Raw genomic sequence first — 43,414 nt, forward strand, 5'->3', positions numbered from 1 at the left:
ATTGTGGAATTATATATACTTGTCCGAACAACAATATAGTTGCTTAGACAAGTATTAACATTCTGTTAACCTGAAATTAACAAAAGGCGGGTAGGTTGAGATGGTTGAAAAGAAAAAAGATAAGAGCCTGAATAATCAGGTGGGATGGAACCTTTACCGTACAGGAATGATGATGCGCAGGGAAGGGGCAAGAATGCTTATGAGGTATAACCTTACCCCGGAGCAATGGCAGATAATGATGATTCTTGGAAGCAAAGGCGCTCTTACGCAGAAGGCGCTTGGCGATATAACGCTTCAGGACGCGCCTGCCATTTCAAGGGCTGTTCAACGACTGATAGTGAAAAATTACGCTAAAAAAAGTTCAAGCAATAAAGATAAAAGGGCTGTACAGGTGGAAATTACCGGTAAGGGCGGGCTGCTTCTTTCGGATATTGAATCAAGAATGAAAAAAGCTCACAGGGTAAATAATATTTATCAGAATTTTTCTGACGTTAAAAAAAGGCAGCTTATAAAACTGCTTACTGAATTACGGTCAAATTTGGAAAATAATATACATCCGGATAACTTTGGAGGAGAAAAATGAAAAGATTAATCGCACTGGTTTTAAGCGCGGTATTTATCGCGGGTACGGCAGCGGCGGAGCCTTTAACGTTTGACGCCGCTTTAAAAAATGCTTTTGAAAAAAACACATCAATAACAAAAGCGTATTCAGATTATAAGATTTCAAAAGCGGTGGTAGAGCAGACATACGGCATGTTTGACGTAATGCTGGACGCGGGCGTTAATTATATAGAGCAGAGGGATATTGCAACTTCCCCGCTTTCGCCGTCCGAATTAAAAGTCCTTTCATATAATGTGGGGCTTTCAGAGAAAATATTCACAGGCGGATTTCTTGGGTTAAAGCTTACAAACGACAGGACCACAATGCTTTACGGGGATATTGACCCTATGATGGCGGCGTTTTTAGGGCCGGCAGAAACATATGACCCTTCGCTTTCAATTTCCCTTTCTCAGCCGCTTTTAAAAGGCGTGTGGGGCAGGCCCGATGAAAAAGCCATTGAGATAGGAAAGAAATCCATTCTTCTTTCAAAAGAGGCCCTGAAAAATACTGTTTATAATCAGATATCAGCCCTGCGTGAATCATTTTATTTTGTATATATGTCAGACGAGATGCTGAAAACACAGAAAAAGCTTTACGATGACGCAAGCAAGTTTTATAAGGAAACGCTGAATTTAAAACAGATAGGCATGAGGGAAACAAAGGATGTTTATCAGACGCAGGCTTCCTTATTATCTGCGGAAGCCGGCATTACACCGGCAGAGAATCAGGTTAAGTTTGCCAAAGAGCAGTTTTTAAACCTTGCGGGCTATTCCGACGCGCAGTGGGAAAATATAGAAGTTGAAATGACCGGCGCTGTTGAAGAAATAGAGATTCCCGGTGAACTGAATTCTCAAATGGAAGAAACCCTTGTTGATGTTCAGCCCGAAGTTGTAATGGCAAAGCTGGGGATGGATATGACCGGAATTGAAGATGAAATGAAATTCGCGGACATGCTTCCGGAACTTAACCTTATCGGCAGTTATGGAATTGACGGGCTTGCAACGGATTTAGACGGCGCGTTTGACACTATGTCCACAAATAATTACAATAATTTTATGGTGGGCGTTAATCTTAAATATTCTTTCCCGAACAGGGGAAACATAGCGGCAAAAAGCCAGACAGAAGAAAAACTGAAAAAAGCGCGGGAAGATTATGAATTTTTAAGAAGGCAGATGAAAATAATGATTAGGGACGGGTACAGAAAACTGCTGTCCGCGAAAAATGATTATGAAAAGAAAAAAGAAGCCACACAGCTGCAGAACAAAAGGCTTGGTATAGAAGAAAAAGATTTTAAACAGGGAAGGTCTTCAACCAGGGAACTGTTAATGGCGCAGACAGACGCGTCAACCGCGAAGTTAAGCGAAATAGGTTCTTTCATTACATATATTCAGGCGGTAAATAACTGGAGTAAAATTTCAGGAAAATATAACGGGTATTTTGATGAATACCTTAAAGACAAGGAGTAATTCATGGGACTGATACGTTATTTTGTAAAGAAAAGTATTCTGGTAAATTTAATAGCGGTTTTTATCACGTTAATCGGCTTCTATACGTTTTTTACATCCGCAAAGGAAGTGTTTCCGAATATACAGATGGGTTATATTGTAATAACTACCGTATATCCGCAGGCGGGTTCCGAAGAAGTTGAAAAGCTTGTGACTATACCGATTGAAAACGCCATAGAAGATGTTGACGGGATTGATAAAATAACTTCCTGGACATCTGAAGGCATGTCAATGATAGGAATTGAACTTGTTGCTGACGCTAATATTAAAGAAGCTCTTGATGATATTGAAAAAGCGGTTGACGCGATAAGCGGCCTGCCTGAAGAAGCAATGGACCCCAATATCTTTGAAATTGCGTCTGATATATTTCCGGTTATTAACGTTTCTGTTTCCGGCGGCAAAGATTACGCCCAGCTTAGGGAAGCTTCTAAAAGGCTTGAAGAACGGCTTATGGAAGTCAAGGGCGTGGGCAAAATAGAAATGTGGGGCTATTACGACAAAGCCCTGTGGATAGACGTTGATAAAAACGAACTTGATAAATACGGACTTACCCTTTACAACTTTATTTCAACGCTGCAGGACAGGGATATTTCAATGCCCGCGGGAAACAAGACATTTGACAGGTATGAATATGCCGTCAGGTTCCTGTCGCCTATGGACAGCAAAGAGGACGTTGAAAATGTAATCATCCGTTCAAATGACGCGGGAAGAAAACTTCAGGTAAAAAATGTCGCGGAAGTAATTGACGGTTTTCAGGACGAGGATATGTATCTTCGCTCGCAGGGGCAAAGGGCGGTCCTGTTTGATATTTTAAAAAACCAGGGTAAAGACAGCATTAAAATAGCAAAGCAGGTCCGTGAAATAGCGCTTAACCTTGAAAAAGAATTTAACGGCGATATTAAGGTTTCGTTTTCAAATGATATGTCAATATACCTTCAGAACAGGCTTGATGTCCTTTATTCAAACGGCGCGTTTGGAGCGCTGCTGGTTGTGGGCATGCTTATGCTTCTGCTTCGCCCGTCTATTGCGGTTTTCACCGCGCTTGGGCTTCCGGTAGCTTTTGGAATATCATTTTTTGCAACAAACCAGATGGGTATTTCATTCAATATGATGTCAATTTTCGGTTTTATTATGGTGCTGGGTATGCTTGTGGATGACGCGATTGTTGTCGGCGAAAATGTCTACCGGCATATGGAAATGGGAAAGGATACATATAACGCTGTTGTGGACGGGACATCAGAAATGATAATGCCTGTTATAGCTTCTGTATCAACCACAATTGCCGCTTTCTCGCCGCTGATGATGATAGGCGGCATGATGGGGGAATTCCTTTCCGCCATCCCTAAAGTTATAATTATCGCGCTGGCCGCGTCTGTAATAGAATGCTTCTTTATTCTGCCTTCCCATCTGTCGGATTTTGTAAAACAGAAAACGCGCGGCAAGGGCGAGCAGTTACAGGAACATTGGTTTGAAGTGCTTAAGGAAAAATACGGAAAACTTCTGGAACTTACTCTGTATAAAAGGGGCACAACCGCAATTCTGATAGCCCTTATGTTTATCTTTGGTATAGGCCTTGAATTAAGAAACGGTTTTTCTTTTACGGATTCACAGGTAAATGAAATAGAGATAAAACTGAAAACCAATAAAGAGTTTTCAGTGGATGACACGGAAAAAATTGTCAAAGATATAGAAAAAATAGTTTTAGAGCTTGATCCAAAAGACCTTGAAGCGGTTAACAGTTTTGTGGGTATGTGGAATTCCACAAACGGCCCGCCCACTTTTGCGCCGAATATCGGAAATATAGCGGTAATTCTGCACATAGAAGATAACAGAAAGACGAAAGACGCGAATAAGATACTTGAAACGCTTAGAAACCGTATAGGCATGCCGGAAGGCGTAAAGACCCTTGATATTAAAGCTCTTAAAGGCGGCCCTCCGGCAGGCGAAGAAATTGATGTTGCCATATCCGCGGACAGTTTTGACAGGGCGGTTGCGGTTTCGGAAGAGTTTATGGAAGCGGTAAAAAAGATTAATTTTGCCGATACCAAAAAGGATTCCGCGGCGTTTTATAACCCTGTTGCTTCTTTAAATACGGATTTTGAAGAGGGCAAAAAAGAAGTAAGGTTTGTAGTTGATGAGGCAAAAGCTTCAAGGGCGGGCGTGAACCTTACGCAGGCAAGCATAATAATGAGGTCCGCGATAGCCGGTTTTAAACTTAAAACCATTAAAAAACTCGGCGAAGACATAGAGGTGAAAGTAAGGGTAAACGAACAGTCAATAGCCACTATTGATGATGTGCTTCAGTTAAAGGTTCCCAATATGATGGGCAACAGGATTCTGTTAAGGGAAATCGTGAAAGTTGAACAGGGTACAACTTATTCGCAGTTAAAGCATATTGACGGAAAGAAAAGCGTATCAGTTGTTGGTACGCTTAAAAAACCCGTTAAAAAAGCCAAAGGCGAATCAAACGGCGTTAAGGCGGAAGCGGCTAAAACCGGGAAAACAAAGATAAAAAAAGAACCAAATATAAACGCAAATATGTTTAATATGAAAATGAAAGATGTTATTAAGGAATTTGAAGAGAAATATAAGGATGTGCGCTTTGAAACAGGAGGCGAACAGGAAGCAATGGCTGAAGGTTTTCAGGATCTTGGAAAAGCATTTGTTGTAGCGCTGTTTCTGATATTTATTATCCTTGCAACGCTGTTTAATTCTCTTGTTCAGCCGTTTATAATAATGCTTGCCATACCTTTTGGGTTTATAGGCGTTATGTGGACCCTTGTATTTCACGGCATGTCAATTTCATTTATGGCGTTTATGGCTTTTGTGGGCTTAACCGGTGTTGTTGTTAACAATTCGCTTATTATGGTTTCCTTCATAAACGGGCTGATCGCGGAAGGCAAGCCTTTTGAACAGGCGATTATTGAAGGTTCTAAAACAAGGTTAAGGCCGATTGTGCTTACAACTTTCACAACGGTAATAGGGCTTATGCCTCTGGGATACGGCTGGTTTGGCGGAAACGACCCTATGATCACGCCTATGGCGGTTGTGTTTGCCTGGGGCCTGCTGTTTGCCTCTTTTGTAACGCTGTTTATTATTCCAAGTTTTATGGTAACCGTCAATAATCTTAAAATTTCCATAAAGAGAATGTTTGGAAAAGGCGGGGAAGAGAAAAAGGCTTTCAGCAGAAAAGATTAAAACCGTTAAATCAGTTAAATAAAAGTTCTTTTTCAATACAGGCTGAATGTTATAATACAGCGGAAAGGCCGTTTAAGGTTTTTCCGCTGTATTATTAAAGGGGGTAATATGAAGTTAATTGAATTTTTTGCAAAGAAACACATACTGGTAAATCTTCTGGCCGTGTTTGTTACTGCCGCGGGTTTTTATACATTTCTTACTTCGCCCAAAGAAGCGCTGCCCGAAATCAAATTCGGGCTGATAGTGATACAGACGCTTTATCCGTCAGCCGCGCCGCAGGAAGTTGAAAAACTTATCACCACGCCGATAGAAGAGGCGATAGACGGAATAAAGGGCATTGACAGTATTACATCTTCGTCTTCCGAAGGGGTTTCAATAGTAAGTGTCACTTTAAAATCCGGAATTAAAGATACTTCCGTTATTTTAAATGACATCAAAGGGGCGATTGATAAAATACGCACGCTGCCCGCCGACGCGCAGGACCCGGTTGTAAGCGAACTTACAACAGATGAATTTCCGGTAATACAGCTTTCTGTTTCCGGCGGAAGCAATTACGGCGAATTAAGAGAAATGGCTAAATTCATTGAAAACAGGCTGTCAAAAATCCGCGGCGTCACAAAGATTGATAAAATAGGTTATTACGACAAAGTTATATGGGTTGAATCTGATGCGGAAAAGGAAAGAAAGTACGGTATAACTCTTTTTAACATTGCCAATGCCCTTAGAAACAGGAATATTTCAATACCCGCCGGCAATAAAGTGTTTGACGGTTATGAAAATTCCATCAGGGCGCTTGCGGAAATTAAAAACAGCAAAGACGCCGGCGGTGTTATTTTAAGGTCTAACGATGTGGGCAGATATATAACAATTGCCGACGTGGCGGATGTTTATGAAGGGTTTTCTGATTCGGACTTTTTAACAAGGGCGGACGGAGAAACCGCGATACTGTTTACCATACTTAAAACAAGCGGCGATGACACTCTTCGCATCAGCAGGGACGTAAAAGAAAATATCAAAAGCATAAAAACTCTTATCCCGCCTTCTGTCAGGATAAAATTTTCAAACGACACCTCGTTATTTGTCAAAGACAGGCTTAATATTGTGTTTTCAAACGGCATAGCCGGGGCATTTTTAGTTGTAGCCATACTGCTGCTGATGCTAAGGCCGTCAATAGCCGTAATGACCGCGCTGGGGCTTCCTGTCGCGTTTGGGCTGGCCCTTATAATATTAAAAGCGCTTGGATTATCATATAATATGCTTTCGCTTTTTGGTTTTGTTATGGCGCTGGGGCTTCTTGTAGATGACTCTATAGTGGTGGGGGAAAATGTTTTCAGGCATATGGAAATGGGGAAAAATGCCATGCAGTCGGCTGTTGACGGCGCGGCGGAAATGTTAATTCCCGTAACCGCATCGGTTGCAACCACCATAGCCGCGTTTTTTCCGCTGTTAATGGTAGGGGGAGTGCTTGGAAGTTTTCTGTCGCCTATTCCCGCGGCTATTATTATAGCTATTACCGCTTCGTTAATGGAATGCTACATAATACTGCCTTCACATCTGGCTTATTTTGGGCGGTTTGGCGGTTCCGGCAGGCTGGCGCCGCTGCAGGATTCATTCACAAATACACTTAAAAATATTTACTTAAAAGCGCTTACGCCCGTCCTGAAAAACAGATGGAAATTTATAGGCGTTATGGTGGTTATATTTTTGGGAGCGGTTTTCGCGGGCGGTCTGAAAGGGGTGGAATTTTTCAGCCAGGAAACCGATGCCATAAATATAAAAATAAAGTGTGATAATCTTTTTTCCATATCGGATACGGATAAGGTTGTAAGGCAGATAGAACAGAAGCTTGACGGCAATCTTTTAAAAGATGATGTGGAAACAATTTTTTATTATATAGGAAAGTATCCAAACTCCCAGGGGCAGCCCGAAACCGGCAGTAATCTTGCACAGATAGAAATTTATCTTAAATTAAAAGCCGAAAGAAAAACCAAAGATACCAATGACGTGATAAGTGCGGTAAGGGAGTTTGTAGGCAGGCCCGAAGGCGTGACCGACATAAAAATATCCGGAGTCACCAGAGAAGGCGGCCCGGGAAGAAATGATATTGATTATTCGATTGTGGGTGATTCGTATGAAAAACTTCAGCCCGCGGTGTCGGAACTTATCGCGGCGGCAAAAACCATAGGCGGGGTTACTGAAGTATCGGCAGACCTTGAACAGGGGAAAAAAGAACTGCGCCTTATCATGGATGAAAAAAAGGCGTCGCAGGCGGGTATTGCGCTGTCGGATATTGGTATGATGCTGCGCGGCGCCGTGGCGGGTGTAAAAGTAACATCAATAAAAAGGGACGGGGAAGATATAGACGTTATAGTAAAGGCAAAAGATTCAGAGATAAAATCATTGGATGACCTGCTGTCTCTTAAAATTCCAAACAGGACAGGCGCGAATATACCCCTGAAGAATCTGGTATCAATAGAAAAAGGGTACAGTTATTCCGTGCTTAAACATAAAGATACAAAAAAGGCAATAAATGTTCTGGGGTCTATTGATAAAAAAGAAACAACGGTAAACAGCGTAAATTCAAAACTGCTTGAAAAAATAGAGGCGCTTAAAATGAAATACCCCGATGTTGAATTTATAACAGGCGGGGAGTTTAAAGAAATGCGGGAAACGTTCAGGTCTTTAGGAAACGCTTTTGCCGCGGCGTTATTCCTTATATTTATTATACTTGCCACGCTTTTTAATTCACTGGTTCAGCCGTTTATTATTATGCTTGCGATACCATTTGGGTTTATGGGCGTTATGCTTACGCTTGCAATTCACGGTATGCCGGTATCATTCGGCGCGTTTATGGGATTTGTGGGGCTGTCAGGCGTGGTTGTAAACAACTCCTTGATAATGACGGATTTTATAAACAAAAATATTAAAAGCGGGCTTGCTTTTGAAGAAGCTGTTTTAAACGGGGCAGTATCAAGGCTAAGGCCGATTTTCCTTACCACCGCAACCACGGCCGCGGGCTTATTGCCGCTGGGTTACGGGCTTTTCGGCGCAAACGACCCGTTCTTAAAACCCGTAGCGCTTGTTTTCGCGTGGGGGCTGGTTCTTTCAGCGGTAGTAACACTGTTTATGATACCGGTATTTACCGTTATGATGCACAATTTAAAAGTAACCTTATTACGCGTTTTCCGTAAAGATAAAAACAACGAATACGCTTTTAAAAAATAGTTTTTTAATGTTGTTATAGTTCCGTCACCCGCATTGTCCGGCTCTTTTGTCCGGTTTTAAATGTTTGGTTTCGACCTTGAACTTGTAGGGACAGCGCTCCCGCGCTGTCCGGCTCTTTTGTCCGTCACTAAATGTCTGTTTTTGACCTTGAACTTGTAGGGACATCGCTCCCGCGCTGTCCGGCTCTTTTGTCCGGCACTAAATGTCTGTTTTTGACCTTGAACTTGTAGGGATAGCGCTCCCGCGCTGTCCGGCACTTTTGTCTAGTACTTAATGTTTAGTTTTAAATGTGTGGTAGGCGCACCTTTTAAGGTGCGGCAGTTAATCTTATCTTTGAATTTGCAGGGACATCACACGATGCAGGTAATGTCTCAACATTCACGCTGTCCGGCTCTGTTTGCTCTTGTATCTTCCGATCATCCAACCCTCCGACCTTCTGGCCTTTAGTTTTTCTTCCGTCCCTCCGTGCATCTGTCCCTCACGTTACAAACCGGCCTTCCGGGCATCTTTCTTTATTGCGATTCCTCAATTAAAATCTTTAAATTCTTTGCCGTTTAATGTATTATAAAAATCGGCAGGGGAAATTAATTATTTGTTTGATGGGAGTGATTTTGAATTTAAAAGGGAGAATAAATGCTTTGATGTACTTTGATACGTTGTGTGAAATCGGGTTGATACGGACGGTTGATAATTTCATTAAAACTATTAATTTTAAAAATAGTTGCCGGAATCAAGACGGTAAAATTCAATATGGTTATTAATCAGGGGAGATTGGTTAATGAGGGAATTATTTATAAAATATGAACTAAAAACACTCATAATACTTACGTTGATTGCGGTTTTAACGGTGATGTTAAGTATAATGGAAGCGTTTTCGGGCACGCATGATCAGATATATATAACGGAAACTTTAAACTGGTCTTTTTATGGCTTTTTGATGCGTATGTTAGATTTGTTGCCGATATATATTTTATCATTCTTTTTTATTATTGAGAATAAAACCATAAAAACGGTTGCATATTTAGGACAGTTGATTTGTGTTGTTTCTTATGTTGGGTTTTTAGGGCAAAGATGGGGGTATTCGATTATTGAGTTTATACAAAAATATTACGATGAGCAGATTTTAATTTTTGGTTTTGTTAAAAACACTTTAGATAATATATATGTTTACGGAAAAACATCAGCATATATTATTTCGCTTATACTTATAATAATATATAGGTCAAAAATATTAAAAGGTGAATTATTTCGCGAGTAGAATAAAAAGGAACTATTGTGTTATAACAGCACTCGATATTTTGATTGATTGACGAAAATAAAACTTAGATTGGAATTTTGGAAGCTTTTAGAAAAGCAGGTTGGCGTTGGTACTGATATTGTTATGAAAAATAACAGTCTTAAACCGGATGCCGGTATATCGGAGGAAGCGGTAAATGAAAAAGGACATGTAAGACCAGATACAAGCAGTGAAATTCCTAATTAATAATAGGAGATATAAAATGATTGAATGGATTCAAACTTGGTATGCTACAAGAATTAACAAAGACATAAAGTGTGAGAATGTTTCAATTCACACGCTTGATAATCCCGGATGGATTTTAGAATATGATTTGAATCATAATGAATTTTTAAACTTGAAAGTGGAACCATTAAAATTTGAATTAACAGAAGAAAATTGGTATAGCGTTTTAATTGATAATGGCATCTGGATGGGTGCTGGTGGGGCGGGAAATTTAATTGATATTTTAATCAAATTTAAAGAATTTCTTAAGGACGAACAAAAAATATTTGATAAGGATCTAGTTGAATGGCTTCAAAAATGGTACGAAAATGAATGCAATGGGGATTGGGAACACTCTTACGGTGTTAGTATTAAAACGCTTACTGATAAATTCGGGTGGGGAATAAAGATTGAACTGATTGAAACTAAATATGAGAATAAGAAATTCAATTCTTTAGACATTTATAGAAGTGAATGTGATTGGCTTAAATGTAGAATTTCTGATAATGTTTGGTATGCGGATTGTGGCGTGAAAAACTTAGTTGAATCTCTGGAAGTTTTTAGGTCATTTATTTATTCAAATCAATAGTACTTTTTACCGAGCCTTGAAAGTAGAACCACAATTTTCCCTGACTTAAAAGAACAGAAACAGTAAAGTTAATTATTACCGGGCAAGATAGGGCAGAACTGAAAAATTATGGATTGTTCGAAGCGGGAAAAGAAGATTGAGAAATCTTGGGCGCGGATAAAAACAGTAAATGTATTTCTACTTTCAAGGTCTAGCAATGGCGTTTATAAATATAATTGATAGTATTGCTGAAAAAAATCGAGAAAAATTCGATTTACCGCCGAAAGCAGAATAAGTGAAATATAACAAAATTAAGATCGGAGATGTATTTGTAGCTTTTGTAGAAGATAAAAAAATTTATTTCAGATATATAGCAGATGATGAAAATTGTTTGGGTGGTAATTTAATAGAAATATATAATTTTGAGTCCGTGAATAGTGAAACGGAAAAAAATATGGAAAAAATATTTAATTCGGGAGTGAAGTTTTACTTGTTAACTTTTATTAAACTTGGATTAAAACATAGATTGTGGAAAAAAATTGGTTTTTCAAATGTTGAATTAACAGATATACCATTTTTAAGATCTTCCGATGATTATGGCACCGGATCCCCAAAATCTTATAAATGGTGGATATGGAAACCCAGCGGTGAAAGAATATTCATAGGGGAATTAAAAGAAGAATATAAAAGTTATCCGTATGCAGCAGTTAAACCGCCATTAACAACTATCGAATACTTTAAATTGGGAAAGGATCATAGTAATTACCCGGAATAGATTATTATCTATGAGTTTTTAGTTGTTTGCTTTAAAGTGTGAATTTGTAAAATTTAAATTTCGGAATTGATTTTTGAAATGATGGTGATTGTTGTTAGGTTCAATACGATCGAAAAAAAATAAGACTGAATTTTTCGGAGGTTTTTATAAAAAGAATAATAATTATTGCAGGATTAATAACGATTACAGCTGTGTTATTTGCTGCGCAGCCGACGCCGGTGCCGGGGAATGTGAAATCCGGCAAAACGGTTAAGATGATGATAAAAGTATTTGTTCAGATGGTGGATGGGGCGTATGTTGCGCGGGTGGGGGAATAATAGCAGATAATTAGTATTGTGGCTCCGCAGCTCGGTTTGCGTTTTGGCAGACGCGGGTCTTTATCCCGCGGTTGCAGCGAACCTGCGAAGCGGAAATCCAGGCAATAAAGCGAGCTTGCGAGATGAAGCGGGCGGGACAGTTGAATTTTATCAAAGATAAACAACGCGCCCTAAAGGGACGCGGCTACCAAGGCAATGCAAATCAAGAATATAAACCATGCACTCTAAAGACATACTCCGATCAATACAAAACCAGCCCAAAAATCTATTTTTGCGCAAAAACAACCACAACAAAAACGCTTTTTGTTTGTCTAAATATCATCGAAACTAAAGCGTTTTTGTTAAACCGGCAAATAAGCAATTGACGGGGGAATAATTAAAAGTTATTATTTAACTGAATTAAGGGAATTAACAAATATACGGGAGAAATTAATGAACAAACTGAAAGTTAAGCTGCTCTCCTTATTAATAATATTTATACTGGCAGGCGCGGTATTCGCCGAACCCTATACCTGGAAAAGTGTGCAGGTGGGCGGCGGCGGATTTGTGACCGGTTTTATCTTTCATCCCCTTGAACAGAACCTTCTATACGCGCGCACAGACATGGGCGGCGCGTACAGGTGGGATAACGCGAATACCAAATGGATACCGCTGACTGACTCTATGACAAGAAATAACGCTGACTATATGGGAATACTTGCAATGGCTGTTGACCCGTCTGATGTAAACAGGGTTTATATGCTGTGCGGAAAATACACGCAAAGCTGGGCGGGAAATGGAGCTGTTTTAGCATCTTCAAATAAAGGTGTAAGTTGGACTATAAACCCGGTTCCTTTTAAGGTGGGCGCGAACGAGCAGGGCAGAGGTGCAGGCGAAAGGCTTGCTGTTGATCCAAATCTTGGAAGTATATTATTTGCCGGAACTTCAGGCTCTTATCCCTCCGGTCTTTATAAATCAACTAACTCAGGAGCATCTTTTGCCGCTGTTGCTTCTTTCCCTCAGACCGGTGTCATTAATTTTATACAGTTTATTAAATCGTCATCAACAACCGGCAATGCTACGCAGACAATTTATGTGGCGGCGGGTACAAACGGCAGCAGCCTTTATAAATCGACGGATGGCGGCGCAAGCTGGGCGCTTGTAACGGGCCAGCCTTCAGGACAGCAGGCAACCAGAGCATCTCTTGTCGGAACAACAATGTACATAGTTTACTGCAGTAATAATGGCCCCAACGCAGGTGATAACAATAATACAAGCAGTGTGTATAAATTGAATACCGTCAACGATTCACTGACAGATATAACCCCTGTTGGAAGTACAGTATATGGCGGCATTTCAGCAGATCCTCAGAATGTAAATAACGTTATAGTAACAACACTTTTTAAATGGACAGCAAACGACCCTATATACTACAGTACTAACGGCGGCACATCATGGACAAATATAAGCACAGCGGCAACCTATGTGCGCACCACATCGCCTTATACATCAAGCGTAAACCCTCACTGGGCTACGGATATTCAGATTGACCCTAATAACGGCAACATTGCCATCTGGAACACAGGCTACGGCGTGTGGCGCTGTACAAACCTGCAGTCATCATCAGTTACGTGGAACTTTAATGACGTTGATCTGGAAGAAACAGTGCCTATGCAGATAATAAGCCCGCCTGTAGGCACGGCAAACCTTATATCGGCAATGGGCGATTACGACGGGTTCAGGCATACAAATCTTGACGCTTCACAAAATACAAGGCATACGCCCAACAGAGGTACAACACTTTCTATCGCGTTTGCGGAAAACTCAAATCCGCTAAAAGTGGTAAAAGCTTATTCACATTATCGTGATTCTAATAATATCGATTATTACGGAGCGTACTCAAATGACGGCGGCACAACATGGACAGATTTCCCGTCTTATCCTTCCGGCGCCTCGGCAGGAGGTTCAAAGGCAATTGCAATTTCCCCAAACGGCACAAATATAGTGTGGTCGCCGACAGGCGCGGCGGTTTCGTATTCAGTGAATAACGGTTCTTCATGGACAACATGCGCGGGAAGCCCGCCGGCAGGTTTTTCACCTGTTGCAGACAGGGTAAATTCCGCTAAATTTTATTTATATGACGGCGTCACAGGCACACTGTGGCGTTCTATAGACAGCGGCGCAACATTTGCCGCGGGTGCGTCAGGGCTGCCCACGGTTCCAAGCTGGGCGCTTGCTGACGGTGTATGCGCGGCTGCACCGGATAATGAAGGCCATGTATGGATTACAACAGCCGCGGGCGGATTATACAGATCAACAGATTCCGGAGCGACTGCCACAAAAGTAAATTCAGTTTCCGAAGCATACAGAATTGGTTTTGGAATGGCGGCGTCCGGCTACACATATCCCGCTATTTATCTGCAGGGCGTGGTAGGCGGCGCGCTTGGTTTTTACAGGTCAATTGATACGGGCGCGACATGGGAAAGAATAAACACAGATGCCAACCAGTACGGTACTGTGCACCAGATAACGGGCGACCCGCGTGTATATGGCAGATGTTATGTGTCGGCAGAAGGGCGCGGCGCGCTTTACGGCGAACCGGCAGGCTCGCCCACGTCCACGCCGACAAGCACTTACACGGTAACTCCGGGCGGCCCCACATTCACATTCACACAGACACCCACAGATACGGCAACAGCAACACCCACAAACGCGTACAAACTGATATATGACGGTGATACGCCGGGTTACACGCTTGCCGACGGGGCAATTGTTGTAAATGCTGCAGGGTCATTAACCGAAGGCGCAGGCGGGGTTACGGGTAATGGAATGATAGCCGCTTACACATCCCCGGCTTATTGGGGGCAGGCGCAGTGGGACATCCCCGGCGCAAACCAGCAGATGGACGGGAATACGGATATTGTATTTAATATAAAAGCTTTAACCGGAACAGTTTCACAGTATCTGCTTTATCTTGACTGGACTTACGCGTCTATAACTGTCGCAAACTATCTTGAAGAAGGCGGCGCGATAGACACAACATGGAAGACGGTAAGAATTCCTATAGCGGACGTACTTTCAAATACACATACTGCCATTTATTATCTGGCGTTTATTAACAATGCCGATACAGACTATTCCGTAATTGTTGACAATATCCGTTTTGAAGGAGCGTCAGCGGTTTCAACATCCACTTTTACAAACACCGCGACACAAACAAGCACTTACACATCAACTTATACCGCTACAAATACATACACGCAAACAGAAACAGAAGTTCCCGCGACAAATACGTTTACGCAGACATACACGCTGACATTTACAGAGACTGCCACGGCAACAGACACATCCCTGATATCAACCGATACTTTTACATCAACACCTACTGATACGGCAACGCACACATATACAGATACGGCAACAGCCACATATACCAATACAGAAACACAGACTTTGGCAGATACTCCCACCCACACATTTACTTATACATCAACAGATACAAATACCGATACAAGCACCCCCACATATACATACACGTTTACGGACACGGTAACACCGGGCGGGCCCACGTTTACGGACACACCCACAGCTACGCAGACTTTTACGCCTATGCCGTGCGCGTGCGCCGTGGTTTACGGCAATACCAATATAGCCGCCATGGTGGGGGCAAGCATATATAATTCACTGACCGCCATTCCTGTATATGTTTCCGAAAACACAATAATGGAAAGCATGGGTGTCCACCTTGCGTCAAGCGGCGGCGGCCTTGTTAAAATGGCGCTTTACACAAATGACGGTTCTGCTCCGCTTAATTTAATTGTATCTTCAGGCGACACACCGTCAGTTTCGGGCTGGAACGTCGTGGATGTTGTTGACACGCCTTTAAGTAAAGGTGTTTACTGGCTTGTAATTAACACGCAAAGCGGAATAACGGTAAGTGCAATGGCGGGAATGCAGAACGCGGAATTATATACCGGTTTTTTTGACGAAGCTTCGGCTATGCCGGCGGTTTTCCCCGTATCAGGCGTGGATGTTGGCAACGGCAGTTACGCGCTTGTAATTAACGCATGCCCGGGTTCATGTGACACACCCACGGAAACACCAACGCCTGTTTTGCCGTGCATGTGCGAAGATGATTTTGGTTTACAGTATACTCCGACAGCGGTAACGGTAAATATATCCGGTTATGTTTCCGCAAACGTTTATTATATGGGTTATAACGGTACGTTAAGCGGAATTTACCTGCACGTGGAATCAGGTTCGGGATATGTCCGCCTTGCTGTTTATTCAAATGATAATTCCACAGGGTCAAATGTACCTTATATACTTCAGGCGCAGACAGAAGAAACCGCAGTGACAGCAGGGGATAACTTAATTCCGCTGCCGTCAGCTCATCTGAATTCCGGAATATACTGGATAGCAATTCAGATGTCTCCGGGCGTTCTGGTTTCAAGGGATATCGGGACTAACGGTGATGAAATGTATTATGAAATGTCTTACGGAAGTTTTCCCGGATTTCTGCCGTGGCCAATGGGGCAAAGCGCGGGCAACTGGGCATTTAAGGTAAACTACTGCCCGGATACCTGCAACACCCCCACAAATACATTTACAGCCACTTATACTTACACAGACACACAGACGGCGACATTTACGCAGACGTACACAGAAACATATACCGCCACAGAAACAGTTACAACAGGCGGCCCTACATTTACGTTTACTGATACGCCCACAGAAACTTTTACAGAAACTGCGACAGAAATATTTACAGAGACTCCCACGGAAACAACGGCAGAGACTGCGACATATACAAACACTGTCCCGCCCGCATCCACTTCAACATACACGCACACAATCACTGATACTTACACACACACAGCCACGCATACTTATACAAATACCGCTACTTCTTCACACACAAATACTTCAGTGCCTTCAGACACTCACACGCAGACTCCGTCACAGACGCCTACAAACACCAATACCCATACTGCAACAATAAGCGTTCCTACAAATACATTCACCCCAACGCCCGTACCGACAGAAGCGGAGTTAAAGGTGAAAGACCAGCTTGTTTACCCGAACCCGGTAAACCCCGGCGATAACCCGTATATATTTGTAAAATATTACGCCACAAGAGATTACAAAGAAGTTCATTTCAGAATGTATTCTTCGGCATTAAGGCTTGTGGATGAAATAGCGTATAAAAATTCCTATACAGCCGGCACACACGTAATCCCGATACCGGATAAACATTTTCAAGGCCTCGCCAACGGCGCGTATTATTACATGATACTGCTTATTGACAACGACGGCAAAGAAGCAAGAGGCAAGGTGGGAAAGATAATAGTACTTAAGAAGTGACGCAGCTTGGCAGCTAGGCGGCTAAGCTGCTAGGCCAAAACATAATACGGTTTGGTTGGAGCGAGCCTGCGAAGCGTAAATCCCGGCAATGAAGAGAGCTTGCGAGCTGAAGCAGGCGGGATAGGCGCACCCTTTAGGGTGCGGCAGTTGGTTTTGTTTTATTTCAATCTAAACAACGCACCCTAAAGGGTGCGGCTACCAAATCGAAGCAAATAACGGATTGTATATAAAAACGTTTTAGATGTGGTAGACGCGGGTCTTTAGCCCGCGGCAGTTAATGTGTAAATATCGGTAATTTTTTCGCTGTGGCTTAATTGCTTAACCCGCTTATGCTTAGTGTTTATAATACCGTTTGTGACCGGAATCACTGTTTTTTCATCTTTATTGAGTATAATTGTTATAGATGTGGGGGCGGTGTTTTAGACAGAGACGGTGAGGTAAAAGCGGCGGATGAAAATCCGCCGCTTTTATTTTTAGCAAATATGTTTTCTAATGTACAGACGCAACATGTTGCGTCTCGCAGTTAAAAAATAAAAGACGTTTTTAATCGGGTTTAATCTATTAATGTAGAGGCGAATCATGATACGCTTCGCTTTTGTAAATCCGTGAGACGCAACATGTTGCGTCTCTACATTAAAATATAAAATCCGCATCCCGAAAAGGGTGCACCTACCGGATCTAAACCAAACCTTCTGTCCCTCCGTGCATCCGACCCTCCGTCCCTCATGTCTAAACTGTCCCTCCGTGCATCCGACCCTCCGTCCCTCATGTCTTAACTGTCCCTCCGTGCATCCGATCCTCCGTCCCTCATGTCTAAACTGTCCCTCCGTGCATCTGTCCCTCCGTCCCTCGTGTTTTATAAAAAACAATATCTTTATCTTAACAATTATTATATAATTTTCATCATGTCATCAAAACAAATTGCAAAATCAGCCGCTATAGTCAGTTTAATTACCATGCTAAGCAGGGTGCTTGGCTACGTGCGCGACGCTATTTCAGCGGCTATTTTAGGCGTTGGCTGGGTCTCTGACGCGTTCTTTGTGGCATTCCGAATACCAAATATGCTCCGCAGCCTTCTGGCAGAAGGCGCCTTATCATCCGCTTTTATCCCGGTATTTACAGATTACCTTGAAAAAAAGGATAAAAGGGAAACCTGGCTTCTTGCTGTTAATGTCTTAAATGCTTTATCGCTTCTGCTTGTCCTTATAACTTTTGCGGGAATTGTTTTCGCGCCGTTTATTGTCACTATAATGGCGCCCGGTTTTATCAATGACCCGCAAAAATTTCAGCTGACAGTATCGCTTACGCGTTGGCTTTTTCCTTTTATACTTTTTGTAAGCATTGCGGCTTTATTTCTTGGGATATTAAACTCGCTTAAAAAATTCTCCATCCCGGCTTTTGCGCCGGTAGTCCTTAATATCTCTATGATTTTATTCGGAGTATTTATCTGCCCGCGCCTTGGCGACACCCCGGAAACACAGGTCTATGGATGGGTATTTGGCGCGTTGTTTGGGTCATTTCTTGAGATATTAATCCAGTGGATACCGTCGGTAAAAGAGGGGCTTGCGTGGAAACCGTTTATCAATTTAAAAGATGAAGGGCTACGCAGAATAGGCAAGCTAATGATACCCGCCACACTGGCGCAGTCGGTCACGCAGATTAACCTTCTGGTAAATACAATACTTGCATCGCTGCTTGTAGAAGGCGCGGTCACATATCTTTATTACGGCAACCGCCTTATGCAGCTGCCGCTTGGTGTTTTTGGAGTTGCCGTGGCAACAGTGGCTTTTCCTTTTATATCACAGTACGCGTCAAGAGGGGACTTTGATTCGCTCCGCGACACAATACATTCATCTCTTAAGCAGGCGTTTTTTGTTGTGCTGCCGGCATCCGCGGGTTTAATTGCGTTAAGCGTGCCGATTAACCTGCTGCTTTTTAATTACGGCCGTTTTCAATATGACGACGCCATAAAAACAGCAGGCGTTTCCGCGGTTTACTGCACAGCCATATTCGCGCACACAGGGGTAAAGATTTTAACCCAGGTTTTCTACGCAATCAATAAGGCGGGAACAGCGGTAAAAATTTCTGTCTCTTCCATGATAATAAACATTCTCCTATGTGTTTCTCTGATGTTTTCAATGAATTACCTTGGCCTGGCGCTTGCCACATCGCTTGCCGCGCTTATTCAGTTTATAGCGCTGTATTTTTACCTGTCTAAGTTTATTAACGGGCTTAAGACAAAAGAATTCCTGGCATACTGTGTAAAGGTCACGGTTATTTCACTGATTATGGCGGGATTGTCGTATTTAACGTACTATCTATTAAACGCTAACTTTAACGCAGCAGAATTCTCCCGCACTATTAATGGCTTTATAGTCCTTGCCGCAATAACGGTGGGAGTAATTTCATACGGTACAATGGCAAAACTCGCCGGCCTTAACTACGCAGAAAGAATAATGCAGGGAATTGCTAACAGGTTTAACAAGAAAAAGTAGTTTGTGTACTTGTTTTCTTTTGTGTACTTGTTTTCTTTTGTGTACTTGTTTTCTTTTGTGTACTGGTTTTCTAATGTAGAGACGCAACATGTTGCGTCTCGCTTTTATGTGTGGATGTAAATTTTTGGTAGACGCGGGTCTTCAGCCCGCGGCAGTAGATTTAATCTTGCTTTTATCGGATACCGATCCCGCGTTATCCGCGTAGTTGTATTAATTGGAATTGGGAAGGAATAATTGTTTGATTTATTGGAAGGAGAAATAAAATGTGTTAATTGGTGGAGTTTATGAACAATAAAAATTCTTTAATCGTTTTTATTTCTTCCATATTCTGTTCTGCGTTAAGCGTTATATTTTTTTACTTTGTTAAAGATGGATATGATTCAAACGCGGTGATGCGGTCATATTTTCTGCTTGGACAGTTGATGTGCATCCTGATGATTGTTTATGCTGATGTTATGTACTTCTCGGATATTGACAAAGACAATATGTTTAGATTTATATTTCATCAAATTGTTATATCTGCTATGTCGTTTATGAATTTAATAATCATTCAACATTATATGGGAGTAATACTATCGTTTAAACTACCGCTCGGATTTTTAATAATGATTAACATACTTATATTAACAACTGTTTTAGTTGCTATTTTATTTTCTTTTGAAAAAATATTCTTAAAATTTTGGGTTAAAGATAAAAGTGATACAATTCATTATTAGAGAAAACACTGTTAGATCATAGTTAATGCCTTGATGATACAAATTCAACTACCGCGGGCTGAAGACCCGCGTCTACCAGGACTAAACAACTGCTCGAAAACCACGCGCCCTGCCGACTCCTCCATAGCAAATGACATTTCCGTGACGGCCGGGAAGGACGCTGCTGCCAGAAATTAATACAAAATAAAAAATAACATAATACTTTTTATCCTGTTTAGGTGTTAAATAGGTTGACTAATACCCAAAAAATTATTAAAATATGGGGTATTCGGGCTTAATTCTGTCTATGGAAAGGGATTTTTATAATGCGGAAAAGGACTGTTGTTTTATTTGCGATTTTATTATTTGTATTATATTTATTTTCCGTGAAAGACGCTGATAAAACGGAAAACACGGATAAAAAACAGGCGAAAGCGTCAATTAACCCGATAAACAAAGGTAAAATAGCTTTAATAGACATATACGGGGAAATTGGGGATACCACTTATGTTTTAAAACAGCTGCACAATTTCAGCAGTATGAAAAATGTTAAAGCGATTGTTCTTCGTATTAACAGCGGCGGCGGGGCAATGGCCGGTTCGCAGGAAGTTTACAGCCTTGTAAGAAAAATCAGTTTAAACGGCAAGCCCGTGGTGGTTTCAATGGGCGACGTGGCGGCTTCCGGCGCTTATTACATAGCTTCCGCGGCTGACAGGGTTGTGGCAAATTCAGGAACTTTAACCGGCAGTATAGGCGTTATAATGATGTACATGACAGCGCGCGGCCTTTTGGATAAAATAGGCGTGGATTATGTTACTTTGAAAACCGGAAAATATAAAGATATCGGCTCTTTCGCGCGCGCGGCAACCAAAGAAGAAAAAGACCTTATGATGTCTGTCCTTAAAGACGCGTTAAGCCAGTTTGTGGATGATATAGTGGAAGTGCGCTTTGAAGCAATTGCCGCGGGCGCGGGAATTAAAGCAAAAAATGATAAAGTTAAAAAACGCCTGGTAAAAGCTTACATGCTTTCCAATATAGCGGACGGCAGGCTTTTTACCGGAAATCAGGCGTATAAGCTTGGGCTTGTGGATTCAATAGGCACAATTGACGACGCTATTGCAGACGCGGCAAAAATGGCCGGTATGGAAGGAAGGCCTTTGGTCGTAACAGAAAGATATAAACCAACTTTTTACGGCCTGCTGGAATCGTCGCTTGCCGGGCTTGGTTTTAAATCAAAAATTCCATTAAATGGAAAATACTCATTAAGATAAGCATATACACGGAGGTTCATGATGGCAGAAGCAAATAAAGGACCGAAAGATATGACACCTAATCCGCTTGAAGAAGCAGAAAAGGCAAAAAAGGGCAAAGAAGAAACCGCGGCACCCGCGGAACCGGAAGCGCCCGCAGGCCCCACGCCGGAAGAGATTGCGGCGCAGAAAGCCGAAGAAGAACAAAGTTCAATAATGTGGACGCGCGCGCTTCAGGTGGCGCTATTAATCGGCGGCGCATTCCTGTTATTTTTGGGATTATCCGGTGAAAAGTTAATGTCACTGCCTGCGGTAGCCGGCGGACTTTTATTTGTGCTTGCGGCTTTTATAGGCACAAAACTTTATCCCAGAATAAAAAAAGAAAACGCTTCAAAGCTGGGTTCGGTATTAAGGTTTGTCTTATTAGGCCTGGCATCCGCGCTTGCAATATTTTACATAGTACAGCTTTTTAAGCCGTTATCACAGAAGATAAACATGGACGTAATAATGGCGGTTCTTGCCGCGTGTTTTATTCTTTTCTGCATTGAATTCATTGTCTACATGATTCACAACCCAAAGAAAATTTTATCCGACATCCTTATGTTTATAGCAACAATACTTTCAGCGGGAATGATACTTGCTTTTTATTGGCACTTTGTCGTGCCCGCAATTGTGGCTGCCGCATTGGCTATAGCGCTTGTTTTATACGCTATTAACAAAGACCCTTTAAAAGATGATGGAAGGCTTGGGTTCAGGCTTTCAATGGCTGCAATAACGCTGCTTTTAAGCGGCCTTGTGCTGGCTTATGCCGCAGGAATATTTAATTACGCCAAGCAGGAAGTTTTAAGCTACACGGAAATAACGCCGGCTTATAACACAGCCCCGAAAAACCTTGCATGGTCTAATGACAGCTGGGCTCTTGCTTATACGGTTTTTAACCCCAAAAAGGGAGAAAACACGGTTAACATTATTCACGGCCTGACAAGGGGAATAACAGAAATTAAAACCACCGACGAAAATCAGCTGCCGCGTTATCTTGACCCGCCCGTATGGAATAAAAACGGAAACCTGCTTATATTCTCCGGCGCTGAATCGGAAAACGGCGCCAGAAACATCTGGGCCGCTTCTTTTAACCTTACATTAATGGAACTGCCCGATAACCTTCGCGAGAAATACGGCGATTACACTTACAACGCGATAAAAATGAAAGAAGAAAAAAAGAAGAACATATTTACATGGTTTGGAAAGAAAAAAGTTGAACCTTTATACACAGGGGAAATAGAAACATTTGAAGACCAGGAAGCAAAATTAAAATATGAAAAAGAGCTCCGCTCCAAAGAACCTTCCGCTCCGCCCGGATTGCCCAAAACCCTTGTAACAAGTTTTGATAAGGTAATTGACATGCCGTCTAAAGCCATCACGCATAAAACCGCGTGGTCGCCGGACGCTAAAAGTTTTGTCGTTGCTGCGGCGGCAAAAGAAGATGGCGATAATAACCTTTGGACAACAGACACCGAAAAACAGGAAATGTCACAGCTTACAAAAGGATTCAATAAATTCATGCCCCTTTGGTCGCCTGACGGTTCCAAGATATTATATGTAAGCAGGATAGACAGTTATACTTTCCTTGAAGTAAAAAATGATGACGGTTCAGACGCAAGGGAATTAAATGTTAACAGGGCAAAAGACAAAGCACTTTTCCCGTTGTGGAACTCGCAGCAGAATAAGGTCATTTATATAAAAAACAATAAGTTTGTTATTATGAACGCGGATTCAACAAACGGGCAGAACCTTTCAAAAGAAACGCTTCCGGATTCGCCTTACTGGCTGACCGCGGAAAAGAAAAAGGTTATACTTAATTTCACGGAAAGCGGCGAGATATGGCGTATATGGACCATTAATAAAGACGGCAAAGGCAATAAGGAAATTTTTCAGAGAAGGTGCAATGGTTTTTCTCAGCCAAAGTGGTCATATGACGGCAAGGCAATTGCTGTCGGCGTGAATCACAAAGAAACCGGCGAAATATGGCGCCTTGACGGAACAGGCGGAAATGAACTTAACTTATTTACAACGAAAAACGCGGTAACAGAACTTGAATGGGGCCCGTCATCTGAAAGGCTTGCGTTTATAGTTAAAAAAGGCCCTGCGGAAAATACCACGTTACAGGAAATGTGGGTGGTTGACAAAGAAGCCACCAATCCATTACGTATTTATTACACAGAAAAGGGAAAGATAAGCAACATGACATGGGACCATCAGAGCAAACGCCTTGCGTTTGAAGAAACATACCACAAATTTTACTTTCATGACGACGTGACAACAATAAGAATAGTTCACGCGATAGACGGGGAATTATGGGAATTACTGCCCTATGAATTCTTCGGCAAAAATCCAGTTTGGACAGATGACGGCGATGTTATAGCGTATGTAGGCTGGAACAATTTCATAATGCCATCCATGCCCGGCATTTCAAGTTATAAGCTGTGGGCGGCAAGGGTACAGTAAGAATTTAGTTTTTAAAGTAGAGACGCAACATGTTGCGTCTGGTTTTAAATAAAAAAAGAGGCGCAGAAATGCGCCTCTTTTTTTTATCCGGCAGACGTGGGTCTTTTGTATTTCTAACGTAGAGACGTATCATGATACGTCTCGTTTTTGGTTTTTAACGGCAAGACGCAACATGTTGCGTCTCTACTTTAGAAGACAAACTTCCAATTCCCATAGGTCAATTGTGTTTATATCGCAGAGACGTATCATGATACGTCTCGTTTTTGGTTTTTTAACGGCAAGACGCAACATGTTGCGTCTGTACTTTAGAAGATCATCTTCCGTCCCTCCGTCCCTCGTATTTCCAAAGTCTAAAATCCTATTGACAACAAATTGCTAATCTGACAAAATAGTGATAATGGCATAGTAGTTCCACCAAACAAAACAGGAGAAACACATTGTTAAAAAAGACTATACTGACATTAGCAGTGTTTTTTCTGCTAAGCGGAACGGCATTTTCAGATATAGCACAAATAGGGACCACTTCTAACAACTTTTTAAAAATTATGGCTCCTGCAAAACCGGCTGCAATGGGTGAAACTTATGTTGCGCTGGCGGATGACGTTAATTCCATTCAGTATAATCCCGCCGGATTATCAAAAAGCCTGCTTTCCGGCATATCATTCACTCATATTATATGGTTTCAGGACATTGCTTTTGAAAATCTTAACCTTTCTTTTCCTTCGCCCGCAGGCACTTTTGGGTTTTCCGTCAACTGGATGCACTTTGCCGATACAATGTTTAAAACAGAAGTTGACCCCTCTTCTATAACAGGATATTCCACAGAATATGAATTCAGCCCTTACAGTTTTTACGGGACACTGGCATACAGCAAAGAATTTTCCCGCGACTTCTACATAGGCGCGGCGCTTAAAATATTAAATTACGCCATTGATCCCAATGACGACAAAGGCGCTGCGTTGTCATTTATGGCGGATTTCGGCCTTATTTATGACATGGAATTTTTAGAAGGGCTGTCCGCGGGCGTATCATTCAAGAACCTTGGCCCCGGCACTTCGTTTGTAAAAGAAACTTACCTTCAGCCGATGAACATTCTTGCCGGAATAGGTTTTGAGAGCCAATATTTTGATATAGAAGGCGGCATTGAATATTACTCTGACAACAACATAAATTACTCTGTCGGCACTAACATAACACTGTTTGAAGTCCTGAATTTAAGGGCCGGCTATAAAGGCGGCACGGTTCCGCGCCTTTCTTTTGGCGGCGGCATAGAATTCGGCGGCGCGGCAATTGATTACGCTTTTGTCCCATATACCATTGACGGCCTTGGCTACACGCACAGGGCGTCATTAACCTACAGTTTTGGCTCTCCGGAAGTGAAATTAAGGGCATATCCCGCGGTGTTCTCGCCAAATGGCGACAAGGTTGTGGATTACGTAAGGCTTCTGCCCGATGTCATGTCTCCGTCCAAAGCAAGAGCCGCGTCTATAAAAATTACCGACGCCATGGGAATAGCGGTCAGGACAGTAAAAATAAATCTCCGCAAAAAACTTTTCTGGAACGGAATGGATTCGCTTGGCATGCCTGCATCAGAAGGCGATTACTTTATTCAGCTTGATGTTGATTACGGCAAGGGTATTAAATCATCATCCTCGCCGGCAAGGGTGGAAGTGGACTTAACTCCGCCGTCTATTACTGTTGACGGCAGCCCCAAACTTGTAAAGCCGGGCAGGCTTGACACTTTACTTGTACCTGTTAATTTTAACATGTCAGCGTTTGATAAAAACGGCATAGGGCAGTGGAAGCTTGTAATCTACGGCCCGGATAACCTGCCTTTCAGGACTTATACGGGAACAGGCGACCCTATGATGGTAACATGGGACGGCAAAGACGACCTTGGTATAAACCAGGTGGACACCGGCAAAACATATTCGTACGCGCTGTTTGCGTCCGACAGTGTGGGCAACTGGGGTAAAAGCAGGGCTAAACAGGTAAAGATACTTTTCAGGGAAGTGGTTATAAACCTTTCCGCCGATACGCTGTTTGATCTTGGCAAAGCGGACGTAAAGATAGCGGTTTACAGCGACATCAAAAAGATTGCCGACCAGATTAAGGGCTATCAGAATCCCAGAATAACAGTTGAAGGGCATACGGATAACCTGCAGATGAAGCGCGGTGTTTACGCCGACAATATGGAGCTTTCAAAAGCCAGGGCGCAAGCGGTTGTTAATTTCTTTGTTGAACTCTTTGACATGGACAGGAATATTTTCAGGGTGGTAGGCTACGGCGAAAGCAGGCCGGTTGCGGATAATAACACTCCCGAAGGAAGGCGCGATAACAGAAGGGTTACAATAAGAATTTCGGGAATTGTTTATGAATAAAAAAAATATCTTTAAATTTAAGGGGAGGAAATAAATTGAGAAGAAAACAGTCTTATGACACAACGGTACAGTCGGTAGAAAGGACACTGGATATTATAGAGACTTTAAGCGCGCACAAAACAGGCGTGGGAGTAACAACTCTTTCCAAGGAACTTAAACTGCATAAAAGCACCGTGCACCGCCTTTTAACCACCTTAATGCTTCGCAAATATGTGGAACAGGACACGGAGACTTCCAAATACCGCCTTGGAATGCGTTTATTTGAACTTGGAAACGCCGTACTGTCAAAACTTGATATCCGCCAGCACGCCATGCCGTATTTAAGGCAGCTGTGGAGGGAAACCGGCGAGACAATAGGATTAGCCATTGTTGACCAGTATAAAGTCCTGTACGTTGACGTCCTTGAAACCCTTGAACGCGTTGGGGTAAAGTCCAACGTCGGCGAACGCATGCCGCTGCACGCTTCTGCCTGCGGAAAAACGTGGCTTGCCAGCCTTCCGGATGACAGAATAAATGAAGTGATAAAGCTTATTAAATTTGAACCCATGACGCCTTATACAATTGATAACGAAGCCAAATTAAAAGAAGCCATAAAACAAAGCCGCGAAATCGGATATTCCGTAGACAACCAGGAATATTCTCCCGACTTAATATCCGTGGCAGCGCCTGTAAGAAACTTCAGGGGCAGGGTAATTGCCTGCGTTGCAATTACAGCGCCCGCGTTAAGGACAGATGAAGCAAGAATAAAAGACCTTGGCGAGCGCGTAAAGGTTGCTTCACAGAAAATTTCCCAGAGCATGGGATTTAATAAATAACAACTTACAACTTACAAGTGACAAGTTGCAGCTAATAAGAGATACAGCACAGGTTTGGATTTGGTAGGCGCACCCTTTAGGGTGCGGCAGTTGAAGGAAAACATAAATAACCAAATTTAAAGACAGCTGACAAGTTACAAGTAACAGGTTACAAGTATCAGGTAATTAAGTGATTGCCTTCGTATTTACCTGTAACTTGAAACTTGTCACTTGTAATTTTTTTTAACTCTTCATTTTAACGATAAAAGGAGATTATTATGAAACATTTAAGCGGGGTTAATCTTGGCGGTTTTTTCTCTCAGGTTAAAGATGATATTTTTACCGACGGGCATCTGGATACTTTCATCACAGAAAAAGACATTCAGCAGATAAAAAACTGGGGCTTTAACTCCGTGCGCCTGCCGGTTGATAATTTCTTTTTTGAAACAGCGCCGTTCAAATATGATGAATCGCGGTTAAAAAGGGTTGATAAGGTCATTACTGACGCGGAAAAACACGGCCTTGACGTTATTCTGGACCTGCACAAAGCGCCCGGACATTCCTTTGCGTTTAAGGAAAGGGAATCTAACAACATCTGGGATAAGTCTTCCGAAAGTAACAAGCGTTTTCTTCATATATGGGACATGTTTTCAAAACGCTACGCGCAGCGCCCAAATATGCTTTTGGAACTTATGAATGAACCTGTGGCGCCTGAAGCTTCGCAGTGGAACGCTATATGCGATGATGCCATTGCCGTAATAAGAAACAACGACAAACACCACTCCATTATTGTGGAATCAAACCTTTGGGGCATGTGCAGGCAGTTTGAAAACCTTAAGAAATTTGATGACGATAACATAATCTACAGTTTTCATTTTTACGAACCCATACTTATCACTCATCAGTTTGCGCCGTGGGTCTCTTTTGTAATTTATGATATTTATAAGAAAGCCGTAAAATACCCGGGCAGGCCCGACGGTATCGGCGACGCCATAAAACTTACCGAAGAAAAAGACAATAAATTCGCGGAACTTCTGCGCGGGCAGGACAGGATGTGGGATATAAACGAACTTGAAAAAGCCATGCAGCCGGTATTTGATTTTCAGAAAAAACATAACGTGCCGGTTTATTGCGGTGAATTCGGCGTGGTGGTGCTGGCTGACCCGGAAACAAGAAAAAACTGGTTAAATGATTTTATTTCTATAATGAAGAAACACAAAATTTCCTATTCTTACTGGAGCTATAAAAATATGGACTTTGGAGTGATAGACCACACAGAACTGTATAAAGACAACCCTAATTATGACAAAAACCGTCTTGACGGAAACACTTTAAAGGCATTGCAGAATGGAATTCTTTAAGGTACTTCATAAATACAAACTTGCCCGCGCGTGTGAAATAAACACCATTCACGGCACAATAAAGACGCCTGTCTTTATGCCGGTTGGCACGCAGGCAACTGTAAAATTAATGACCCCGGAAGACATGTACGACATGGGCGTTGACGTAATTCTGGGCAACACCTACCATCTTTTTCTGCGCCCCGGAATGGACATAATGAAAAAAGCCGGCGGGCTTCATAAGTTCATGAACTGGAAAAGGCCTATTTTAACAGACAGCGGCGGGTTTCAGGTGTTTTCGCTTTCCCAGTTCAGAAAAATAACCCCGGAAGGCGTAAAGTTTAAGTCGCACATAGACGGCGCGGAACACTTTTTAACGCCGGAAAAGGTAATAGATATTCAGACTGATTTGGGCAGCGATATCATGATGGTGCTTGACGAATGCCCGCCGTATCCCGCGGAAAGAAAATATATTGAGGATTCGCTTGACCTTACTTTGGCGTGGGCTAAAAGGGCAAGGGAGTATCATAAAAGCGATACCAGTTTTTTATTCGGAATTATTCAGGGCGGCGTGCATAAAGACCTGCGCGAAAAATCCATGGAAGAACTTTTTAAAATGGATTTTCCCGGCTATTCTATAGGCGGCGTTTCAGTGGGCGAAGGCAAAGACCTTATTAATCAGGGCGTTGACTGGTGCGCGCCTTTTATGCCGGAAAACAAACCAAGATATTTAATGGGCGTAGGCACACCGGAAGATATCTGGTACGCGGTTGAAAAGGGCGTGGATATGTTTGACTGCGTCTTTCCCACGCGCATAGCAAGAAACGGCGCCGTCTATACCAAAGAAGGGCAGATATCCGTCCGTAACGGCGAATATAAAGAAGATTTCCGCCCCATGGACCCCGGCTGCGGCTGCTACGCGTGCCAAAATTATACCCGCGCCTACATCCGCCATCTGTTCAACACGCACGAACTGCTGGGCATGAGGCTGACCACTTTACACAACATTTATTTCATGATAAGATTGATGGATAATATTAGAAAATCAATATTTGAAGACCGTTACGAGAAAGCAAAAGAGGAATTTTTCAGCGTTTATAAGCTGAGATCATAGCAGTTCCGGACAGCCAAATATCCGGTAAGTGCAAAAAATGGAGGTTTTATTACTATGTTTACAACTTTACTTTTCGCAGCAGAAACAGCAGTACCCGCGGCAGGAGCAGCACCCGGCCAGCCGTCAATGATTGCGTCGTTTTTACCTTTGGTTCTTATTTTTGTGGTTTTCTATTTTATGTTTATCATGCCGCAGCGCAAAGAACAGAAGAAACTTAAAGAAATGATGGCTTCGCTTAAGGTCGGCGACAAGGTAGTGACCAACGCCGGCATAGTGGGCACCATAAGCAAGATACTTGAAAAAGACGACATCCTGGCTATTAAGTGCGGAGAAAACACCACAATTAACGTCATTAGGGCTTATGTTTCAAGAAAAATAGAAAAAGAGGACGCTTCGCCTGTACAGGCAGAAGAACCAAAAAAATAATGTCGGAATTTCGTAAGGATCCGCTTAGTAACCGCTGGATAATTACACTGGACGACAAGACCTTTATCCCCACAACCGGAAGGGCATTACCGGCGGACCTGCCCGAGAAGGATGACAACTGTCCGTTTTGCCCGGGCAACGAGGATAAAACCGGTAAAGAAATTTACAGGGTGGATTCTTCCAAAGGCGCCTGGTCCATACGGGTTGTTCCTAATAATAACCCTTATCTTCAGATAGAGACCCAGCTGAAGAAAAAAGGCGATGCCATTTACGACATCATTGCCGGCACAGGGGCTAACGAGGTAATAATAGAAACCCCGCTTCACAACGGCGGTTTTGACAATATTTCACAGGAACAGGCAGGGGAACTTATCAAAGTTTACAGGTCAAGGATGTGCGACCTTTTAAAGGACGCCCGCCTTGAATACATCCTTATCTTTAAAAACAAGGGCGCGCGCGCGGGGGCAAACCTTGCCCATCCGCATTCCCAGTTAATGGCAATGCCTGTAATTCCCAAGACAATTTCCGACGAAATGACGGAAGCGGAGCAGTATTACAAATTCAAGACCCGCTGCCCGTTCTGCGACACCCTTGAAGCGGAACTTGCCTCGCGTTCCAGGCTTATAAAAGAGAGCGAAAACTTTATAAGCTTTGTCCCGTTTGCTTCAAGGACGCCTTTTGAAGTCTGGATAATGCCAAAACATCACACAAGCCATTTCTACACCATAAACGACCCTATGTCGGCGGAACTGGGGGAATTATTAAAAGACTCCATTACAAGGGTCAACAAGGCCCTGAATCACCCGCCTTACAACTACATGATTCATACCGCGCCTGCGAAATCACCGGAAATCCCATTTTTCCACTGGCACATAGAGATTCTGCCCAGGGTAAAAAGTATTGCCGGGTTTGAATGGGGAAGCGGTTTTTACATTAATCCCACGCTGCCGGAAGAGTCCGCGGAATACTTAAGGGGGCTTTAATGCCCGTTTCTAATTCCGAAGACAGGATACTTACGGTATCAGAAGCCTCTGTAATTGTTAAAGAGTTACTTGAGGGCGGGCTTAATAACGTATGGATTAAAGGCGAAATATCAAATTATTCAACCCCTTCTTCAGGCCACGTTTACTTCACCTTAAAAGATAACGATAATCAGATTAAGGTGGCTTATTTCAGGGGCGCGTCCAAATGCAATAAATTAGGGATTGAAGACGGCAAAGAGATAATGGTTTTCGGAAAGGTGTCAGCTTACGGAAAACGCTCTGAATACCAGCTTATCGCCTCTGAAATCCAGGTGACAGGAGTTGGTGCGTTACTTGTAGAATTCGAGAAATTAAAGAAAAAACTAAGCGATAAAGGTTTATTTAAAGAAGAACATAAACGGCAAATACCTTATCCGCCGGCGCGTATCGCGATAGTTACAAGCCCTACCGGCGCCGCCATCAGGGATGTCATCAAGATTCTTAAAAAAAGATATACGCCGCTATATGTGCTTGTGTACCCGTCTTTAATGCAGGGCAATGAAGCGCCGGCGCAGATAATTAAAGCCATTAATGATATTAACGAAGACGGCAGTTTTGACGTAATCCTTTTAACCCGCGGCGGCGGTTCCATGGAAGATTTGTGGGCTTTTAACGACGAAAACCTGGCGCACGCCATCTATGATTCCAAAACGCCTGTAATTTCCGCCGTTGGCCATGAAATAGACTTTACCATAGCTGATTTTGTCGCGGACATGCGCGCGCCTACGCCTTCCGGCGCGGCAGAGATGCTTGTCCCGGACACCGCGGACATTGTCCGCAGGCTGACGGTTATAAAGGACAGAATAACATCTTCGCTGGAATCCATTGTGGACTTAGGCAGGGAACGGCTGACAAAACTTATGCAGAGATACGGCTTTAAAATGCCGTTTAAAATTTACGAAGACTCTTCGCGGCAGCTGGACGAACTTCAGATGCGTTTGAAAAAAGCGCTGTCTTACAGCGTTGAAGGTACGGAATCCCGGCTAAACCTTTTAAAAGAAAAAATGCAGCTGTTAAACCCGCTGGCGGTTTTAAAAAAAGGGTATTCGGTAGTTTATGAAACATCCACGGGAAAAGTGGTGACAGACGCGTCGCGCTTAAAAGCCGGCGATAATCTTAATATTAAAGTTTACAGCGGCGAAATAGAAGCCGCCGTCAGCAGAGTAAAAAAAGACAAATAAACGGTTTATAAAACCGGGAGGGCATAATGGCAAAAAAAGCGCAGGAAACAAAAGCGGGATTTGAAGTGTTCTTAAACGAAATAGAGCAGATAGTTGACAGCCTTGAATCAGGCGAACTGTCCCTTGATGACGCCATAGCGCAGTATGAAAAAGGGATGGCGCTGGCGGAAAAATGCGAAAAATCACTTAAAGAAGCAAAGATGAAAATAGAAATAGTAAAAAAGAAAACCGCTAAAGGGATGGAAACGGAGAATTTCGAAGACGGCGATGATGATGAAGATGAAAATGACCCCGAAGATAACGATGATGACGACGACAATGACAACAACGACGGAAAGCTTCCGTTTTAAACCGCGGCAGGTGAGACCATGAAAAAACTTTTAAACGGACTTATACAGATAACAGATGAAGCGCTTAAAGGGTATTTATCACCCAAAAAAGGGCACCCCGCGCGCATTTATAAAGCCATGCGGTACAGCGTATTTGCGGGCGGTAAAAGATTAAGGCCTGTTTTGTGCCTTATGGCGGCCAAAGCGTGCGGCCTTTCATACAAAGACGCGCTTCCCGCGGCGTGCGCGCTGGAAATGATACACACTTATTCGCTTATTCACGACGACCTGCCGGCAATGGACAATGACGACCTGCGCAGGGGCAAGCCCACCTGCCATAAAAAGTTTGACGAAGCCACGGCAATACTTGCAGGCGACGCGCTTTTAACAAAGGCGTTTGAAACAGCGCTGTCAGCTTCAAATAACAAGAAGACATCCGCAACAGCCCTTCGCGCGGCGCTTGAAATTGCCAAAGGCGCGGGTTCCGAAGGCATGGTTGGCGGGCAGATGGCAGACATAGAAAACGAAGGCAAGAAACATACAAAAAAAGCGCTTATATATATACACGGGCATAAAACAGGTTCGTTAATAACCGCTTCGGTTGCATCGGGCGCGATACTTGCCGGCGCTGACGCGAAAAAAGAAAAACTGTTCCGCGCTTTCGGCGAAAAAATAGGCCTTGCTTTCCAGATAGCCGATGACATACTTGACGAGACCGGCGATGAAAAAAAGATGGGCAAAAAGTTAAGAAAAGACAGCGGCGCGGGAAAACTGACCTGGCCTGCGGTGTTTGGCCTTGAAGAATCCCGAAAAAAAGCTTATAAATTACTCTTTGAAGCAAGGCGGATTTTAGGTAAAATAGATGGCGGCACAAATGACCTTTTTATGCTTGCGGAAATGTTTGTAAACAGAACACACTAAGGAGACGCTAAATGGCTTCATTTATTGACGGATTACAGGCTCTATGGGATGTTTTAATTGTTATAATAACTCACAAGATATTTTATACCACCTTTATTTCATGGTTTGCGGCGCAGTTTATCAAGTTCGCACTTCACCTGATACTGTGCAGAAAGATTAACTTTCACCTTCTTGTGGGAACCGGAGGAATGCCGTCGTCGCATACGGCAACCGTTATAGCCGTTACAAACGCGGTGGGAATGCATTCCGGTTATGATTCGGCGGTATTTATGGTGGCGCTGTGCTACTGCATAGTGGTAATAAGCGACGCTATGGGCGTAAGAAGGGCCGCGGGCAAGCAGGCGGAAGTGCTTAATAAAATGATGGATGAATTCGGACACCAGAAATTCTCGCCAAACCGGTTAAAAGAACTGCTTGGACATACGCCCCTTGAAGCCATAGCCGGGATTCTTATAGGCCTTTTCCTGTCCATCATTATTTATAACTGGTAATCATGAAAAAATACACCGTTTTAAACAGGGTAAACTTACCGTCAGATATAAAAAAACTTGACGCCGCGGAATTAAACACGCTTGCCGCCGAAGTCCGTTCATACATGACCGACGTTGTTTCCGTGACGGGCGGCCACCTTGCTTCGTCGCTTGGCGCCGTGGATGTCACCATAGCGCTGCTAAAATGCTTTAACGCGCCGGAAGATAAAATAGTATGGGACGTGGGGCACCAGTCATACGCGTATAAGATTCTTACTGGCAGAAAACACGCCTTTAAAACTTTAAGGCAATACGGCGGAATTTCCGGCTTTTTAAAAAGGGATGAAAGCAGGTACGACGTTTTTGGCGCCGGCCATACATCCACTTCAATTTCAGCGGCAATGGGTTTTGCCAAAGCCCGCGATGTAAACAATAAAAAGAATTATGTGACCGCCGTAATAGGCGACGCGTCGCTTGCCAACGGAATGGCGCTTGAAGCCATGAACCATATAGGTTCCGAAAAAACAGACATGCTTATAGTGGTTATAGACAACGAAATGTCAATTTCGCCCACTGTGGGCGCGCTGTCCACGCATTTAAACAGGATTATTTCCGGAAAATTCTATAATGACCTGCGCGCGTCCGCGAAAAACGTAATAGAAAAAATACCCAAAATAGGCGTGCCGGCTTCCCACGTAATCAAGCACCTTGAAGAAGGGGTTAAGTCTATTTTTTCACGCGGCATTATCTTTGAAGACCTTGGTTTTATGTGTTACGGCCCGATAGACGGGCATGACATTGAACTTCTTTGTTTCGCCATTAACAATATGAAAATGATAAGAGGGCCCAAGCTGTTGCATGTTATAACAAAAAAAGGCAAAGGTTATGAACCGGCGGAAAAGAATCCCACGCTGTTTCACGGAATAGGCAGTTTTGACAGGGAAACAGGCGAACCTGTAAAACCCAAAATATGCGGCACGGCTTATTCCAAAGTGTTCTCGGAAAAACTTGTACAGCTTGCCTCCAAAAACAAAAAAATAATCGCCATTGTGGCCGCAATGATAGAAGGCACCAATTTAACAAAGTTCAGGGACAAATTCCCGTCGCGTTTTTTTGACGTGGGCATAGCGGAAGAACACGCCGTAACTTTTGCGGCAGGCCTTGCCGCGGATGGTTTTAAACCGGTCGTTGCAATTTATTCCACCTTTATGCAGCGGGCTTACGACCAGATTATTCACGACACGGCAATGCAGAAACTTCCGGTAATCTTCGCGCTTGACCGCGCCGGTATTGTCGGCGAAGACGGCCCGACGCACCACGGCGCTTTTGACATCGCGTTTATGCGTTCCGTGCCCGGTATGGTGGTAATGGCGCCTTCGGACGCGGCAGAGCTTGAAAAGATGCTTGAAGCCGCCGCCGCTTATAACGAAGGGCCGGTAAGCATCAGGTTTCCCCGCGGCGATTCATGGACATTTGACGCCAAAGACAATAAACCCGTAAAAATAGGCAAAGCTAAAATTATTAAGAAAGGCGGTTCGCTGACAATTGTGTGCCTTGGGCATCCGCTGCCGGAAGTAATTAAAGCCGCGGCGCAGGCGGAAAAAAACAAAAGGGTTTCAATAGAAATTATTGACGCGCGTTTTGCCAAACCAATTGACGTTAAAACTATCCTTGCTTCCGTTGCAAAAACCGGGAAACTTATAACGGTGGAAGAAGGCGGAATAGAAGGCGGTTTTGGACAGGCGTTAATATCAGGCCTTCATCAGGCGGGGCTTAACAAATTTGAATCGCGTATAATTGCCATGCAGGACCGTTTTGCCGCGCAGGGAAAAATGAACATAATAAAACATGACTGCGGGCTTGACAGCGGCGGTATTTTAAAAGAAATTAATAAGATGCTTTTTAAAAGCAAATAAGGGGTTAATTTTATGCTTTCGCGGATAAAGATTCAGAATTACGCGCTTTTAAAAGAGGTTGAAGTGGAATTTCACCCCGGCCTTAATATCTTAACCGGCGAGACCGGCGCGGGCAAATCCATTATAATAGGCGCTCTTGACATCGCGCTGGGCGAACGCGGATACGTGGAAAACATCCGAACAGGCGAAGACAAAGCCGTAATTGAAGCCGTGTTTGATTTAACCAAAAATTCAGCTTTAAAAGCGCTGCTTAACAGCAAACTTGACGGCGCGGGAATAGAAACTTCAGAAGACACCCTTGTGATAAAAAGGGAGATAAACCGCAGTTCCAAAGGCAGGATATTTATCAACAACAACGCGGCTTCGCTGTCGCTTTTGCAGGAAATAGGGGTAATGCTTATAGACATTCACGGCCAGCACGAACACCAGTCGCTGTTAAAAAGCGAGGTTCACATAGGATTACTTGACGCCTATGCGGCGTCCGCCCCGCAGGTAATGAAAGTATCGGAATTATACGCGCGGTTTATGGAAATTGAGAGCGAAATAAAAAAGTTAACCGCGCTTGAATCTGAAAAGCAGGAAAAACTGGACATCTTAAATTATAGAATCGCGGAACTTACAGACGCGGCGCTGGTGTCGGACGAAGAAATGGAAGCCTTAAACGCGCGGCGCGAAAAAATGGCGCATTCTGAATCGTTAAAAACATCCGTTAATTCAATAATTAAGGCATTATCCCCGGCCTCAGCTGATTTAGAAGGCGACGGGGCGATAGAACTTCTGGATAAGGCAAAAACCCACATTGAAGAGGTGGGTGAAATTGACAGAAAAGCCGCGCAGGAAATAATAACCATGGTGGACGACGCGCTTATTAAAGCGGAAGAAGCCAAAAGTTTTTTCCTTGAATACGTGGACACCATAGAATTTGACAGGGACGCGCTTGCCGAAACCGAAGAGCGCATTGAACTTATTGAGACTCTTATGAAAAAATATAAAAAAGACAGCGTGTCGGCGCTTATGTCCTACGCGAAAGAACTGGAAGAGGAAAAGAAAAAAACAGAACTTAATTCAGACACCATATCTTCCCTGGAAGCGCAGAGAAAAAATGTCCTGAAAGACCTTTCCGCAAAGTGTATCGCCTTATCAGAACTGCGCCATAAAAAATCAGCCGAACTTGGCAAAAAGATAGAGGATGAATTAAAAGGGCTTGGGATTTCCAAAGCTTCTTTTGAAGTAAGGGTAACCGAACCCGAAGCCGAAAACAGCCGTATATTTGTTGACCTTGCCGGAAAAAAAGTAAAACTGTCCGCCGACGGAATAAATCAGGTGGAATTCATGATATCGTTAAACGCCGGCGAGGAATTAAAACCGCTTGTAAAAGTGGCTTCCGGCGGCGAAGTTTCCAGGATAATGCTTTCAATTAAAAATATACTGTCCGGCGCCGATACAATTCCTGTCCTGGTCTTTGACGAAATAGACACAGGAATCAGCGGCAAAGTGGCGCAGGCAACAGGAAAAAAGTTAAAAGAAATTTCAAAAAACAAACAGCTTATCTGCATCACGCACCTGCCGCAGATAGCGGCTTTTTCAGACGTCCATTATTCCGTGACAAAGGGCACACAGTCCGGAAAAACACACACGGCTATTAACCGGCTTTCGCCCGAAGAAAAAGTGACAGAAGTGGCTAAACTTTTAAGCGGCGAAACCGTTACAGACGCGTCGCTTAATGCCGCGCGCGATTTAATAAATGAAGCCGTATAGCGCGGGCGCGCCATGGCTGTAATTCTTTCCGTTATATCCCTTATTTTATTATTTCTATTTATACTTACCGCGCCGCCCACGATATATTTCGGCGACAGCGGGGAACTGGCAGCCGCGGCATATAATCTTGGCATCGGGCACCCGCCCGGGTATCCTTTATTCACGCTTATGGAAAAACTGTTTTCATATCTTCCGGCGGGCGACATTGCTTTTAGAATGAATCTTATGTCAGGCTTTTTTGCCGTGCTTGTTTTTATAATGCTTTATTTTACCGTCAAAGAGTTTATATCATACGCGGGGCTGCTGCGGGGAAAGCCGGCTTTTAAAGAAACCGGCAGCGTATTAAATTTTACGGCGGTAATTACATCCCTTATTTATGTTTTATCGGGTATTTTTTGGGAAGTAAGCCTTAATATCAAGGGCGGAATTTATACAATGGCGCATTTCGGGTATGTGCTTGCGCTATATTCGCTTATCAGATACTTATCAACAAAAAAAATAAAATGGTTTTACTTTCTTGCATTCACCTGCGGTTTATTGCCTGTTTTTCACCAGACCACGCTTGTCCTGGTAATTGCCGTATTATCAGCCGCCCTTTTCGCCGGCAGGGGAAAACTTAAACCGGGCAGCATTATCGCGTCTTTCTTTCTTTTACTGACCGCGGCCGCCACCCCTTATCTTTATCTGTTTATAAGGCATTCACCGCATTCATCCGTTGTATGGTTTGAAATCAGCACATTTACCGATATTATGAACCACATACAAAGAACGGCATACTTAAATGCCGTTTCTGTCCCTTTATCATTAAATTCCGCCGTATTAAAAACAACCCTGTACATACAGCAGCTTTTCACACAGTACAATGTTTTTTTAATCCCCGTTATAATCGGATTTATTGCGGTTTTTAAAAACAATAAAAAACTTTTTTTTGTATCCGCCGGTTTTATCCTTGTCAACTACTGCGCCCTTATTTATTTTACCGACAATACTTTTTCGCCCGTATTCATTTATGTTAACAGGGCTTTCTACCTTTTAAATGACATAATACTGATTATCATCGGCGGCGCGGGGCTTTATTACGCCGTAAATTTACTGAAAGAAAAACAGGGGATAAACAGTGTTTTTTCGCTGTCGCTGGTACTTGTTATCCCCGTGATACAGCTGCTTTCAAACTTTCCCGCAAACAATCACGCGCGAAAATTCTTCGCTTATGACCACGCGGTTAATATCATGAAAACATTAAAGCCGGGTGATATCTTATTTTCAAAAACAGATCAGCCTTCCTTTAACATCCAGTACCTGCATTATGTAAAAAATAAATACAGGGATATCAAAGCGTATGATGTTAACGGCAATGTGCTTGACCATTCTATTTACAGCCATATACCAAGGCGGGCATTGACAGCCCAAATGCAGAAGGGCATAGAGACAAAAATTGTGCTTGATAATCCCGGCAAAGTTTATAATTTTGACCTTATGGCGTACCCGGAACACGATTTATACACAGCCAAATACGGCATAATAGGAAGCGTCACTTTAACGGGCAAAAGCATTCCCGGCGACAGCGCCGTTATGAAACTTATAACTTTAAGGGATTATTTTACCGGCCATAAGCTTGATTATTTCTACAGGGAAACCATAGCCAGGTATTTCTGCCGGCTTGCCCAATATGCCATGCGTGACAATGACGGCGAAAAAGCGCGCATGTACTTAACCGAAGCGGAAAAAGCCGCTCCCGATGCCGCCGTTATCATAAAACTTATCGCTTCCGTTTACTTTTATGACGCCAGGGACCTGCCGGCAACGTTAAGTTATCTGGAAAAAGCCGTGCTTATGGACCCTTATGACTTTCAGGCAATACGGCTTATGGTCTTTATCTACAGCAAAGCCGCGCCTCCGGCGGTGCCGCAGATGATTAAATGGCTGGAATACGAATACAGGCATCAAAGCAGCGCTCAGCGCAGAGCGGAAATTGCCTCAAAAATATCGGTTCTAAAATCCGGCGGGATGATAGATCCCCGGTAATAAGCCTTATTCCGCCCGAATAATAAATTACGGTTTGCAATTTACAATTATCCTTCACTTTGTTAATATGTTTTAACTAATTTAATCATGGAGGAAACAAACTGTGACTGTAAAAGAATTTCTTAAACTTGACAGCGAAATCAGAAAAAAAACATCCTGTGCGGCGCCTTCCTGTTTTATAAGTTTTTCTGATGATGATAAGAAATGTGCTGCCGCGATGGAAGCGGCAAAAAAGGCGCTTGAAAGCGATAAAGAAGACTGTGACGCCCTTTTATTAAAAGGCAAACTGCTTGCGTCATCGGGCAATTTCACAGAAGCGGAAGAAAATTTTAAAGAAGGCCTTCATTCCACAAAAGATAAAAACCTTTTTCTTTTCTGCATAGCCGATATACAGTACAACAGGGGAGATATAGAAGAAGCAAAAGCCACAATAAAAACAGCTTCCGCCGATTATCCGTACATATCTTTAATGCTTGGGCGCCTTTATTTTTCTTCTGATAAACTTGAAGAATCAGAGAAAGAATATAAAATGGCAATTTCCGGAATAAAAAAATGCGCGGAAGCGCACGTCGGCCTTGGCGGCGTCTATGTCACATTGGGAAACTTAAAAAAAGCCGCCGCCGAACACAAAGCGGCGATACTTATCAACCCGGAATATTCGGACGCGCGTTCCGGCAAGGCATGGATATGTTATTTTATGAACGATTTTAAATCCGCGGAGAAACACTTCCTTAAATCCGCTGAAATAAGCCCCAATCAGCCTGACAATTACATAGGGCTGGGCTGGGTTTATTACAAACTTGGCCGCTATGACGACGCTAAAAAAGAATTTTTAAAAGCCGCGGAAATGAATCCCAAAGACCCCGATGCTTTTATAGGGCTTGGCTGGTCGGATTATCAGAAAAGGTCTGTAAGCAGGGCCAACCTGCTGGACGCGGAAGGTTACTTCAGGAAAGCGGCGGAATTAAACCCGCAGTACGCGGACACCCACATAGGGCTTGGATGGGCGTGTTCGGAGCTTGACAGGTTAAAAGACGCCGAAAAATCATTTTTAAAAGCGCTTGAAATTCACCCTGAATATGATGATGTTTACGTGGGCCTTGGCTGGGTGCATTACAAAAACAGAAAATTCGCGGAAGCGGAGAAAAGTTTTAAAAAAGCCGCGGAATTTGATTCAAAAGACCCTGATTCTTATGTGGGGCTTGCGTGGACCGCCTTTATGCAGGATAAATATAAAGATGCCGAAAAATATTTTTTAACCGCGCTGAAAAATAAACCGGGTCACAAAGAAGCCTCCGCGGGGCTGGCTGAAGTTTACCTGAAAACAGGAAATAAAGCCAAAGCAAAAAAATATCTTGGTAAAATCAAAAGCCCTGATACAAAAATAAAATACGGAAAACAGATTTAAAACCTATTTTTTAAGGTCTTTAAGTATTTTTTCCGCGTCTTCCCGCTGCTTAAAATCGGGCTTCTTTAAAAGCAGTTCGTTAAGCGCCGCAATGGCTTCCTGTTTTTGACCCAGCGTCGCCGCCGTAACACCTATGTTATAAAGGCATTCGTAAAAATCCGGCTTAAATTCAAATGACCGTTTGTAATGATAAAGGGCGTTAGTATAATCACGGTTTCCGAATAATATATTTCCCAGTGTAAAATTAGCCGTCGCGGAAAGCTGTTTGTCATACATCTCTATTTTTTCAAGCATAGGCATAATTTTATCGCCGCGGCCTGTTTTAAGATAAAGGTCAAGCAGGTTGTTATAAAACAATGCGGTGACAGGGGCGCGTTTTACCGCCTGAATATAATCTTCTTCCGCAAGCGTAAAATATTTCGGGTCCTGTATTTCGCCAAGAAGGGCATGAACCCTTCCCGAATTTCCCCAGTAATACGCGTTCATGGAATTTAATTCAGACCCTCTCTTGTACGACTTTTCCGCCATTAACAGCAGTTTTACTTTGGACTCTTTATCCTGATACATCATGGCAAGCCGCTCGTAAGCCAGCCCAAGATACACATGGTACTTAACCTCACCCGGGCATTTTTCAACGGACATTTCATGCTGTTTAACCGCAAGGTCCCATCTGTTGTGAAGGGAACCGTAAAGTTTGCCCATATTGTAATTGACATCAGCGCTGTAAACGTTATACGCCTTAAAACATAAAAATACTGACAGCACCGCGGCGCCGCACATAAGCGCCGGTGCAAAAAGCCCCGCTTTTTCGCGGTCATAAAGTTTTATTACGGCAGCCGGAAGCCTTTTTACCGACGCGTAATCCAAAGCGTGTATTGCCATTATCAGGTAGAAAGTGGTATTGATGGCGGCGACGCCAAAGCTGAACATATTCTGAACAAGGTAACCGACAGACGCCGCAAAAAGGCCAAGAGAAAGTATCCTGTAGTTATACTCTTCAATTCTTTTAAAAGACCTGTACCAGGAAAGCAGATAGAGCCATATCATCATCAAGTAAATTCCAAGGCTTATAAGCCCCATTGTGGCGGCGATATTTAAAAGTTCGTTATGCGCGGTCCTTGACGACACATTGGCGCCGTCAATCTGAGCGAAGTCAGACCCTTCGTACGCGGGAAAAACCGCTTTAAAGGTGTCAACCCCAAAACCAAGTACCGGTTTATCCTTAATCATTTTTACCGCGGGAATCCAGATATGAAGGCGCGACTGCTGTAAACTGCCCGGAATATCGGCGATTGAAGATACAATTCTGTTTGTGGCGTCTTTGCCGGCTGTTAAACTTAATATCACGGCTGCCGCAAGCACTGCAGATACCGCGGCAATCCATATTTTATGCGAACTTACTGCTTTTAATATACCGCCGCTGTTCAGGCTGCTGTTTTTAAGAAACACTTTTATTCCATATATCAGAAATACCATCATTGAAAAAACAAAACCTAAAAACGGCCCGCGGCTCTGGGTTCCGAATAGCGCGATATATTCGCCCACAAACAGCAGCCCAAGAAGCGCCATGTAGCCTTTTTTGCCCGCCTTTGCCGCCTGAATAAAAAACGCGACAGTAATCGGAATCACCATAATAATAAATGCGCCCAGAAAGTTCGGGTTTCCCATACTGGCAAAATACCGCCCTTTAATCACGGAAGCATCACTCCACTTTATAAAATCATACCCCGCAAACTGCATCAGGGAATATACTGTGATAAACAATCCCGACAAAGCAATTGTTAAAGCCGCGTAATTTACCTGTTTTTTTGTTTTTATAAACTGCGTGGCGATAAAATACAGCGCCACATAGTTCAGGTTGGAAAGGGAACCCGCGAAGTTTTCATACTCGCCGCGGAAACTTAAATGCGGCGAAAAGCTGGTAAAGGTAGTGACGATATTCATCAAAGCCCATAAAAGCATCGGGATGTCCAGCACCATGGGCTTGTATTCAATGCGCCCTTCGCTGAATATCTTAACAAGCCAGGTGCCAAGCATTAAGGATGTTAATATCCTAAGCAGGGTAAGCTTCGGCATTTCAAACTGGTCGTATGACTTTATATTAAAGTAAAGCGGCACAAGAAAAACCGCCGCCATCAAAAGCCAGAATATAATATTTCCATAAACATCCGGTTTAACCGGCAAGTTGTTATCTTTAATGTGTTTGTCTTTAGCCATTTTCTCCTCCGTTTTCATATCCTTTAAAATTCATAACAGTATAAATACTGTTTAAATATTAGTCAATTCAAATAAGTTCTTAGCATAGTCTTAGCATGGTTTTGTCCTCGTATCGGTTTGTCTTTGTAGGGACA

27 protein-coding genes are annotated in these 43,414 nt (G+C 43.1%); 26 read left to right on the plus strand and 1 reads right to left on the minus strand.

Annotated features, from left to right (window positions below; translation table 11 throughout):
* Positions 1 to 100: 100 nt before the first annotated feature.
* From JXR81_04410 to JXR81_04535, 26 genes are all read left to right on the plus strand, one after another.
* Complete coding sequence (locus tag JXR81_04410) at positions 101 to 583, plus strand: winged helix-turn-helix transcriptional regulator (protein MBN2754091.1); 483 nt, start codon at positions 101 to 103, stop codon at positions 581 to 583.
* Positions 580 to 2,067, plus strand: coding sequence for a TolC family protein (locus tag JXR81_04415; protein MBN2754092.1), 1,488 nt, complete (start codon positions 580 to 582; stop codon positions 2,065 to 2,067). Before JXR81_04410 ends, JXR81_04415 begins: the two co-directional genes overlap by 4 nt.
* 3 nt (positions 2,068 to 2,070) lie before the next feature.
* A complete protein-coding gene (locus tag JXR81_04420) occupies positions 2,071 to 5,304 on the plus strand; it encodes an efflux RND transporter permease subunit (protein ID MBN2754093.1) in 3,234 nt (1,077 codons plus the stop codon).
* A gap of 108 nt (positions 5,305 to 5,412) precedes the next feature.
* Positions 5,413 to 8,529 (plus strand): efflux RND transporter permease subunit, encoded by a 3,117-nt coding sequence (locus JXR81_04425; protein ID MBN2754094.1) that lies wholly within the window; start codon positions 5,413 to 5,415, stop codon positions 8,527 to 8,529.
* 778 nt (positions 8,530 to 9,307) lie between these two features.
* Positions 9,308 to 9,787, plus strand: a complete 480-nt coding sequence (locus JXR81_04430) for a hypothetical protein (protein MBN2754095.1) — start codon at positions 9,308 to 9,310, stop codon at positions 9,785 to 9,787.
* A gap of 48 nt (positions 9,788 to 9,835) precedes the next feature.
* Positions 9,836 to 10,012, plus strand: coding sequence for a hypothetical protein (locus JXR81_04435; protein ID MBN2754096.1), 177 nt, complete (start codon positions 9,836 to 9,838; stop codon positions 10,010 to 10,012).
* Between the two features lie 16 nt (positions 10,013 to 10,028).
* Entirely contained in the window at positions 10,029 to 10,619 is a 591-nt protein-coding gene (locus JXR81_04440; GenBank protein ID MBN2754097.1) for a hypothetical protein, read from the plus strand.
* A gap of 274 nt (positions 10,620 to 10,893) precedes the next feature.
* Complete coding sequence (locus JXR81_04445; GenBank protein MBN2754098.1) at positions 10,894 to 11,373, plus strand: hypothetical protein; 480 nt, start codon at positions 10,894 to 10,896, stop codon at positions 11,371 to 11,373.
* A 749-nt stretch (positions 11,374 to 12,122) separates the two neighbouring features.
* Positions 12,123 to 17,033 carry a hypothetical protein gene (locus JXR81_04450; protein ID MBN2754099.1) on the plus strand — a complete coding sequence of 1,637 codons (4,911 nt, stop codon included), beginning with the start codon at positions 12,123 to 12,125 and terminating at the stop codon, positions 17,031 to 17,033.
* A 905-nt stretch (positions 17,034 to 17,938) separates the two neighbouring features.
* Positions 17,939 to 19,528 carry a murein biosynthesis integral membrane protein MurJ gene (murJ, locus tag JXR81_04455; protein MBN2754100.1) on the plus strand — a complete coding sequence of 530 codons (1,590 nt, stop codon included), beginning with the start codon at positions 17,939 to 17,941 and terminating at the stop codon, positions 19,526 to 19,528.
* A 1,021-nt stretch (positions 19,529 to 20,549) separates the two neighbouring features.
* Positions 20,550 to 21,494 carry a signal peptide peptidase SppA gene (gene sppA / locus JXR81_04460; protein ID MBN2754101.1) on the plus strand — a complete coding sequence of 315 codons (945 nt, stop codon included), beginning with the start codon at positions 20,550 to 20,552 and terminating at the stop codon, positions 21,492 to 21,494.
* Positions 21,495 to 21,515: 21 nt separating this feature from the next.
* Complete coding sequence (locus JXR81_04465) at positions 21,516 to 23,978, plus strand: PD40 domain-containing protein (protein ID MBN2754102.1); 2,463 nt, start codon at positions 21,516 to 21,518, stop codon at positions 23,976 to 23,978.
* Between the two features lie 437 nt (positions 23,979 to 24,415).
* Entirely contained in the window at positions 24,416 to 26,359 is a 1,944-nt protein-coding gene (locus JXR81_04470) for a PorV/PorQ family protein (GenBank protein ID MBN2754103.1), read from the plus strand.
* A gap of 35 nt (positions 26,360 to 26,394) precedes the next feature.
* Positions 26,395 to 27,174 (plus strand): IclR family transcriptional regulator, encoded by a 780-nt coding sequence (locus JXR81_04475; protein ID MBN2754104.1) that lies wholly within the window; start codon positions 26,395 to 26,397, stop codon positions 27,172 to 27,174.
* A gap of 257 nt (positions 27,175 to 27,431) precedes the next feature.
* Complete coding sequence (locus tag JXR81_04480; GenBank protein MBN2754105.1) at positions 27,432 to 28,514, plus strand: glycoside hydrolase family 5 protein; 1,083 nt, start codon at positions 27,432 to 27,434, stop codon at positions 28,512 to 28,514.
* A complete protein-coding gene (gene tgt, locus JXR81_04485; protein ID MBN2754106.1) occupies positions 28,501 to 29,607 on the plus strand; it encodes a tRNA guanosine(34) transglycosylase Tgt in 1,107 nt (368 codons plus the stop codon). The genes JXR81_04480 and tgt overlap by 14 nt, the downstream gene beginning before the upstream one ends.
* A gap of 54 nt (positions 29,608 to 29,661) precedes the next feature.
* Positions 29,662 to 30,033 (plus strand): preprotein translocase subunit YajC, encoded by a 372-nt coding sequence (gene yajC, locus JXR81_04490; GenBank protein ID MBN2754107.1) that lies wholly within the window; start codon positions 29,662 to 29,664, stop codon positions 30,031 to 30,033.
* The gene (gene galT / locus JXR81_04495; GenBank protein ID MBN2754108.1) at positions 30,033 to 31,016 is read left to right on the plus strand and encodes a galactose-1-phosphate uridylyltransferase; all 984 of its coding nucleotides are present in this window, start codon (positions 30,033 to 30,035) and stop codon (positions 31,014 to 31,016) included. Before yajC ends, galT begins: the two co-directional genes overlap by 1 nt.
* Positions 31,016 to 32,236, plus strand: a complete 1,221-nt coding sequence (gene xseA, locus JXR81_04500; protein ID MBN2754109.1) for an exodeoxyribonuclease VII large subunit — start codon at positions 31,016 to 31,018, stop codon at positions 32,234 to 32,236. Before galT ends, xseA begins: the two co-directional genes overlap by 1 nt.
* Positions 32,237 to 32,262: 26 nt before the next feature.
* Positions 32,263 to 32,586 carry an exodeoxyribonuclease VII small subunit gene (gene xseB / locus JXR81_04505; protein ID MBN2754110.1) on the plus strand — a complete coding sequence of 108 codons (324 nt, stop codon included), beginning with the start codon at positions 32,263 to 32,265 and terminating at the stop codon, positions 32,584 to 32,586.
* A gap of 18 nt (positions 32,587 to 32,604) precedes the next feature.
* Entirely contained in the window at positions 32,605 to 33,486 is an 882-nt protein-coding gene (locus JXR81_04510; GenBank protein ID MBN2754111.1) for a polyprenyl synthetase family protein, read from the plus strand.
* Between the two features lie 11 nt (positions 33,487 to 33,497).
* Positions 33,498 to 33,977 (plus strand): divergent PAP2 family protein, encoded by a 480-nt coding sequence (locus JXR81_04515; GenBank protein MBN2754112.1) that lies wholly within the window; start codon positions 33,498 to 33,500, stop codon positions 33,975 to 33,977.
* A 2-nt stretch (positions 33,978 to 33,979) separates the two neighbouring features.
* Positions 33,980 to 35,872, plus strand: a complete 1,893-nt coding sequence (locus tag JXR81_04520) for a 1-deoxy-D-xylulose-5-phosphate synthase (protein ID MBN2754113.1) — start codon at positions 33,980 to 33,982, stop codon at positions 35,870 to 35,872.
* A gap of 12 nt (positions 35,873 to 35,884) precedes the next feature.
* Entirely contained in the window at positions 35,885 to 37,630 is a 1,746-nt protein-coding gene (gene recN / locus JXR81_04525) for a DNA repair protein RecN (GenBank protein ID MBN2754114.1), read from the plus strand.
* A gap of 12 nt (positions 37,631 to 37,642) precedes the next feature.
* Complete coding sequence (locus JXR81_04530) at positions 37,643 to 39,655, plus strand: DUF2723 domain-containing protein (GenBank protein MBN2754115.1); 2,013 nt, start codon at positions 37,643 to 37,645, stop codon at positions 39,653 to 39,655.
* Between the two features lie 103 nt (positions 39,656 to 39,758).
* Positions 39,759 to 41,063 carry a tetratricopeptide repeat protein gene (locus JXR81_04535; GenBank protein ID MBN2754116.1) on the plus strand — a complete coding sequence of 435 codons (1,305 nt, stop codon included), beginning with the start codon at positions 39,759 to 39,761 and terminating at the stop codon, positions 41,061 to 41,063.
* 3 nt (positions 41,064 to 41,066) lie between these two features.
* Here the strand turns inward: JXR81_04535 and JXR81_04540 are convergent, their stop codons facing one another.
* Positions 41,067 to 43,280: an O-antigen ligase family protein gene (locus JXR81_04540; GenBank protein ID MBN2754117.1), complete on the minus strand. Its 2,214-nt coding sequence runs from the start codon at positions 43,278 to 43,280 to the stop codon at positions 41,067 to 41,069.
* Positions 43,281 to 43,414: the final 134 nt, after the last annotated feature.

It is taken from the genome of Candidatus Goldiibacteriota bacterium (assembly GCA_016937715.1).
Taxonomy (GTDB): Bacteria; Oederibacteriota; PGYV01; order PGYV01; family PGYV01; genus PGYV01.

Excerpts from the sequence above, each read along its gene's own strand:
- JXR81_04410 (MBN2754091.1), top strand. The coding sequence starts at position 101 with ATGGTTGAAAAGAAAAAAGATAAGAGCCTGAATAATCAGGTGGGATGG.
- JXR81_04415 (MBN2754092.1), top strand. The coding sequence starts at position 580 with ATGAAAAGATTAATCGCACTGGTTTTAAGCGCGGTATTTATCGCGGGT.
- JXR81_04420 (MBN2754093.1), top strand. The coding sequence starts at position 2,071 with ATGGGACTGATACGTTATTTTGTAAAGAAAAGTATTCTGGTAAATTTA.
- JXR81_04425 (MBN2754094.1), top strand. The coding sequence starts at position 5,413 with ATGAAGTTAATTGAATTTTTTGCAAAGAAACACATACTGGTAAATCTT.
- JXR81_04430 (MBN2754095.1), top strand. The coding sequence starts at position 9,308 with ATGAGGGAATTATTTATAAAATATGAACTAAAAACACTCATAATACTT.
- JXR81_04440 (MBN2754097.1), top strand. The coding sequence starts at position 10,029 with ATGATTGAATGGATTCAAACTTGGTATGCTACAAGAATTAACAAAGAC.
- JXR81_04450 (MBN2754099.1), top strand. The coding sequence starts at position 12,123 with ATGAACAAACTGAAAGTTAAGCTGCTCTCCTTATTAATAATATTTATA.
- murJ (MBN2754100.1), top strand. The coding sequence starts at position 17,939 with ATGTCATCAAAACAAATTGCAAAATCAGCCGCTATAGTCAGTTTAATT.
- sppA (MBN2754101.1), top strand. The coding sequence starts at position 20,550 with ATGCGGAAAAGGACTGTTGTTTTATTTGCGATTTTATTATTTGTATTA.
- JXR81_04465 (MBN2754102.1), top strand. The coding sequence starts at position 21,516 with ATGGCAGAAGCAAATAAAGGACCGAAAGATATGACACCTAATCCGCTT.
- JXR81_04480 (MBN2754105.1), top strand. The coding sequence starts at position 27,432 with ATGAAACATTTAAGCGGGGTTAATCTTGGCGGTTTTTTCTCTCAGGTT.
- tgt (MBN2754106.1), top strand. The coding sequence starts at position 28,501 with ATGGAATTCTTTAAGGTACTTCATAAATACAAACTTGCCCGCGCGTGT.
- yajC (MBN2754107.1), top strand. The coding sequence starts at position 29,662 with ATGTTTACAACTTTACTTTTCGCAGCAGAAACAGCAGTACCCGCGGCA.
- galT (MBN2754108.1), top strand. The coding sequence starts at position 30,033 with ATGTCGGAATTTCGTAAGGATCCGCTTAGTAACCGCTGGATAATTACA.
- xseA (MBN2754109.1), top strand. The coding sequence starts at position 31,016 with ATGCCCGTTTCTAATTCCGAAGACAGGATACTTACGGTATCAGAAGCC.
- xseB (MBN2754110.1), top strand. The coding sequence starts at position 32,263 with ATGGCAAAAAAAGCGCAGGAAACAAAAGCGGGATTTGAAGTGTTCTTA.
- JXR81_04510 (MBN2754111.1), top strand. The coding sequence starts at position 32,605 with ATGAAAAAACTTTTAAACGGACTTATACAGATAACAGATGAAGCGCTT.
- JXR81_04515 (MBN2754112.1), top strand. The coding sequence starts at position 33,498 with ATGGCTTCATTTATTGACGGATTACAGGCTCTATGGGATGTTTTAATT.
- JXR81_04520 (MBN2754113.1), top strand. The coding sequence starts at position 33,980 with ATGAAAAAATACACCGTTTTAAACAGGGTAAACTTACCGTCAGATATA.
- recN (MBN2754114.1), top strand. The coding sequence starts at position 35,885 with ATGCTTTCGCGGATAAAGATTCAGAATTACGCGCTTTTAAAAGAGGTT.
- JXR81_04530 (MBN2754115.1), top strand. The coding sequence starts at position 37,643 with ATGGCTGTAATTCTTTCCGTTATATCCCTTATTTTATTATTTCTATTT.
- JXR81_04540 (MBN2754117.1), bottom strand. The coding sequence starts at position 43,280 with ATGGCTAAAGACAAACACATTAAAGATAACAACTTGCCGGTTAAACCG.